This is a genomic window from Sulfitobacter brevis, from assembly GCF_900112755.1.
Taxonomy (GTDB): domain Bacteria; phylum Pseudomonadota; class Alphaproteobacteria; order Rhodobacterales; family Rhodobacteraceae; genus Sulfitobacter; species Sulfitobacter brevis.
Genome location: NZ_FOMW01000008.1, coordinates 1 through 55772, shown reverse-complemented (window position 1 = coordinate 55772; position 55772 = coordinate 1). Strand labels below are relative to the sequence as shown.

The 55772-nt window shown below is 56.9% G+C and carries 61 protein-coding genes and 4 pseudogenes (1 of these 65 running past the window's edge); 24 read left to right on the top strand and 41 right to left on the bottom strand.

What is annotated here, in order from left to right:
• The 6 genes in view from cuyA to BM174_RS21395 are tightly spaced (at most 57 nt apart) and all read left to right on the top strand, a layout consistent with a single transcriptional unit that may run on beyond the window.
• Nucleotides 1-706, top strand: partial view of a D-cysteate sulfo-lyase gene (gene cuyA, locus BM174_RS12010; RefSeq protein ID WP_093924105.1) — the 3' portion only. It extends 308 nt beyond the left edge of the window; only the last 706 of its 1014 coding nucleotides appear in the window; the start codon falls outside the window, past its left edge; it ends in the stop codon at nucleotides 704-706.
• Nucleotides 707-708: 2 nt separating this feature from the next.
• On the top strand, nucleotides 709-1902 hold the full coding sequence (locus tag BM174_RS12005; RefSeq protein ID WP_093924104.1) for a DegT/DnrJ/EryC1/StrS family aminotransferase: 1194 nt from the start codon (nucleotides 709-711) through the stop codon (nucleotides 1900-1902).
• On the top strand, nucleotides 1899-2600 hold the full coding sequence (cuyB, locus tag BM174_RS12000) for a cysteate racemase (protein ID WP_093924103.1): 702 nt from the start codon (nucleotides 1899-1901) through the stop codon (nucleotides 2598-2600). Before BM174_RS12005 ends, cuyB begins: the two co-directional genes overlap by 4 nt.
• Before the next feature lie 4 nt (nucleotides 2601-2604).
• On the top strand, nucleotides 2605-3882 hold the full coding sequence (gene hisD / locus BM174_RS11995) for a histidinol dehydrogenase (protein ID WP_093924102.1): 1278 nt from the start codon (nucleotides 2605-2607) through the stop codon (nucleotides 3880-3882).
• Nucleotides 3883-3939: 57 nt separating this feature from the next.
• The gene (locus BM174_RS21400; protein WP_245766350.1) at nucleotides 3940-4299 is read left to right on the top strand and encodes a putative sulfate exporter family transporter; all 360 of its coding nucleotides are present in this window, start codon (nucleotides 3940-3942) and stop codon (nucleotides 4297-4299) included.
• The gene (locus tag BM174_RS21395; RefSeq protein WP_245766349.1) at nucleotides 4286-4726 is read left to right on the top strand and encodes a putative sulfate exporter family transporter; all 441 of its coding nucleotides are present in this window, start codon (nucleotides 4286-4288) and stop codon (nucleotides 4724-4726) included. Before BM174_RS21400 ends, BM174_RS21395 begins: the two co-directional genes overlap by 14 nt.
• On the opposite strand, the pseudogene BM174_RS11985 reads toward BM174_RS21395, so the two are convergent.
• Together BM174_RS11985 and BM174_RS11980 are read right to left on the bottom strand one after the other, a co-directional pair.
• Nucleotides 4707-5387 (bottom strand): annotated as a pseudogene (locus BM174_RS11985) (IS5 family transposase); the annotation flags it as partial. The gene BM174_RS21395 and the pseudogene BM174_RS11985 sit on opposite strands and share 20 nt — an antisense overlap.
• Nucleotides 5388-5473: 86 nt before the next feature.
• A pseudogene (locus tag BM174_RS11980) lies at nucleotides 5474-5584 on the bottom strand (integrase core domain-containing protein); the annotation flags it as partial.
• A gap of 276 nt (nucleotides 5585-5860) precedes the next feature.
• Between BM174_RS11980 and BM174_RS11975 the strand changes: the two are divergent.
• Together BM174_RS11975 and BM174_RS11965 are read left to right on the top strand one after the other, a co-directional pair.
• A complete protein-coding gene (locus tag BM174_RS11975; RefSeq protein WP_093924082.1) occupies nucleotides 5861-6526 on the top strand; it encodes a L,D-transpeptidase in 666 nt (221 codons plus the stop codon).
• Nucleotides 6527-7350: 824 nt separating this feature from the next.
• Nucleotides 7351-8322 (top strand): DUF3179 domain-containing protein, encoded by a 972-nt coding sequence (locus BM174_RS11965; protein ID WP_093924100.1) that lies wholly within the window; start codon nucleotides 7351-7353, stop codon nucleotides 8320-8322.
• 174 nt (nucleotides 8323-8496) lie between these two features.
• On the opposite strand, the pseudogene BM174_RS11960 reads toward BM174_RS11965, so the two are convergent.
• Nucleotides 8497-8769 (bottom strand): annotated as a pseudogene (locus tag BM174_RS11960) (integrase core domain-containing protein); the annotation flags it as partial.
• Between the two features lie 639 nt (nucleotides 8770-9408).
• Between BM174_RS11960 and BM174_RS11955 the strand changes: the two are divergent.
• On the top strand, nucleotides 9409-10170 hold the full coding sequence (locus BM174_RS11955; protein WP_093924099.1) for a substrate-binding domain-containing protein: 762 nt from the start codon (nucleotides 9409-9411) through the stop codon (nucleotides 10168-10170).
• A 41-nt stretch (nucleotides 10171-10211) separates the two neighbouring features.
• Nucleotides 10212-11654 (top strand): bifunctional metallophosphatase/5'-nucleotidase, encoded by a 1443-nt coding sequence (locus tag BM174_RS11950; RefSeq protein WP_093924098.1) that lies wholly within the window; start codon nucleotides 10212-10214, stop codon nucleotides 11652-11654.
• A gap of 88 nt (nucleotides 11655-11742) precedes the next feature.
• Here the strand turns inward: BM174_RS11950 and BM174_RS11945 are convergent, their stop codons facing one another.
• The 4 genes from BM174_RS11945 to BM174_RS11930 form a co-directional block, all read right to left on the bottom strand.
• The gene (locus BM174_RS11945) at nucleotides 11743-12417 is read right to left on the bottom strand and encodes a TVP38/TMEM64 family protein (RefSeq protein ID WP_093924097.1); all 675 of its coding nucleotides are present in this window, start codon (nucleotides 12415-12417) and stop codon (nucleotides 11743-11745) included.
• The gene (locus tag BM174_RS11940; RefSeq protein WP_093924096.1) at nucleotides 12417-12803 is read right to left on the bottom strand and encodes a DUF302 domain-containing protein; all 387 of its coding nucleotides are present in this window, start codon (nucleotides 12801-12803) and stop codon (nucleotides 12417-12419) included. Before BM174_RS11940 ends, BM174_RS11945 begins: the two co-directional genes overlap by 1 nt.
• 213 nt (nucleotides 12804-13016) lie before the next feature.
• Nucleotides 13017-14390, bottom strand: a complete 1374-nt coding sequence (locus BM174_RS11935) for an ATP-binding protein (protein WP_093924095.1) — start codon at nucleotides 14388-14390, stop codon at nucleotides 13017-13019.
• Nucleotides 14387-15052 (bottom strand): response regulator, encoded by a 666-nt coding sequence (locus BM174_RS11930; RefSeq protein ID WP_093924094.1) that lies wholly within the window; start codon nucleotides 15050-15052, stop codon nucleotides 14387-14389. The genes BM174_RS11935 and BM174_RS11930 overlap by 4 nt, the downstream gene beginning before the upstream one ends.
• Before the next feature lie 84 nt (nucleotides 15053-15136).
• Between BM174_RS11930 and BM174_RS21235 the strand changes: the two are divergent.
• The 5 genes and pseudogenes from BM174_RS21235 to BM174_RS11910 form a co-directional block, all read left to right on the top strand.
• Nucleotides 15137-16275 (top strand): annotated as a pseudogene (locus BM174_RS21235) (cytochrome c biogenesis protein CcdA); the annotation flags it as partial.
• Nucleotides 16267-16938, top strand: a complete 672-nt coding sequence (locus tag BM174_RS21230) for a thioredoxin family protein (RefSeq protein ID WP_483883279.1) — start codon at nucleotides 16267-16269, stop codon at nucleotides 16936-16938. The pseudogene BM174_RS21235 and the gene BM174_RS21230, both read left to right, overlap by 9 nt.
• Entirely contained in the window at nucleotides 16935-17759 is an 825-nt protein-coding gene (locus BM174_RS11920; protein ID WP_093924093.1) for a TlpA family protein disulfide reductase, read from the top strand. Before BM174_RS21230 ends, BM174_RS11920 begins: the two co-directional genes overlap by 4 nt.
• A 127-nt stretch (nucleotides 17760-17886) precedes the next feature.
• Nucleotides 17887-18507, top strand: a complete 621-nt coding sequence (locus BM174_RS11915; protein WP_245766348.1) for a L,D-transpeptidase — start codon at nucleotides 17887-17889, stop codon at nucleotides 18505-18507.
• On the top strand, nucleotides 18504-19130 hold the full coding sequence (locus BM174_RS11910) for a DsbA family protein (protein WP_093924091.1): 627 nt from the start codon (nucleotides 18504-18506) through the stop codon (nucleotides 19128-19130). The genes BM174_RS11915 and BM174_RS11910 overlap by 4 nt, the downstream gene beginning before the upstream one ends.
• Before the next feature lie 356 nt (nucleotides 19131-19486).
• Here the strand turns inward: BM174_RS11910 and BM174_RS11905 are convergent, their stop codons facing one another.
• The 8 genes from BM174_RS11905 to BM174_RS11870 form a co-directional block, all read right to left on the bottom strand.
• Entirely contained in the window at nucleotides 19487-19951 is a 465-nt protein-coding gene (locus BM174_RS11905) for a DsrE family protein (protein WP_093924090.1), read from the bottom strand.
• 117 nt (nucleotides 19952-20068) lie between these two features.
• Nucleotides 20069-21235 carry a PhnD/SsuA/transferrin family substrate-binding protein gene (locus BM174_RS11900; protein WP_177209472.1) on the bottom strand — a complete coding sequence of 389 codons (1167 nt, stop codon included), beginning with the start codon at nucleotides 21233-21235 and terminating at the stop codon, nucleotides 20069-20071.
• Between the two features lie 228 nt (nucleotides 21236-21463).
• Nucleotides 21464-22054, bottom strand: coding sequence for a rhodanese-like domain-containing protein (locus BM174_RS11895; RefSeq protein WP_093924088.1), 591 nt, complete (start codon nucleotides 22052-22054; stop codon nucleotides 21464-21466).
• 131 nt (nucleotides 22055-22185) lie between these two features.
• Nucleotides 22186-22632 carry a protein tyrosine phosphatase family protein gene (locus tag BM174_RS11890; RefSeq protein ID WP_093924252.1) on the bottom strand — a complete coding sequence of 149 codons (447 nt, stop codon included), beginning with the start codon at nucleotides 22630-22632 and terminating at the stop codon, nucleotides 22186-22188.
• Between the two features lie 8 nt (nucleotides 22633-22640).
• Nucleotides 22641-22877, bottom strand: coding sequence for a rhodanese-like domain-containing protein (locus BM174_RS11885; protein WP_093924087.1), 237 nt, complete (start codon nucleotides 22875-22877; stop codon nucleotides 22641-22643).
• Between the two features lie 258 nt (nucleotides 22878-23135).
• The gene (locus BM174_RS11880) at nucleotides 23136-23777 is read right to left on the bottom strand and encodes a transmembrane anchor protein (protein WP_093924086.1); all 642 of its coding nucleotides are present in this window, start codon (nucleotides 23775-23777) and stop codon (nucleotides 23136-23138) included.
• Nucleotides 23778-23795: 18 nt separating this feature from the next.
• Nucleotides 23796-24530: a HupE/UreJ family protein gene (locus tag BM174_RS11875; RefSeq protein ID WP_093924085.1), complete on the bottom strand. Its 735-nt coding sequence runs from the start codon at nucleotides 24528-24530 to the stop codon at nucleotides 23796-23798.
• A 53-nt stretch (nucleotides 24531-24583) separates the two neighbouring features.
• Nucleotides 24584-24943, bottom strand: a complete 360-nt coding sequence (locus BM174_RS11870; RefSeq protein WP_093924084.1) for a hypothetical protein — start codon at nucleotides 24941-24943, stop codon at nucleotides 24584-24586.
• Nucleotides 24944-25017: 74 nt separating this feature from the next.
• Here BM174_RS11870 and BM174_RS11865 point away from each other — a divergent pair, with 74 nt between their 5' ends.
• The 5 genes from BM174_RS11865 to BM174_RS11845 all read left to right on the top strand — a co-directional run bounded on the left by BM174_RS11865 (nucleotide 25018) and on the right by BM174_RS11845 (nucleotide 29749).
• Entirely contained in the window at nucleotides 25018-25296 is a 279-nt protein-coding gene (locus tag BM174_RS11865) for a metal-sensing transcriptional repressor (RefSeq protein ID WP_093924083.1), read from the top strand.
• A gap of 9 nt (nucleotides 25297-25305) precedes the next feature.
• Nucleotides 25306-26640: an MFS transporter gene (locus BM174_RS11860; RefSeq protein WP_093924251.1), complete on the top strand. Its 1335-nt coding sequence runs from the start codon at nucleotides 25306-25308 to the stop codon at nucleotides 26638-26640.
• A gap of 190 nt (nucleotides 26641-26830) precedes the next feature.
• A complete protein-coding gene (locus BM174_RS11855; protein WP_245766347.1) occupies nucleotides 26831-27703 on the top strand; it encodes a cation diffusion facilitator family transporter in 873 nt (290 codons plus the stop codon).
• A gap of 267 nt (nucleotides 27704-27970) precedes the next feature.
• Entirely contained in the window at nucleotides 27971-28822 is an 852-nt protein-coding gene (locus tag BM174_RS11850; RefSeq protein WP_245766346.1) for a sterol desaturase family protein, read from the top strand.
• 261 nt (nucleotides 28823-29083) lie between these two features.
• The gene (locus BM174_RS11845) at nucleotides 29084-29749 is read left to right on the top strand and encodes a L,D-transpeptidase (protein ID WP_093924082.1); all 666 of its coding nucleotides are present in this window, start codon (nucleotides 29084-29086) and stop codon (nucleotides 29747-29749) included.
• A 491-nt stretch (nucleotides 29750-30240) separates the two neighbouring features.
• On the opposite strand, the gene BM174_RS11835 is transcribed toward BM174_RS11845, so the two are convergent.
• The 3 genes from BM174_RS11835 to BM174_RS11825 form a co-directional block, all read right to left on the bottom strand.
• Nucleotides 30241-30906, bottom strand: coding sequence for an ankyrin repeat domain-containing protein (locus BM174_RS11835; protein WP_093924080.1), 666 nt, complete (start codon nucleotides 30904-30906; stop codon nucleotides 30241-30243).
• 54 nt (nucleotides 30907-30960) lie between these two features.
• Nucleotides 30961-31443: a GlcG/HbpS family heme-binding protein gene (locus BM174_RS11830; RefSeq protein WP_093924079.1), complete on the bottom strand. Its 483-nt coding sequence runs from the start codon at nucleotides 31441-31443 to the stop codon at nucleotides 30961-30963.
• Between the two features lie 106 nt (nucleotides 31444-31549).
• On the bottom strand, nucleotides 31550-31843 hold the full coding sequence (locus tag BM174_RS11825) for a response regulator transcription factor (RefSeq protein ID WP_245766345.1): 294 nt from the start codon (nucleotides 31841-31843) through the stop codon (nucleotides 31550-31552).
• A 254-nt stretch (nucleotides 31844-32097) separates the two neighbouring features.
• Here BM174_RS11825 and istA point away from each other — a divergent pair, with 254 nt between their 5' ends.
• Nucleotides 32098-33627: an IS21 family transposase gene (gene istA, locus BM174_RS11820; RefSeq protein ID WP_093924078.1), complete on the top strand. Its 1530-nt coding sequence runs from the start codon at nucleotides 32098-32100 to the stop codon at nucleotides 33625-33627.
• A gap of 10 nt (nucleotides 33628-33637) precedes the next feature.
• On the top strand, nucleotides 33638-34396 hold the full coding sequence (gene istB / locus BM174_RS11815; protein WP_093924077.1) for an IS21-like element helper ATPase IstB: 759 nt from the start codon (nucleotides 33638-33640) through the stop codon (nucleotides 34394-34396).
• Here istB and BM174_RS11810 read toward each other — a convergent pair.
• From BM174_RS11810 to BM174_RS11790, 5 genes are all read right to left on the bottom strand, one after another.
• Nucleotides 34387-34710, bottom strand: coding sequence for a response regulator transcription factor (locus tag BM174_RS11810; RefSeq protein ID WP_245766344.1), 324 nt, complete (start codon nucleotides 34708-34710; stop codon nucleotides 34387-34389). The genes istB and BM174_RS11810 overlap by 10 nt on opposite strands.
• A complete protein-coding gene (locus BM174_RS11805) occupies nucleotides 34707-36182 on the bottom strand; it encodes a sensor histidine kinase (protein ID WP_093924076.1) in 1476 nt (491 codons plus the stop codon). Before BM174_RS11805 ends, BM174_RS11810 begins: the two co-directional genes overlap by 4 nt.
• 617 nt (nucleotides 36183-36799) lie before the next feature.
• Entirely contained in the window at nucleotides 36800-37147 is a 348-nt protein-coding gene (locus BM174_RS11800) for a 2Fe-2S iron-sulfur cluster-binding protein (RefSeq protein ID WP_093924075.1), read from the bottom strand.
• Nucleotides 37148-37207: 60 nt separating this feature from the next.
• Nucleotides 37208-38572, bottom strand: coding sequence for a selenium-binding family protein (locus tag BM174_RS11795; protein ID WP_093924074.1), 1365 nt, complete (start codon nucleotides 38570-38572; stop codon nucleotides 37208-37210).
• 439 nt (nucleotides 38573-39011) lie between these two features.
• Nucleotides 39012-40577, bottom strand: coding sequence for a winged helix-turn-helix domain-containing protein (locus BM174_RS11790; RefSeq protein ID WP_093924073.1), 1566 nt, complete (start codon nucleotides 40575-40577; stop codon nucleotides 39012-39014).
• Between the two features lie 120 nt (nucleotides 40578-40697).
• On the opposite strand from BM174_RS11790, the gene BM174_RS11785 reads away from it, so the two are divergent.
• Entirely contained in the window at nucleotides 40698-41246 is a 549-nt protein-coding gene (locus BM174_RS11785; protein WP_093924072.1) for a hypothetical protein, read from the top strand.
• Nucleotides 41247-41452: 206 nt separating this feature from the next.
• Complete coding sequence (locus BM174_RS11780) at nucleotides 41453-42535, top strand: PLP-dependent cysteine synthase family protein (RefSeq protein WP_093924071.1); 1083 nt, start codon at nucleotides 41453-41455, stop codon at nucleotides 42533-42535.
• A 656-nt stretch (nucleotides 42536-43191) separates the two neighbouring features.
• Here the strand turns inward: BM174_RS11780 and BM174_RS11775 are convergent.
• The 18 genes from BM174_RS11775 to BM174_RS11685 all read right to left on the bottom strand — a co-directional run.
• The gene (locus tag BM174_RS11775) at nucleotides 43192-44685 is read right to left on the bottom strand and encodes a sodium:solute symporter family protein (protein ID WP_093924070.1); all 1494 of its coding nucleotides are present in this window, start codon (nucleotides 44683-44685) and stop codon (nucleotides 43192-43194) included.
• The gene (locus tag BM174_RS11770) at nucleotides 44682-44867 is read right to left on the bottom strand and encodes a hypothetical protein (protein WP_093924069.1); all 186 of its coding nucleotides are present in this window, start codon (nucleotides 44865-44867) and stop codon (nucleotides 44682-44684) included. Before BM174_RS11770 ends, BM174_RS11775 begins: the two co-directional genes overlap by 4 nt.
• Nucleotides 44868-45615: 748 nt before the next feature.
• The gene (locus BM174_RS11760) at nucleotides 45616-46098 is read right to left on the bottom strand and encodes a hypothetical protein (protein ID WP_093924067.1); all 483 of its coding nucleotides are present in this window, start codon (nucleotides 46096-46098) and stop codon (nucleotides 45616-45618) included.
• Entirely contained in the window at nucleotides 46095-46706 is a 612-nt protein-coding gene (locus BM174_RS11755) for a thioredoxin domain-containing protein (protein ID WP_093924066.1), read from the bottom strand. The genes BM174_RS11760 and BM174_RS11755 overlap by 4 nt, the downstream gene beginning before the upstream one ends.
• A complete protein-coding gene (locus tag BM174_RS11750; RefSeq protein ID WP_093924065.1) occupies nucleotides 46703-47143 on the bottom strand; it encodes a copper chaperone PCu(A)C in 441 nt (146 codons plus the stop codon). Before BM174_RS11750 ends, BM174_RS11755 begins: the two co-directional genes overlap by 4 nt.
• Nucleotides 47143-47787 carry an SCO family protein gene (locus tag BM174_RS11745; RefSeq protein WP_093924064.1) on the bottom strand — a complete coding sequence of 215 codons (645 nt, stop codon included), beginning with the start codon at nucleotides 47785-47787 and terminating at the stop codon, nucleotides 47143-47145. The genes BM174_RS11750 and BM174_RS11745 overlap by 1 nt, the downstream gene beginning before the upstream one ends.
• Nucleotides 47788-47844: 57 nt before the next feature.
• A complete protein-coding gene (locus BM174_RS11740; protein WP_093924063.1) occupies nucleotides 47845-48117 on the bottom strand; it encodes a hypothetical protein in 273 nt (90 codons plus the stop codon).
• 22 nt (nucleotides 48118-48139) lie between these two features.
• On the bottom strand, nucleotides 48140-48406 hold the full coding sequence (locus BM174_RS11735) for a hypothetical protein (RefSeq protein WP_093924062.1): 267 nt from the start codon (nucleotides 48404-48406) through the stop codon (nucleotides 48140-48142).
• 91 nt (nucleotides 48407-48497) lie between these two features.
• Entirely contained in the window at nucleotides 48498-48971 is a 474-nt protein-coding gene (locus BM174_RS11730) for a c-type cytochrome (RefSeq protein WP_093924061.1), read from the bottom strand.
• Entirely contained in the window at nucleotides 48968-49099 is a 132-nt protein-coding gene (locus tag BM174_RS21590; RefSeq protein ID WP_281244854.1) for a hypothetical protein, read from the bottom strand. Before BM174_RS21590 ends, BM174_RS11730 begins: the two co-directional genes overlap by 4 nt.
• A gap of 7 nt (nucleotides 49100-49106) precedes the next feature.
• Nucleotides 49107-49598 (bottom strand): DUF411 domain-containing protein, encoded by a 492-nt coding sequence (locus BM174_RS11725; RefSeq protein WP_093924060.1) that lies wholly within the window; start codon nucleotides 49596-49598, stop codon nucleotides 49107-49109.
• 1 nt (nucleotide 49599) lies between these two features.
• Complete coding sequence (locus BM174_RS11720) at nucleotides 49600-50499, bottom strand: beta propeller repeat protein (RefSeq protein WP_245766343.1); 900 nt, start codon at nucleotides 50497-50499, stop codon at nucleotides 49600-49602.
• A 931-nt stretch (nucleotides 50500-51430) separates the two neighbouring features.
• Nucleotides 51431-52681, bottom strand: a complete 1251-nt coding sequence (locus BM174_RS11710; RefSeq protein ID WP_093924058.1) for an MFS transporter — start codon at nucleotides 52679-52681, stop codon at nucleotides 51431-51433.
• A 40-nt stretch (nucleotides 52682-52721) separates the two neighbouring features.
• On the bottom strand, nucleotides 52722-53357 hold the full coding sequence (locus tag BM174_RS11705; protein WP_093924057.1) for a type 1 periplasmic-binding domain-containing protein: 636 nt from the start codon (nucleotides 53355-53357) through the stop codon (nucleotides 52722-52724).
• Complete coding sequence (locus BM174_RS11700) at nucleotides 53344-54321, bottom strand: lysylphosphatidylglycerol synthase transmembrane domain-containing protein (protein WP_177209470.1); 978 nt, start codon at nucleotides 54319-54321, stop codon at nucleotides 53344-53346. Before BM174_RS11700 ends, BM174_RS11705 begins: the two co-directional genes overlap by 14 nt.
• A 240-nt stretch (nucleotides 54322-54561) precedes the next feature.
• Nucleotides 54562-54969: a MerR family transcriptional regulator gene (locus BM174_RS11695; protein ID WP_093924055.1), complete on the bottom strand. Its 408-nt coding sequence runs from the start codon at nucleotides 54967-54969 to the stop codon at nucleotides 54562-54564.
• 64 nt (nucleotides 54970-55033) lie between these two features.
• Nucleotides 55034-55360, bottom strand: a complete 327-nt coding sequence (locus BM174_RS11690; RefSeq protein ID WP_093924054.1) for a YnfA family protein — start codon at nucleotides 55358-55360, stop codon at nucleotides 55034-55036.
• A 109-nt stretch (nucleotides 55361-55469) separates the two neighbouring features.
• Nucleotides 55470-55772, bottom strand: a 303-nt coding sequence (locus BM174_RS11685; protein ID WP_093924053.1) for a MerR family DNA-binding protein, incomplete at its 5' end; no start/stop codon positions are given.

Here is a 55772-nt window from a genome sequence, read left to right as displayed (position 1 = left end):
CAACCCCAACTACAACACCAACGGCAACGTCCTGCTGGATCACCTGCACGGGGCGACAACCGAAAAATTCGCCGCTGGCCACGACATGCCCGCCGAGATGGAACGTGCAGCGGAGAAAAGGCGGGCGGAAGGGCACAATGTCTATGTCATTCCGGGGGGCGGCTCTAACCCGACCGGTGCATTGGGCTACGTCAATTGTGCCTTTGAATTGCTCAATCAAGTGAATACCTCCGGCATGAAGATCGACCGTCTGGTCCATGCCACGGGGTCGTCCGGCACGCAGGCGGGGTTGGTCGCGGGCATGAGCGCCATGAACGCACAGATCCCGATATTGGGCATCGGCACCCGCGCGCCACAGCCCAAGCAAGAACAGATGGTCTATGATCTGGCCTGCAAAACTGTCGACAAGCTTGGCTGCTCCGGCATCGTCAAGCGTGAAGACGTGATCGCAAACACCGATTACGTCGGCGAAGGCTATGGCATCCCGACCGAAAGCGGCATCGAGGCGATCCGCATGTTCGCCGAGTTTGAGGGCATCCTTCTTGACCCCTGCTACTCTGCCAAGGGCGCGGCTGGTCTGATTGATCTGGCCCGCAAAGGCGCGTTCAAGGACGAGCGCGTTGTCTTTCTGCACACCGGCGGTGCCGCAGCACTCGGCGGTTATGACTTTGCTTTCGACACTTCAGACCGCTGGGTCACCCTGTAACCATGGAAGCCGTCGCCGCCCGGAAGTACACCGGACCATTCACCCAGCAGGAGCCGATCCCCGACGCGGCTGTCGCGGCCCTGCAATCGGGACGGTTGCACCGCTACAACCTCATCGGCGAAGAGGCCGGTGAGGTGGCGCAGTTGGAGGCCGAGTATCGGGACTGGCAAGGCAGCAGCTATTGCCTCGCCGTCACCTCCAGCGGTCAGGCGCTGCAAATTGCCCTGCGTGCCTATGGGGTCAGCGCCGGAGATACGGTGCTGACCAACGGTTCCACCCTTGCTCCGGTGCATGCTGCGATCAAGGCGGCCGGCGGCAAAGCTATTTTGGTCGGGATTGATGTGAACCTGCGACTGGATCTGGACGATCTGGCCGCAAAGATCGCACGTTTTGGCGCGCGTTTTCTGCTGCTCTCGCACGTGCGCGGCCACCTTTGCGACATGGAACGGCTGATGCAGATATGCGACGCTACCGAAGTCACGGTGATCGAGGATTGCGCGCGTACGTTGGGCGCGCGATGGGACGGGAAACGCTCCGGCAATTTCGGCAAGGTTGCCTGCTTTTCCACACAAACCTACAAGCATATGAATTCCGGCGAAGGCGGATTTCTCACCACCGATGATCCCGAACTGGTCGCCCGCGCGACGATCCTCTCGGGCAGCTATATGCTCTATGCGCGTCACGGCGCCGGTCCTGCCGAAGACGCTTTCGACGATGCCCGCTACGACATGCCAAACTGCTCGGCGCGGATGGACGCCCTGCGCGCCGCCATTCTGCGCCCGCAACTTGCCGGGCTTGAGCAGAATATTATCCGCTGGAACGCCCGCGACACCGTGGTCGAAAAAGCGCTACAGAGGCAACGACAGATCGTCACCATCACCCTGCCCGCTCGGGAGGTCCACGTCGGCTCTTCGATCCAGTTTCGCCTGCCTGATTTCACAGCTGCGCAATGCCGCGCCCTGCTGGCCGTAGCACTGGCCCGCGGGGTCGCGCTTAAATGGTTCGGCGCAGCGCAGCCTCTTGGGTTTACCTCGTCGCATCATTCCTGGCGCTACACCGCGCCCCAAAACCTGCCCGCGACCGACCGCATCCTTGCCACGCTTTTTGACATGCGCCTGCCGCTTAGCTTCTCGGAAGCCGACTGCGCCCAAATCGGCGCGCTGATCTGCGACGCCGTCCGCGAGGTCACACCTTGAGCCGCAACGTTGTTGGCATTCTCGGCGGCATGGGGCCGGAGGCGACGATCCTGCTGCAACAGCGGCTGTTGGCCACTGTCAAAGCCCGCGACGACGCCGACCACTTGCCACTGCTGATCGACATGAACCCCCAAGTTCCCTCGCGCATCGCTCATTTGATCGACGGTACCGGCGTAGACCCAAGCCCAGTTCTCGCCGAAATGGCACGGCGGCTGCAAGCGGCGGGCGCCACCGCGCTGGCGATGCCCTGCAACACCGCGCACCACTATGCGCCGCAGATTGAAGCCTCGGTGACAATACCACTGCTGAATATGGTCGATCTTGCCGTCGCGCGCGCCGCTGAGATCACCTCCCATGGCGCTCGTATGGGCATCCTTGCATCACCCGCTGTACAGCGCGCTGGCGTGTTCGATCCGGCACTGTTCCATGCGGGCCTTACCGCCGTCTGGCCCGACAATATCGACCGGATGCTCGACGCGATCCGTGACATCAAAGCCAGCGGTCCAACGTCAGCGGCGCATCACATCCTATCAGATGCCGCGACCGAACTCGTACGCAAAGGCGCCGATTTGCTCTTCGTCGGCTGCTCCGAGTTCTCGCTGCTCGCACCATCCCTGACCGCCCCCGTCCCCGTCCTCGACACCATCGACGTTCTGGCCACCGCGATACATGCCCACACCCTAGAGAAATCGAGCTGACCTCATGGCAATTACTTATCTGAAAAAGGCCGCCCCCCGCCCTTCGACAGAAAACAAGGATATCCGCGACATCGTTGCTATCATGTTGGCCAATATCGAACGGGAGGGCGAGGCCGCGGTGCGCGACTATGCAGAGCGTCTCGACGGTTGGACCGGAGAAATCGCGCTCAGCGCAGAGGCCCGCAAGGCCGCTTGCGCGCGGGTGCCTGAAGACCTCAAGGACGATATCCGTTTCGCCCATGCCAATATCCGCCGCTTCGCCGAGGCACAAAAGGCGACGATGGGGGAATGCGAAATCGAGGTGATGCCGGGATTGATCGCCGGACAAAAGCAAATCCCCGTGGGCAGCGCGGGATGTTACGTGCCCGGCGGGCGCTACAGCCATATCGCAAGCGCTTTGATGACGATCACCACCGCCAAGGTCGCGGGTGTGCCGCACATTACCGCCGTTTCCCCCACTCGACCCAATGTCGGCATCCCCGACGCGATCGTCTTTGCGATGGAGCTTTCCGGCGCCGACCTGATCCTGAACCTTGGCGGCGTGCAGGGCATTGCGGCGATGGCCAAAGGTTACTTCGGCGGCAAGCCCGCCGATATCCTCGTCGGTCCCGGCAACAGCTATGTGGCCGAGGCCAAGCGGATGCTGTTTGGCGAGGTCGGCATCGATATGTTTGCAGGGCCGACAGACTCGCTTGTAGTGGCCGATCATACCGCCTGCGCGGAAACGGTCGCTTGGGATCTGGTCAGCCAAGCCGAGCATGGCACCGACAGCCCTGTTTGGTTGGTAACGATTGACAAGGGTCTGGCTGATACGGTCATGGCCAGCGTCGCTGCGATGATTGACAGCCTGCCTGAATCCAACGGCGCCGCCGCGCGGACCGCATGGCACGAGCGTGCCGAGGTTGTCCTCTGCGACAGCCGCGAAGAAGCGGCGCAGGTCGCCGATGGCTACGCCCCGGAACATTTGCAGGTGCAAGCCGAAGACCTTGATTGGTGGCTCGGGCGCCTCTCGGCCTATGGCTCGCTCTTCCTTGGCAAAGAAACCACCGTTGCCTTCGGCGACAAAACTTCCGGCCCCAATCACGTGCTGCCTACCAGCGGTGCGGCGCGCTATACCGGCGGACTTTCAGTGCATAAGTTCACCAAAACAGTGACATGGCAGCGCTGCAACGCGGCAGCCTCGCACGAACTGGCGCTGCGTACCGCGCGGATCAGTCGCGTGGAAGGGATGGAAGGCCATGCCCGTGCCGCCGATTTACGGCTTAGGAAACAACCGGCCTGAACCGGCCACCGCCAGGAAGACCCCAGCTCATCCCCGTGACATCACAGGTCACGCCCTATGCGGGCGGGCGGCCTCCTGCTCGCCACGGTCATCGCCGGTGCCGCAAGCTTTCTGTCCGAGCATTACGGAGCCCCCGTCATGCTCTTTGCGCTGCTCATCGGCATTGCGTTTCACTTCCTGTCAGAGGATGAGACTTGCGCTACGGGCATCGACTTTGCCGCCAAGACCCTGCTGCGCTTTGGCGTCGGGCTTCTGGGCCTGCGGCTCGGTCTGGCGGAGGTGATGAGCCTAGGGTTCGCCCCCATCATCGCAGTCATCGCATTTGTTCTCGCGACGCTGGCTTGCGGCGCCTTGATGTCCTACCTTTTAGGCCGCCGGATGGCGTCCGATCCTCTTCCAGTCCTTGGGGCTCAATAACGTCGAAAGCGGTTTTCTTGTCGGAGCGACAATCCACGACGTGGCGCAGGTCGTCGGCGCGGGCTATTCAATTAGCGAAGAGGCGGGCGTGATCGCCACCTATGTCAAAATTCTGCGCGTCGCACTTTTGCCGATCGTCATGTTGGTGACAATGCTCAGCTTCCGCGGCGCACAGCAGCAACGTGTGGGCATACCATGGTTCCTGCCGATGTTCGCTGGATGTGCGATGGTAGCCAATCTCGGCTTGCTGCCCGCGCCCTTGCTCGCGCTGCTCAATGTATTTTCGCGCTGGTGTCTGGTGATTGCGATCTCGGCGCTCGGTGTGAAGACGAGCCTCGCGCGGATTGTGAAGGGACTCTGTTGCGCAAATCAGTTGACGGACATGGCTCCCCTTTCCCCAGACGGATTTAGCCCACGGTCTTTGTGATGGGGATGCCAAGGGCGGTGTAACCATTCAGGACCGCGATGCGCACCTGAACTTCGGCCACCTGGCGGTCGAAGTGCCGTGCCATCAGTCGCTGGCCGAGCAGTTTCATGCAATGCATCTTTGTTTCGACGCGGCTTCTGCGGTGGCAGCCGCTCCAGTTCCGCCAAAGTGCCCGACCCGGATTTTTTGACGCGCTGAGTGCGTCGTTCCTGGCGATGGCACCGGCATTGCTTGGCTTCCATGGCTGGGCATTTTTGCGTGGCCGGATGACCGCAGCAGCTCCGCGGTCAGCGATAGCGTTGTGGCATCTGCGCGTGTCGTATGCTCCATCCGCGGTCACACTGCCAATCTCCTGATCGCGCGGGATCTGGTCGAGTAGATGAGGCAATATCGGTGCATCCCCGGTGTTGCTACCCGTGATCTCGGCCGCTCTGACTTCCAACGTCTGCTCATCCATGCCGATGTGGTTCTTGCGCCAGACGCGCCGTTTGGGGCCGCCATGCTTACGCGCATTCCATTCGACCTCCCCTTCGACCTTGATTCCTGCGCAATCGATAAGCAGGTGCAATGGGCCCTTCGCGCTGCGATACGGAATGTTCACCACAAGCGTCCTCTGACGTCGGCAGATGGTGCTGAAGTCAGGCAGGTCCCAGTCCAGCCCCGTTGGAGTGCCCCCATCGGGTGGTCCAGTTTGAATGTTAATGCATGGTCGGCCTCTGGTTTATCGGCATCATGCTTTGTGGCGCGGGCGGGCGGGCGGTAGCGCAGCGCGCTATGCGGTCTGACTGTGTTGAAGTGGCGCCGCCAACGCTCGATCAGGATCTGAGCTTCGCGTAACGTATAGAATACCGCGCGGTTAATCAGCCTTCTGGCTTTTCCCGTTGTCCAGCTATCGTTTAGTCCTCCTAAAACGGGATGATCATATCCCAATTGGTGGACCACTTCACCGGGGACATCCCACGATGAGCACAAGCTTCCGTGAGCTATATGAAACGCACCTTAGAAATGGCCAGTCTAATTCGCAAATTGAAGGTAGTGATCTCTGGTTCAGCGGCAGCTCAACGATCAGCAACCCGGGCACAGATATGGACTCTGTGCAGCTGATTAAGTTAGAAGACGATCAGGAGCATAAATATGTTAACCAAACGCCATTTCATCATTTCTACTGCAGCGCTATTTTCCGCACCGCTTTCAATTTCATCCGCAGTTGCGGCGACAACAGATCGGTCGAAGTGGGATGCATGGGACGCGCAAGTGACGCCTGCCGGCTACGACCCCAGCACAACCAATCCTTGGGGTGTCGCATCGCGGTTCCTTCCTCGCGTGGTCGAAGCAAATGCAAACCTGACTGCGGGTGATATCCATGTCGATGCTGTTGCGCGCTATCTGTACCACATCCGTGATAACGGCACCGCAATGAGGTACGGCGTGGCCATCGCACGGGGTAACCTCTATGAACCGGGAACTTACTCTATCAGGCGCAAAGCTAAGTGGCCAACTTGGACGCCGACCCCGGCGATGATCAAGCGCGATCCGGAATTGTATGAGCAGCATGCGGATGGCATGGATGCCGGGCCCTCAAATCCGCTTGGATCACGCGCTTTGTATCTCTTTGTTGGAAATAGAGACACTTATCTGCGCATCCACGGATCACCCAGCCCACGTTCGATTGGTGGCAGAGCCAGTTCCGGCTGCGTGCGGATGATTATGCCGCATATAAATGATCTTTATGAGCAGGTTAGTTCTGGCTCCACAGCGATCCTATATGCTCCGGAAGAACTGGCTACTGCAAACAGCTAACCCGCTTGAGTTAGGGCAACGAACGAGAAAAGCGCCAAGCGCTTTTCCTTTTCATCCTGTAACAGCTGGGCGGCTGCAAATCGGCCGGCCATTATCCGCACGCAGCGGCAGAAATGTCGTTTCGACAGGGCCGACATGTCGATAGACATAACAACCATCAGCAGGGTCTATCCGAACGGTGGTCAGATCTTGGTTCTTTGCTGCGATAGCAAGAACGCCTTCAGGCAATTCTTTGAAGAACCCCTCGGCGGGGCTGCCAGTCGTGCTCTGCACATCCCCGCAGGCTGTAACCAACAAAGCCGCACATCCCACAAGCCAAACTCGAGTGTTCATCAGTAAATATCCCAGAAGTTTCTACGATTCCATTAAGGTGTTTCGGCCGCAAAGTAAAATCGACTGTTGCCTCCTTAAAGCGCGATCTTAAGAGTATTCAGCGTTCAGATCGTTTTGCGAAGTCGCCCTCTGGTTTTCGATCAGCGAGCGATACGCCAACATTTGGTTTGGGATAGCGGCAACACAGTGCACGCGGTTTCAGGACTCAGAAGGTCCGCGCAGCTCGTCCCCTTCTGCGACATTCGGCTACTGCAATCCTGGGAAGCATTTTAACTGTGAATAGCTATGGTAAAGCCAAGCGCAGCCTCAGCACTTAGAGTACAGCGATCGCGAGCGGCGAAACACATAAAGGTCCAGCTTGGGCGGAAAGGCACCTCGCAATTTGCGCAGTTAACCCCAATTACCGAGTTCTCACATTGCCGTGGCTTGGCTAGGCAGACCCTCCCTCGACATGCATCATACGATAAACCCGTGATCTATGGAGTGTGCCGATGCAGCGACTGATACAGATAATGGTTGCCCTTTTGTTGGTCAACACCCCTGCCCTTGCAGAACCGGATATCTGGAAGCAAGAGTGGCCAACCACAAACTTCAGCAAAACCAGTATAAAGAGCTGGACAGAAATTCTGTCAGGTGGCCCTCCCAAAGATGGTATCCCAGCGATCAACACTCCTAAATTTCAAAGCGATGTCAAAGAAGGCCGTCTGGAGGCCAATGAGCCCGTGCTTACTGTGGCGATCGCCGGCCAAAGGGAGCGGGCTTATCCGATCCGCTACCTGATCTGGCACGAGATCGTCAACGACACCATTGACGGTGCCCCAATCGCTGTCACGTTCTGCCCGCTTTGCAACTCCGGTGTCACTTTCGACAGGCAGACAGACCACGGCGTCCTGACGTTTGGCGTTTCAGGTAAGCTGCGCAACTCCGACATGGTGATGTTCGACCGTGAGACGCAAAGCTGGTGGCAACAGGCCACCGGCGAGGCAATCGTTGGGAATCTGACGGGCACTGAATTGAAGATGTTGCCCAGTTGGATGGAAAGTTGGTCTCAGTTTCGTGAACGCAACAGCGGGACTGGATTGGTGATGAAACAACCGGCGACATCGCGGGCTTATGGTCGCAATCCCTATCAGGGGTATGACACTTCGGCTCGTCCGTTCCTGTACAATGGAGAGATGCCACCGCATGGCATTTCTCCGGTGGCAAGGGTCGTTAGGGTCGGCAACAAAGCCTGGCCCGTTTCTCGGGTTCGCGACGAAGGCGGCGTGGATGAAGCAGGGATCAAAATCAGTTGGGAAGCAGGACAGGCGTCAGCCCTGGATACAGATATAATTGCGAAGGGGCGTGATGTCGGGACGATCCGTGTCCGCGACGATCAGGGGCGCGACGTGGCGCACGATGTGATGTTTGCCTTCGCATTTCATGCTTTCTGGCCTGAGGGCTCATGGATGATCGGTAGATAGATTTTAACCAGTTAGCGAAGGCTGGTCGCTGCCAGTGGGGTCAAGTCAGCGTAACATGCGGGGTGCGAAATTCGTTCATTCCAACAATCTTTGCTGATTTTGCACCCGTTTCTGTGGAAATCCCAAATTCAGGGGTGAATCGCCCCGGTCTCACCGGCGACCTGTAGCTTCATTTTACGCGACCATATCGAGCACGTCGTGCTGTGCATAGAAGTTCTGTTCAGCCTCCGCTGGCGGGATGTTTCCGATGGGACCAAGCAGACGCCGGTTGTTGAACCAATCGACCCAGCCAAGGGTGGGTATTTCCAGATTCTGCATGTTGCGCCACGGGCCCTGACGATGAACCAGCCCGGTTTTGTAGAGACCATTCATCGTTTCAGCGAGGGCGTTGTCGTAGGAATCCCCGACGCTGCCGACCGACGGTTCGATGCCAGCCTTAGCCAATCTTGGGTGCAGTAACCGCAATCGCGCCCGCTTGCGTTTCCGTATGAACCTTGATGCTCAAACACCATCCGGACCGCAGGTGCGCGGACCTCTGGCGAGTATTTGCCATTTTGCTTTTTGTCATAACCATCATCCCTACTTAAGTTGATGGTCTCTAAAAGCTTGACACTCACATTCCAAAAAATCCCCACAGCAGGATCGGACATATACACCTCCCCGATGCCCGGCGGAAAAATGACCTAAGCTTAACACCAGTTGCGCCAGCATCTTAATCATCACTACACCCGCTTGGTGCGCAGGGCTTTTCGCCCTTGGTGCGTTTGAGACATAAGGCCGGGAATGCCCCAACTTTGCAAAGATCGCTTCCTGCGGGTTGCTGACCTAAATGCATGATGCAGCATGAGAGCTGGCGCATCTCACCCCACAGTTCAGGTATGCCCTTACAGCGCCCTCTCCCATAAAAGGCGTTGGTCAATACTCATCGTCGGCCGACGCACTAAGCGGAACAACCCGCCCATCATGTTTGCCGCGAATCTCAAAGCATCGTCAGATCAAAATACCCCAAACTAAATTCTTTTAGGGCGGAACATATATCAAACTTTGAATGTTTAACCATACATAACAAAATGGATGGTACACAACATGGCTACGAGGTCCTCAATTGTCTACCTTGCATTAATTGCAACTCTGGCCACTTCCTCAGCAAACGCCGACATCTCGATTTTTGGGCCTGGGGGTCCGACGCCAGCGATGAAAGAGGCGGCTCTGGCCTTTGAAAAGCAAACCGGCATTGCCGTCACGGTCACAGCGGGGCCTGCATCCAAGTGGATGGAGTCAGCAAAGATTGATGCCGATGCAATCTTTAGCGGCTCCCAGAACATGATGGATGACTTTATCACTGCACATGGTGGCATCATTAACGAAAGCGTAGAACCGCTATTTCTGCGACCCTCTGCCATTCTTGTACGCAAAGGGAACCCGAAAGAGATCAAAGGTATTGCCGATTTGGCCAGCCGTGATCTCGGACTGATGGTAGTTGACGGCGCCGGTCAGGTTGGAATGTGGGAAGATGTTGTCGGCCGACTGCGCGATGTGGATGCAATGAAAAGTTTCCGCTCGCATATAGACATTTTGGCCCCGAACAGCGGTGCCGCGCGAGACATCTGGAACAGCGACGACAGCATTGACGCTTGGCTGATATGGAACCATTGGCAGATCGACAATCCTGACATTGCAGATCTGGTTCCAACCGAGCCCGACCTCACTATTTATAGGGACGCCTCGATCGCACGGACTGAAAAGGGCAAAGATAGTGATGAAGTTACACAGTTTTTTGCATTCCTCAAAGGAGAAATGGGCGCATCCATTTTTGGCAACCATGGGTGGCAACGGCAATTTGACTAGCGTTCAGCCCACCTGGAATTACTTATTGGAATGGGGAAAAAATGTCTCGTATCACACTGCTGCAAATGAACGATTTGCACGGGTATCTGACCCCGCACCCTGAACTGATTTGGACCGCCGCTGGGCCGGAGTATCCGATGCTCGGCGGTTTAGCGCGGATCAAAACACTTTTTGATCGGATCAAATCTGAAACCTCGGGCGCAACGCTCGCGCTGGACAACGGTGACACCTTTCACGGTACCCATCTTGCCGTGACAACCAAGGGCAAAGCCCTGGTTCCACCGATCAATGCCCTTGGCCTTGCAGCTATGACCGCTCACTGGGAATTCGCATGGGGTCCAGCGCATGTCGAAGAACTCGCGGCGCGACTATCTTATCCTCTTCTAGCGGCAAACTGTTACCGGAAGGGAGACAACACCAGGCCTTTCCCCGCAACGGTCATGAGGGAGGTCGGAGGCCTGCAAATCGGGGTCATTGGCATTGCTGCGACAATCATCGATAAAAGCATGCCCCCGCATTTTTCCGAAGGTGTGCGGTTTACGAACGGCGTGGACGAAGCGCGGGCTGAGAGCGCGGCGCTCCGCTCAAAAGGCGCGGATCTAGTCATCGTTTTGTCCCACCTAGGGCTGCCGCAGGACCTAGAGCTTGCACGTCAGGTTGGCGGCATTAACGTTATCCTCAGTGGACATACCCATAACAGACTAAGCGAACCTGTCGCGGTCGGAGAAACCCTAATAATCCAGTCCGGATGCCACGGCGCGTTTATCGGTCGACTAGATTTATCGGTCGCGGACGGTCAGATTGTGGAAAGCTCCCATAGTCTCATCCAGATTGATGACACAATTACCGAAGACGCCGAGATGGCCGCACTTGTGGCAGAGGCGCAAAGCAAGGGAGAGGATCTGACGCGGATCGTCGGCCGCACCCCCATCGCCATGCACCGCAATACATGTCTGACTGCCCCAATGGATGATGTCCTGCTAGCAGCGGTTGCAAAGGCAGGAGGAACTGAAATTGCTTTCTCAAACGGATGGCGCTACGGCGTGCCCGTTCCGCCAGGGGACGTGACCTGTAACGATTTGTGGAACATCGTCCCCGTCAATCCACCGGTTTCGACTGTCACAATGTATGGCCAAGAAATCCTGAAGATGATGGAAGAAAACATCGAACGCACGTTTGCTTGCGATCCGTTCGATCAGATGGGTGGATACTTAAAACGGTTTCGAGGATTGTCGCTACAATTAAAGCTGGAGAACCCGAAATCGCAACGGATCGTTGGCGCTTTCACCCAAGGTGGCCCTCTTGATCCCAACGCGCAATACCCCGTCAGCTTCATCACAGCGCAAGGCGTGCCTGAGGCATTCGGGACGGATCGAAAAAATCTTGAGATCACGGCAATCACTGCGATGGAACGCTGGTTTGCTGATCCAGCTTGGAACGACCAAAAGAGCGTTGCCGGTGCAGGCCAAGTCACCATTGTGTAAGGAAACTGGTTCGATCAGACCTAAGAGTATCGGACGGAGGCAGCCTCATGCTACGTGTAATAATCGGACATACGTAAACTGCCCAACGTTAACTGCTCTTCTTGTTACCACGCTGACGGACCGCGACCCAAAGTATGGGCAGACCTGTGACGAGGCCAAGACCAAGCACCGCCCAAGTGGCTCGCCCCATATCTCCGCTCACGGCTTCGGCGCCGACATGGGCAATCAAGAAGCTGGCAGGTATGATCCCGGCCAGCGTCGCCAAGGCAAAACGCCAAGCATGCAGATTGCTGAGGCCCGCCGCATAGCTGACGAGGTCAAACGAGAGGAACGGCATCAGACGGCTGACAAACACTGTCCCAGTCAGCGCGTTCTGCGACCCGAATAATCCCGTGTCGATCTGCTCTCCGAACACTCGCCGCAGCGTGTCATGCCCTAGCACACGGGCAAGGCCAAAGGCGATCAGAGCGCCTATTTCAGCCCCAATGACAACTTGAACCGTTCCCCAGACATGGCCGTAAGCGGCGCCTGCAGCCATGGCAATCGGGGCGCTAGGGAGCGGGCTGGCAACGACGGCAAGGATCATCAGACCAATAATCACCAGCGGCCCCCACAGACCGGATTGCTCGACCAGTTGCTCAAGCGCGTCGCGGTTCAAAAGCTGTCGGAGATCGCCAAATGTCGAAGGCGAAAGCCACCAAATCCCGAGCGCGGCGATCCCGAGAACGGCAATCGCTGTAAGGAGATAGCCACGCACGCTCATCAAATGGCAGCGATGGCGTCGGCCAGCAAGTCTCGCACTTGTCCGGCCACGGCGTGTAGTTCTGGGTTATCAATGGCCTGCATTGACGCCACAGGGTCAATCGCGCTGACCTCGACCCCGCCCTCGACGTCTCGCAGGATCACATTGCACGGCAACATCGCGCCGACACGCGGCTCGATTTCGATGGCCTGATGGGCCATCTTCGGATTACACGCGCCCAAGATGCTGTAAGCCCGCATCTCGATGTCGAGCTTCTTTTTCATGGTGGCGGTGACATCGACTTCGGTCAAAATGCCGAAGCCCTTGTCAGCCAAAGCCGCACGGGTGCGTGCATCCACATCTTTAAAGTCGGCGTCTGCTATCAGGCGATTGATCGTATAATCCATCGAAAACCCCTTTCGGTCTGTTTCGCAACTCGTTGGTCAACGCTGCTGCTATGGAATTGTTTCGAAAAGGATGGTGCGCGTCCGCAACCATCTTCGGCCAGCCCCTTACCCGCTATCATATGCATCGCGTCACCGCTCCTACCAAATTTCATCCCGGCTGCTGCGTTGAACTGGCAATCAGAGATCTTGGAGGAAAATAGTGGCGTCCCCTCGTCAGCCTTGGTTATCGGTATGGCTCGGCAAGCGCAGCGTCACCACTTCGCCACCACCTGCACGCGGCCGAAACTCGATCTCCCCACCCAGTCGACGCAAGGCCGTGGCAACGATAGACAACCCCAAGCCACTTCCGCCATCCGCAGCGCCTTTACCGCGGAAAAAGCGATCTGAAATCTGAGACCGGTCGGCATCAGCGATGCCGCGCCCACGGTCTGAAACTGTGACAAGACAGCCATCGGCACCGCCTATGACCGCAATCTCGACCCGGCTGTCGTCCGGCGCAGCAATGATCGCGTTTTCCACCACGTTGCGTACCGCAACACTGAGCAAGATTGCATCAGCCCGCATCCCTCCGGCGTCGAGGTCTTTGATGTCGATCCCGATGTTCCGGTCAGTGGCGATGCGGGTCAGGTCGCTGGCCACGTCGCGGACCACTGAGGCCACAGAGGCCTTAGCGTGGCTTGCGCTTTCCTGCCCTTCCAGCGCGGCAAGTGCCAGCAATTGGCGCACCATCCTGTCGGCGCGCTCGACCCCTTGTTGGATGCGGTTCAGCGCTTGCAGGCGCGTTGCCGGATCTTGCGAGATCGCCGCCACTTGGGCTTGCGTCTTGATCCCCGCCAAGGGGGTTTTCAATTCATGCGCAGCAAAAGAGGTGAACGACTTTTCGCGCTCCCGCATGTCTGCCACCCTTGAGAAGAGCCCGTTCAACGCATTACCCATGGGCTTAACTTCTTGAGGCAGGGGCAGCACAGACACTGGGCTGAGGTCATCTGCCGCACGGTCTGACAACGCTTCGGCCATCTGGTCAAGCGGGCGCAACCCCCGGCGCACGCTAAACCAGATCAACAATGCGAGGATGGGGAACATAAAGAGCGCAGGCAAAAGCAGACCGGTTGTTACGTCGCGAACCAGCCGGTCGCGCACCACATAGCTATCACCCACAAGTATGCGCATCCCAAGTTCTTCGTTCACGACCGAATAGACCCGCCACTCCTCGCCATCTACCAGACTGGTGCTGAACCCCGTGTCATTGTCGGTCAGCTTACCCACCGGAGCGCTCGCGGAGCTACCTACCAAGACCCCTTCCAACGACCAAATTTGACAAGACAACTTGTGGGAATACTCCGCCGAGTCAGGAGCCGCTATTGACCTGCTGAATTTGTCTGTGGCGAGTGCCGTGGCCTGTGCGACGTCAATCCTGCGATCGGAAATCAGCGAGGAAACCATCTGGCCAGCTTCTGCCAGTCGCGCATCCAACACCCGCTCCACCTTTGCGCGGGTGGATTGTTGAACCCACGAAAAGGCGGAGAGCCAGACGATCCCCGTTGCGACAATGAGGATGGTGAATAGGCGTATCCGGATCGAGTTCATGCGGAATCTCCTGCCAGCCGATATCCCGCGCCACGCACGGTTTGAATGAAGTCCGCTCCGAGCTTGGCGCGCAATTTATGAATGTGAACCTCAACAGCGTTGCTTTCGATACCGTCCTGCCAGCCGTAGATCCGTTCTTCCAAACTGGCTTTGGACAATATCCCGCCCGGCCGTTCGAGCAGAGCAATTAGAATGGTGAATTCCCGAGGCGAGAACTCGATCTGACGGCCCTGCTTGCTGCCGATCATCCGCGCCGGATCCAACGCGAGCCCGTTCCACTGCAGTGTCGCGTCGGCGCGCCCCTCGGCCCGTCGCACAATCGCGCGAAGCCGGGCAGCGACCTCATCCAGATCGAAGGGTTTGCCCAGATAGTCGTCCGCACCGATGTCCAAACCTGCAACGCGGTCCTGCACCTGATCCAATGCGGTGAGTAGCAACACCGGCGTTTTGTCCCCTGCCCTGCGCAGGGCGTCGAGGAATTGCAGACCGGACCCGTCCGGCAACATGATGTCGAGCACGATTGCGCTGAACCCGCCCTGCAACAGCGCCTCATTCGCATCCGCAACGGTACCGACCAGTTCAGGGGTCAGACCTGACAGCCGCAATCCGACCGAGAGGCCCTCGGCCAGCGACTCGTCATCTTCAACGATCAGGATGCGCATCAGGTGCCCTTCAAAAATACTCTTTCTACCGAATGCAGGGCTTGCCTTAAGCCTCGCTTAAGGCGGGGAGGCGAGCAAGCCCGCATGAAACAGCCCTCATTAATCTACACACCGCGCGCCCTCGGCCTATTTTTCCTAAGGTTGGCCCTGTCGCTATCACTCCTGTTCGCACAGGCGTTATCCGTACAAGCGCGGTCCGGCAGCTTGTCCGCACCCCTGCCCGTCGCCGAAGCGTTCCGGATGACGGCTTCTGTCGACGGTGATGGCAGCAGATTGCTGAGCTGGGACATCGCGGAGGGCTACTATCTCTACCGCGAGTTCTTCAAGGTAGAAACTTCCGATGGCAAAGCGGTTGCGATCACCACTCAGCCCGGAGTCACTAAGGACGATCCGACCTTCGGGTCGGTCGAAATCTACTATGACGAAGCTCAGGTAGCATTCGCTGCTGTCGAAGGTTCGCTGGTCGTGACCTATCAGGGCTGTCAGGATTACGGCATCTGCTACCCGCCGGTTCAGGAAGCTTTGAGTGCGGTCGAGGTCGCCGCGCAAGTCCCCGCGACTGTCGGTGCCCCCCCTCAACTTAATCTCGCAGGCGACGAGGGCATGCTCGAAGGGCTGCAGGCACGCGGTGGGGTGGCGCTGGTGCTCGCGGGGTTCCTCTTCTTCGGGCTGTTGCTGGCCTTCACCCCCTGCATGTTTCCCATGTATCCGATCCTTGCCGGTCTGTTGACACGCCAGGGAGCCGAGCTGACCGCGCGGCGCGGGGCTGCGTTGTCGGGCGTGTACGTGTTGGCGATGGCCTCGGCATTCGGCCTGCTGGGTGTGGCGGCGGCTTGGTCTGGTCAGAACCTTCAGATGGTGCTGCAATCGCCAGCGGCGCTTTACACGGTCGCCGCGATCTTTGCCCTTCTTGCCCTGTCCAACTTCGGCGCATTCGAGTTGCAGCTTCCCGCTGCTTGGACCAGCAAACTATCCGGCGTAGGAAAAGGGTCACGCGGCACATTTACCGGCGCTGCGGCACTTGGATTCACCTCGCTTTGATCATGGGCCCCTGCGTTACGGCGCCGCTGGCCGGAGCGTTGCTGTATATCGCCGGTACCGGCGATGTCGCCCTTGGGGCGGGCGCGCTGTTCGCGCTGGGTGTCGGCCAAGGTATTCCATTGCTGATCGCAGGCACGCTTGGGCCACGGGTCCTGCCAAAGGCGGGGGCGTGGATGCACAGGGTTAAGCCTGTGTTCGGATTCGTTTTCCTTGCGATGGCGATCTGGCTGGTTGGCCGCATCAATCCCGGAGCGGGGATCCTCACGGCTTGGTCCGTCCTTTTGATTGCAGCGGGCGTGTTTGCGGGTGCCTTTGACAGTCTGTCGCCTGAATCGGGTGCGTGGGCTCGGCTGGGCAAGACCGCTGGTATCGCCGCGCTGATCTTCGGAGCTTTAATGGCTGTTGGTGCGGCGATGGGCGGCAGCGACCCGCTGCGACCGCTGGCAATGCTGGCGCAATCAAACGCGGCACCGCAGGCCCAAGGCGCCAAGTCCAGCTTCGCGGAGGTGACAGACTCCATTGCGCTGAGCGCAGCACTCAGGTCAGTCAAAGGCCGTCCGGCACTGATCTATGTCACGGCGGATTGGTGCGTCACCTGCAAGGTAATTGAACGCGAAGTTTGGAACGATCCCGCTGTTCAGACGGCTTTGCAAGACGTCGCCAGCATCGCTGTGGACCTGTCCGACTTCGGGCCGCAGGGGCAAGAGATGCTCGACCAATTAGGGGCCGTTGGTCCTCCGACGATGGTATTTCTGAACCGCAGCGGAGAAGAGGCAGCAACGACGCGCATCGTAGGTGATACGACGGCGGTGCGGGTGCTGGCCTCACTCAAGGCAATCCGATGAACCCAATTGCTATCGGACCCCTCGTGTTCTCACAGGCACAGGTACTCGCGTTCGTTGCTGCGGCTGTGTTGCTGATTGTCTCCGAATTAACTGCACGTCTGCGGCCAGAGCATGCGAAAGCAATTCATTGGGCCACGACGCTCACGGTAGTGACTTGGGTGGTCACGGCACGGGTCGGTTTCGTATTGGCGAACCTGTCCGGCTTCGCGGCATCCCCACGTGATGTCTTTGCCTTCTGGCAGGGCGGGTTCGATCCGCTCGCAGGTATTTGCGGGGTGACCGTTTTACTGCTGGTCCTGTTGTGGCGCCACCAAAGCACCTTTGCGCCGCTGTTTGCGGCCGTCGCACTGGCAGGAACGACCGCGATCGCCGTCGGCCTGATGGTGCCCGCTCCTGCCCTACGGCAACTGCCAGAGGGACTTTACGCAAGCCTTGATAGGGGCGATCCGAGACCCTTGGCAACAAACGGCAGACCGCTTGTTCTAAACCTCTGGGCCACATGGTGCCCGCCCTGCCGCCGCGAGATGCCGATGATGACCGAGGTCGCAGCAGCGGAGCAGGATGTGACATTCGCCTTCGCAAACCAAGGAGAAAGCGCCGCAACGATCCGCGATTTCCTTACCCGCCTCAATCTCAGGACAGGAGCCATGGTCCTTGATCCCCAAATGAACCTCATGGCCGAGCTGAACATGCTCGGCCTACCCAGCACATTGTTTTTCTCGTCAGACGGACACCTGCAATCGGTGCGAACCGGCGAGATTTCGCGGGCTGCCCTGCTCGCACAGATCAAGGACTTAAAAGGAGTTCCCAATGTTCATTGATACCCCCCGTGGGAGGGCGGCGCTTGCGCTGCTTTTGCTCCCGTTTCTAGCTGCTTGTGCGCAGCCGGCCGCCAAGCCGCTCGCAACCGCGCCAGCTTCAAATCCGTTGGTAAATCCAGAATTGAAAATGATCTACAGCGCAATAGAGGATGGAGAAGAGACAATCCCCGCGGTACCGGATGCGTTCTTGTCAGAGCGCAACAGGCGGCAACTGGTCGACTATCGGACCAAGGAAAAACCCGGCACGATCGTGGTCGATCCCTTCGCTCGTTTTCTCTACCTCGTGATGGAGGACAACACTGCGATGCGATATGGAGTCGCGGTCGGGGACCAAGGGCGCGGCTTTTCGGGCACGGGCAACATCCCGTTCAAACGCGCCTGGCCGCGCTGGACGCCAACGCCCAACATGCTGAAACGCGATCCTGACCTTTATGCGCCGCATCGTGGCGGCATGGAGGGCGGGATCGACAACCCACTCGGCGCGCGGGCTCTCTATATGTTTAAGGATGGCCGCGACACGCTTTATCGCATCCACGGCACCAACAACCCCGGCTCCATCGGCAGGGCACAATCGGCAGGCTGCATCCGCCTGTTCAACCAAGACATCGTCGATTTGCACGACAGGGTGGCGTCAGGCGCCAAGGTTGTCGTGCTGAGCGAAGAAGAAAGCGGCTTGGGCACCGTCCCACTCGCGGGGCAAGCAATTGCCAATTCCGATACAATCCTAAACTCAGGAGACAACACATGACACTTGTAACGCGACGCACCATTCTCGGAACCGCAGCAGGTTTTATCGCCGCAAGCAGCCTGACCTTTGCAGGTGGGGCGGCCAAGGCTGAAACTGCCGATATGACCATCGATGAAGTGCTGTTCGACCCAGACAATCCGGTGCTAGGCAACCCTGACGGCGACGTCACGATTGTAGAGTATTTCGACTACCAATGTCCCTATTGTAAAGCCAACCACCCTATTCTGACCGATGTGGTGGAGAACGATGGAAACATTCGTTTGGTGATGAAGGACTGGCCCATCTTCGGTGCGCCTTCCGTGACTGCAAGCCAACTGGCCCTCGGAGCCGCCAAAGGCGGTGGCTATGAGAAAGCCAGTGATGCGCTGATGGCGACGGAGGGCCGTTTGTCGGATGAGATCGTGCGCCAGACACTTTCTGACGCCGGCTTCGACCCCTCCGCACTGGAAGCCGCCTACAAAGCAGATCGAGCTAAATGGGACGGGCTTCTGGGCCGCAACTCAAAGCAGGCATCGCTCATGGGTTTACAGGGAACGCCCGCCTTCATTATCGGGACAACAATATACCCCGGCGCGATGGACAAAGCAGCACTTCTCGAAGCTGTGGCTCTGGCCCGCGCCTGAGGGCGCTGCCGACCCGCAGGCATTCGTGTAAGAGTATTGGAAAACTTGACCGGGCTGCACACGCCGGCCCGGTCAAAGGTAAAACTGGCGTTGAATGGATTGCAAGGTGCTGCGCGCGATAGCTACCCATGACGCCAGATTTCAGATGTGCAACGTCTCGCTTCCAGCCGTTTTCGATTATCGGTTTACTGGTGGCCTTCGTGCGACTCTTCGGTTTGCAGGGAGCAAGTGAACCCTGAGAGCCCATTGGTGGCCAAACTATACGCGGAAAAGACTGGCGCACGAGACAAACAAGGGCATCTCGTGCGTCAGCCTCAAGCAACACAGCTTCCCACTTCGGCGTGCATTAGCTCGGCTCAGGGTTTAATATAAGTATAACCCATTTGCTGAAGATGCGAGAGTTCGGCCACGCCGCTTGGCACAATGTCTTCCTGAAACACGTCGAACAGATCGTTCTCATACGAGATATTTCGACCCTGCAACGTGTTGTTGCAGACGTGTACGGAGACGTTCTGACCTTTCAGTCCCAAAATCTGACCCTGCAGGCTCTCATTGCTTTTCGCCTGTGACAAAAGCCCCAGCCCGTTGCCATGCAGGACGATCTTGACTTCGATGTTCTCTTCGCCAACCGCGTTAATGTGGTTTTGGATATTCTGCATCGCACCGCGGTAAAGCTTGTCCTCCGGGCCGCCGTCATAGTTAATATGATACACGACCTTTTGCTTGCCATATCGCTCGCTCGCCTCGGCATCGCTGCTTTGCGCAACCATTGCCGCCGCGAGTAGCACGACGGATAAGCACATCAAATAAATACGTTTCATAAGATCCTCCCTGGATTTCGCCCTTGAAACACGGGCACGGAAATCATGGCAGGAATGGGTGATCGTGAAACCTAAGCGAAGCCCTGAGCTTTGCGCCAAATTCGCCTAGGGCTTACCCTAGGTTGCCAACGCGACGAGCTGGCTCGAGGTGCGCGCACCAAACTTCCGCAAAAGATTCGCGCGGTGAAACTCTACTGTTTTGGGGCTGATCCGCAGTTTTATCGCAATCTCTTTGGTGGAATCTCCCTGCGCCACAAGAGCAAGCACTTGCCGCTCCCTACGGGTTAGACCCGCTTCTTCGGCTTTATCCGGTGGGTCTGAAATTTCTTCGCGGGGCGTACTGATTGACCGCAGCCGCTGCCAGATCAAGCCTGCGGCGATCAGCGCTAGGATGAAGATACCACCGAACCACAGGCGAATGGGCCATGGGCTTTCAATCTGCGGCCGCGCGGTGCGGGCTTTAAACGCCTCCAGCACCTCTAGCACCCCATGGTAGGGAACCGGCGCCGACCAAAGCTCTGTGACGCCTAGTGTTTTGGCAATCGGGCTGCCCTGCGCTTGCAACAGCGCCAGCGTGACCCTGTTTTTCAGCGTTTGACTAGTCCCTGCGACCGCGACGAAGGGCCACTCCGGGTAAAGCCCCGTGCTTACCCTGTCAGGGTGGCTATAGGTCACATTGGTATTGAGGTAGGCAAAAGCCTCTGGATCAATGCGCCCCTCGCGGGACATCTCCTCGATCAGGCCACTGCGCACAATGCCAACATCGGCCTTGCCCGCCAAAACTTGCAGCACCACCTGATCCATGGGGAAGCCAACAAACCGAATGTCTTGGTCGCCCCCCAGCAGGTCTACACCCGCGCGGTCAAACTCGTACCACGCCATTTGAAACCCACCAAAAGCGTTGCGATCAACCGCGACGACCGACTTTTCCGCGGTATCCTTCAGCGTAGCAATGCCGCTGCCTTTCAATGTGAAGATCGTACTGCCAAATTCGCCAGACAGGGTGCCGTCCGACTTCCACTGCGAACGGGAGGCAAGCACGCTGAGACGATATGATTTATTCAGTGCTACAAAGTGCCCCGGGTTGGTGATGAGAAAGTCCAGTTGCCCTGCATCAATCTGCTGATTGGCCGAGGATAGCGTTATCGGGACAATCTCGAACGACCAGTCGGGAATTGTTGCATTGAGATAATCGCGCAGAGCCAGCCATCTGATTTGCAACTGATCGGACCCGCGATAAGCCAGCACCCCTATACGGGCTTCGCTAGGGGCGCTCTGTGCCACCGCAACGCTGCTGAAACAGAGACCGACACCGCAAACAAAGGCCTGCAGGCAGCGGAAAAGCAGTCTTAGACAACTCGGTATTGCGGCAATGCTGTTCATACAATTTCCCGCGTTTTCCGGAGGGAGATGGGCACATCAGGTCTGAGCGTTAGCCTGTAATCGAGCTTACCGTGGCCGCTTCAGAATGCAACATTTACACTGAGGGTCTCACGCTTATACAAGAGCCCCTCAGTCCTCTCCTGTCACGGTTAAACCCAGCATGCGCCAGACCTGCATGCCCCCGCGATAGTAGGAGATACGATCCGCGGGATAGCCCGCCTCAATCATGTTGCGAATGGCGGTCGGGGATTGCCCGCACCAAATGCCGTTGCAGAACAGCGCCACTGGTTTTGCGCTGTCGCAAATCCATCCGTCAAAATCTGGCTCGCAGCCTAACTGGCCCAATTGATCAAGGATGAAGGTGTAGGGGATATTGACCGCGCCGGGGATCGTGCCGCCCTGAAACCAGTCGCTGGTGCGGCTGTCGACGACAACTGCCTCAGGGTCCTGAAGCATCGCAATTAACTCCAACTCGCCGATCGTGGTCACACCTTCGGCGGGGGTGAAGGGCTGGATGCAGAAGTCGGGACACGGACGCGAGGTCTTAGCCCACTCGCCTTTAATCTCGTTCTCGGTATCCTGAATCCTGTTGATCTCGACCAGACCGCCGGGGGTCTGCACAGCGACGGACGGCATATCCTTGGTGATGCCGACAGTGACATCCGCGCGCCCCACACTAGCTGCAAATAACAAAGTAATCGCCAATACCAGTCGCTTCATCTCTAGCATCCCTTTATCCCTACGGTTGATTTAGCCTCACAATAGCCAATGAACGCAAATGCGTCATTGTTTATCATTTCAAGGGATCTGCCTAAGCTCTTATCGGACTGCACGCAGGCAAAAGTTAATCCTCAAGCATTCCGATCTGCATACGACTTCACAAACGCACCGATTTTCTCTTCGGATAAATCGAGACCGTATTTCTGACCCAACGCGATCGCCTCTTCACCTGTCAGCCCGTCCTCCACAGCCCGCGCCATCAGCGCCATTGCGCCCGCGCGCTTGCCAGAGGCGCAGTGCAACAACACTGGCGTGGGCAGCTTGGCGAGTCTGTGTCGGAATATATCGACGGTCACATCATCCAAAGTCTCCGCAGATACTGGATGATGTAGATATGTGAGCCCCGCACGCTCGGCCAAGCGCTGCTCCTCGCCGGGCTGGACCTCCTGTTTTTCTTCGCTGGTGCGAAAGTTCACGATGCTCATAAAGCCCTGCTCGGCGGCCTTCTTTAGGTCAGCCGAGCAGGGCGCAAAACGTGCGACGCTGAGATTGCTGTCGATGTTGATTACGTTGTCCATATCAATGTTCATTCTTTCTTTTCTGTCTCCGTGGGATAGCCTGCGGCGGTCCGTGCCTTCCAACTGACGGGCACATCGTGAATGTTATCATGTCCATTCGCTGCAAGCAGGCTTAATGCGATGCTCGCGCGAAATTCGCTGGCGCAATAGGTCGCGTAGGAGCCTTTGCGATCGAGGTCCTCCAGCTTGTCGCGCAGATCACCGAAGAATACGTGCGGCGCGTCTGGAATATGCCTCTTTCCCACTCATCTGGCTTGCGCACACCAGTGGCGTGATGTCCGCTGCATCTTGCAGATCGTGGACTTCTCTATGAGAAATCTAGTGCAGAAATTTTACAGCACCACCATGACTACTACCCGACGATTGAGCGATGATCTTGGTGGTGCTGTAAACGATAGATATCCTCGTTCAGCCGGTCTTGCTGAACGCACATTTAGCCAAAAATGCTATGGCCAAGTAGCTGGTGGTGATCCCCCCGTAGATGGCGGGGGACCACCTCGCTTCTACTTTGGTAGTTTCATCTCGCTGTAATCGCCCCGCGCGTAAAGTGTCACGGTCACATCCTGTTTGTCGCGGTTGCGCCAAAACCAGCCGTGATTGCCGCTAAAGGCGGCCGTCAGAACGCCTTCGCCGCGCGGCTCTGCCCGGCCTTTTTCATAGCTGATGTCCTTGCCGCCGCCGTCGCCATGCAGGTCATAATTGACCACCCCGCCTTCTGCGACCCAGAGAAACTCAGCCTCAGCGCCTTCTTCCATGGCCAACTTCACCTCAGCCCCTTCGCCCGGTGTCAGGATGAGGCTGTATTGTTCGGTCCATTCCGCCGCGACGACTTCTTCGGCATAGGCTGCTCCGAAGAAGATACCAAAGATTCCGCCCGAGACGCTGGACTGTTCTTCGACCACAGGTGCGGTCTGCAGCTGCATCAGACGATCCTCTTCAGCTTCCTCCGCCAACTGGGTTTTGATTTCGCCCATCTCGGCGAGCCCCAAGGCTTTGCCGACGCCGGTGGGGTCAATGTTGTATTCAGCAGGCAGCACTACCAGCGTCAGGATCGCCACAGCCGAGGCCGCCGCGATTGCAGTCGACTTCAACAATTGCGCCGAGGTCGGCAGGTCTTCGGGGGTGGGTTTGTTACCATTGTGCATTTCGAGTTTTCCTTTGAGTTACGTGAGAAAGAAGCCGGTCAACTGGTATCCGACCAGAATGAACCCGGCCGACATCATGACGACATTCGCGGTATAGGCATGCTTCCAGAAGCCAGCCGTCTTACGCCAAAAGCCCATGATAATCAGGATCGCGGCAAGCGCGAGGATCTGGCCCAGTTCCACGCCCACATTGAACGCCAGAAGGTTGGGCAAAAGCCCGTCCTTGGCGATGTTGTAGTCGAGGATTTTGGTGGCCAGACCCAGCCCGTGAAAGAACCCGAAGATCAGGGTCGCGGCCTTAGTGTTGGGTTGGAAGCCGAACCACCGCTGATAGGCGCCCAGATTGTCGAGCGCCTTGTAGACGACGGACAACCCGATGATGGCGTCGATCAGGTAAGAACTGAAGTTCCAGCCGAAGTAGACCCCGGCCAGCATGGTGGTTGAATGCCCGATGGCAAATAGGCTGACATAGATGGCGACGTGCTTCATCTTGTAGAGGAAGAAGACGACGCCAAACAGGAACAGCAGATGGTCATAGCCCGTGACCATATGTTTGGCCCCGAGATACATGAACGGGATCAGCTTCATCCCGCTGACCTCCATGATATAGCCCTTGTCACCGGCGGTGACGGCATGGGCATAGGCAGATGATGCAAAGGCCGTGAGGGCCAGCAGGATCATCGCCAGTAGGATCAGGGGCCGGCGCAACGCGTGCAGGTCTGCCCCCGAACCAAAGGCTCGGTTGTGTGTCATTTTGAGATTTTCCGCTTGGTAAGTTATGGGACGAGCAGGCCGAAAGGCCGTGTCTATCCGCGCGGAGGTCGATCAAAATCGATTGGTTTGTGGTCTGGCAGATCCGAAGCGATCATGATCCAGACTGTACTCGTAAGGGCGAGGTAACTGGCCTCTCGCCGCTGCGGCAGAATGGCCGCCGCATGATCATGGTCAACCATGTCATGGGGGTGCCCGTGATAAGCGTCCACTAACTCTACCAGATCAACGTGTTCATGGCCGTGATCTTCGATACTTGTTTGTTGCTGTGTTGCGATCTGGGCGAGGTCCGGCGGATTGTGCGAAACGATGCGTGCATTGGCGGCCAGCAGGATGCCAATCGCCAAGGCGAAGGTCAGGGCGTGCCGAAAGAGCCTTGTAATCTGCCGTTTCATCCTGCTCGTTTTCCTACGGGTTCTGGGTGGCCTGCCCGCTTGCTCTATCCCCTCCGGGGGGATAGAACTTTCTTATGACAGATCATTTGCCGCATGCAACCCACCCTGAAATCGTGAAACGGCTGAAACGTGCCAACGGACATTTGCTGAGTGTCATTAGCATGATCGAGGCGCAGAGGCCCTGTGTCGATCTGGCTCAGCAACTTCACGCCGTCGAGAAGGCTATCGCGCAAGCCAAACGCACGTTGATTCAGGACCACATCGACCACTGTCTTGATGCGGTACTGGCTGCACCCAAAGATGAAAGCGCGCGAACGATCTCTGATTTCAAGGACATCACCAAATACCTTTGAGAGGTCATGATGCTCGCCATTCTTGCAGACCGCACTTACCGCCACCTGTTTTTGGCCCAAATCATTGCGCTTTTAGGGACCGGTCTTGCCACCATTGCCCTCGGCCTGCTCGCCTATGATCTTGCGGGCGAAAACGCGGCGCTGGTATTGGGCTTGGTCTTTACAATCAAGATGGTCGCCTATGTCGGGGTAGCCCCGATCGCTGGCGCATTTGCCAACCGCTGGCCCCGTCGGACGATGCTCGTGAGCCTCGATTTGATCCGCGCCGCCGTCGCCCTCTGCCTGCCTTTTGTGAATGAAATCTGGCAGGTCTATGTGTTGATCTTCGTTCTGCAATCCGCCTCTGCCGCTTTTACGCCGACGTTCCAGGCGACCATCCCCGACATCTTGCCGGAAGAAGAGCGATACACGCGCGCGCTGTCCCTCTCTCGCTTGGCCTATGATCTGGAGAATCTGGTTAGTCCTGCTTTGGCCGCCCTTCTGCTGGCCGTCGTCAGCTATCAGACGTTGTTCTTCGGCACTGTGGTGGGGTTCGTAGGCTCCGCATTGCTGGTGATTTCCGTGATGCTTCCCAGCCCGCAAGAAACAGCGCCGCGCGGGATCTATGACCGAACAACGCGAGGGTTGCGGATTTACCTTGCGACACCGCGTCTTCGGGGCCTTTTGTCGCTGAACCTTGCGGCGGCCGCAGCGGGTGCGATGGTGTTGGTAAACACGGTCATTCTTGTCAAAGTTGACTTGGGGCTGGGAGACACCCAAGTCGCCATCGCGCTTGGCGCGTTTGGCGGCGGCTCGATGCTTGCTGCACTGGTGCTCCCTCGAATGTTGGATACTTGGGCGGATCGACCTGTGATGATCGGGGGTGCGGCGATCTTGGTGGTCACCCTGTTGGGACTTGCTGCTATCGGTATCGTGATTGGTCTGCAGTGGTATTTATTGCTCGCCGGATGGGTTGTCATCGGCCTCGGATATTCGACTGTTTTGACCCCCTCAGGGCGGCTGTTGAAGCGCTCGGCGCATCCCGAAGACCGGCCTGCGGTCTATGCCGCCCAATTTGCCCTGTCCCATGCTTGCTGGCTGGTAACCTATCCGCTTGCCGGATGGCTGATCACTGCCTCAGGACCCGCGACGGCCCTTGTCAGCCTCGCGTTATTGGCCGCTCTCGGACTGGTTGGTGGTGTGCTCCTCTGGCCACGTAATGATGCAGAGGCTCTTGCACATGTACATGAAGATTTGCCTGAGGATCATCCTCACCTGCGTGACGGGCGATCGCACAGCCATCCGATCGTTATCGATGACTACCACCCACATTGGCCCCGCGTGGGCGATACGACATCACGATGATAACCAAGATAAACAGCGAGGGAATGCGATCCGGACATTGGATACGTTGCGGCCTTTGGAACGTATTGTCTGGGAACTGACTTTAGCCGCGACGCGCATCAAAAACTGATGGGTGGAATTTGGCGACAGTCGAAATATGTTAAATTAACATCGGATTTATACCGATCGAAAAATCGAGAAGGAATTCTGAGTGAGCGATCATAATCACGACGAACCAGGGCATAGCCACGTTCCAAAAAACGAACGCAAACTTGCGATTGCGGCAATACTGACAGGTGGGTTCATGTTCGCCGAGGTTATCGGTGGCGTCGTATCCGGATCTCTTGCCTTGATCGCAGACGCAGGTCATATGTTGACTGATTTTGCTTCACTTTTGCTGGCGTGGTTCGCCATCCGGCTGGCCCGCAAGCCAGCGGATTGGAAGTTAACCTATGGGTTTGACCGGTTTTCGGTGCTGGCGGCTTTGGTCAATGGCTTGTCGCTGTTTGCGATTGCGATCTGGATCACTATCGAAGCGATCCGACGATTTCAGGACCCACAAGAAATCCTTGGCGGGGTCATGTTGTGGGTTGCTGTGGGCGGGCTGGTGATCAATCTCGTTTCATTCTGGATGCTGACCCGTGGCGAGAGCGAAAACCTGAATGTCCGAGCGGCGACGCTCCATGTCGCAGGGGACCTTTTCGGCTCGGTCGCAGCCCTGATCGCCTCTATTGTAATCATCTACACCGGCTGGACCCCTATTGACCCGCTGCTCTCTGTTCTTGTCGTTTTGATCATCCTGAAATCTGCCTGGGCAGTTGTGAAGGAAAGTTCTCACATCCTTCTTGAAGGTGCCCCGAAAGGTTTTGATCGAAGACAGGTCTCTGAAATCCTACTGCAGGACGTCGAGGGCGTCACCGCCGTTCATCACATACACGCTTGGTCAGTTACCCAAGAGCGGCCCATGGTGACGATGGAGATAGAGGTTGATGCTGAGCACAATATCAAATCTGTAAAGCAGGAAGTGAAAGACGTCCTGAGCTCCAAATTTAATATTGAGCATTCGACAGTTGAGGTTGTTTAGGGACATCCAGTGAACTTTAGGCACGCTATGTATAACGAGAATAGCAAACGTCTTAGCGGATCCTGACCTTCGGAGCGTCCAGCGCCTTACAATAGAAAATCGGGCTGCCACATTATGCGTTCAGCGAAGCCGCCGAGATCGGTGTTTTTTTAGCGCTCGAGACGGTAGGCACGAGTATATCGGAGCACTCATCGATATGGCCGCTGCATGTCTAACAAGACTTTGCTGGCCGGCTTGTGGTATCGCTGGGCATAGGGAATTACGGCTTTGGAAAACATCATTAACTATGAACCTGCGATCCGGATGGCAGTCTTTTTTGGCATCTTGATTGTCATGGCCATTTGGGAGCTTGCAGCACCACGGCGACGGGTCGAGATTCCCCGGCTGGTAAGATGGTCGAACAACTTAGGCCTCGTGGTGTTGGATTCCGTGCTTGTCAGGCTTGCTTTCCCCATTGTGGCGGTGGGCTTGGCGGCTATCGCCACGGAAAACGACTGGGGGATATTCAACCAGTTTCCCGTCCCCGGTTGGATTGCAGTGATCCTTGCAGTTCTGGCGCTCGATCTCGCAATTTATCTGCAACATGTATTATTCCATGCGGTTCCGGCCTTGTGGCGTTTGCATCGGGTGCATCATGCGGATTTGGAATTTGATGTGACAACCGGCGTTCGTTTCCACCCGCTCGAGATCCTGATTTCCATGGCGATCAAGCTACTTCTTATACTGGCGCTTGGCCCGCCCGCCATTGCAGTGCTGATCTTCGAAGTCTTGTTGAACGGAACGTCCTTGTTCAATCATTCGAACGTGCGGCTCCCGTTTCGACTGGATGCATTGCTGCGTCTGATCATCGTCACACCGGACATGCACCGAGTGCATCATTCGATCTTGCCCTCAGAGACCAACAGCAACTTTGGTTTCAACCTGCCATGGTGGGACCGGCTCTTGGGAACCTATCTTGCACAACCAAGCGCGGGGCATGTCGGGATGACCATAGGCATCGAGCAGTTTCGGACCAAACGAGATCTGTGGATCGATCGCCTGCTGCTCCAGCCGTTCCGCGGCCCAGCCTCTGGCTATCCTCTGAACAGCACCGAACAAAGACCGGAAAATGATCGGTAGCGCGCGGCTTAGAAATTAACAAAGTTTTGAAACCGTAGCAAAATTGGTCGCTCTGGACACATCCGGAATGTCGCCGCACAATATAACGACGTTTTATAACGACGTTTTGGCGTTTGGACATTTATGCCGCTCGCTCTTGGGTAAGTGATGACCCCTTGCGGCCCTAACTGCTGTACACAGGCATTTTACCCGATGCTGAACGCGCAGGTAATTACATCCCGATGAAAACTTGATACGTTCGTGACGATCAGGAGCACAAACATGTTAACCAAACGCCATTTTATCATTTCTACTGCAGCGCTATTTTCCGCACCGCTTTCAATTTCATCCGCAGTTGCAGCGACAACAGATCGGTCGAAGTGGGATGCATGGGACGCGCAAGTGACGCCTGCCGGTTATGACCCCAGCACAACCAATCCTTGGGGTGTCGCATCGCGGTTCCTTCCTCGCGTGGTCGAAGCAAATGCAAACCTGACTGCGGGTGATATCCATGTCGATGCTGTTGCGCGCTATCTGTATCACATCCGTGATAACGGCACCGCAATGAGGTACGGCGTGGCCATCGCACGGGGTAACCTCTATGAACCGGGAACTTACTCCATCAGGCGCAAAGCTAAGTGGCCAACTTGGACGCCGACCCCGGCGATGATTAAGCGCGATCCGGAATTGTATGAGCAGCATGCGGATGGCATGGATGCCGGGCCCTCAAACCCGCTTGGATCACGCGCTTTGTATCTCTTTGTTGGAAATAGAGACACATATCTGCGCATCCACGGATCACCCAGCCCACGTTCGATTGGTGGCAGAGCCAGTTCCGGCTGCGTGCGGATGATTATGCCGCACATAAATGATCTTTATGAGCAGGTTAGTTCTGGCTCCACAGCGATCCTGTATGCTCCGGAAGAACTGGCCACTGCAAACAGCTAACTCGCTTAAGTTAGGGCGAAGAATTTAGAAAAGCGCCAAGCGCTTTTCCAATTCATCCAGTCACTGCTGGGCGGCTGCAAATAGGGCGGCCATTCTCCGCACGAAGCGGTAGAAATGTCGTTTCGACAGGGCCGACATGTCGATAGACATAACAACCATCAGCAGGGTCTATCCGAACGGTGGTCAGATCTTGGTTATTTGCTGCGATTGCAAGAACGCCCTCAGGCAATTCTTTGAAGAACCCCTCGGAGGGGCTGCCAGTCGTGCTCTGCACATCCCCGCAGGCTGCAACCAGCAAAGCCGCACATCCCACAAGCCAAACTCGAATGTTCATCAGTAAGTATCCCAGAAGTTTCTACGAATCGACTAAAGTGTTTCGGCCTGAAAGTAAAATTGACTGATGGGTGGATTATGGGAAGTTCGCAACGAGCTTAGTGAGCGCAGCAGCCATTCCGAAGCAGTACGATTTGGCAAGGTCATCGCCATATCTCCTATTTCAGAATTTCGACCATTTCGGCGTAGCCGCGGGATATGGCATGTTGCAGCGGCGATATCCCATCGCTATCTCCGATGGATTTATCTGCTCCAGCATCAACGAGGATTTGCACCGTCTTGATATGATCAGGGCCACCGTCGCCCAATACGACCGCTTCAATCAGCGCCGTCCATGCCAGATTGTTGACATGGTCGAGAGGTGCGCCACCTTCGACAAGACGCGCGACCACGTCGTGATGTCCGAGGTGGGCTGCGGCAATAAGGGCTGTGCCGTCATAAACGCTGGTGATTTGGTCCGGGGCGTTCCCAAGTTCCATTGCGAGCGATACCAATTCAGGATCGTCCGCGACGGCGGCAATTGTCAGCACGTCATAGGCGCGATTTTCCAAGGCGTTCATATCAGCGCCACCGTTTGCCAGTGCTGTCAGCGCGTCATCGTGTGATGCAAAACCCGCGATGTGTGCAGGCGTGCGCTGGGACCGATCACGGATATCCACATCGGCTCCTGCTGCAATCAGACGGTTGATCTCATCCACGTCACCCTCATGGGCCGCAAGATGTAAACCTGCATAAGACGCGATGTCTGATGCGGATGGGGCTGTCTGCGCGATCGCAGACCCAGCGGTGCCGATTGCCAAAGCGAGCAGTGAGAAACGACGCATGTTGTAACCTTTCAAATTGAATGGCCCGCCCCAATAAGGGACGGGCCGTGTGGGTTACTCAGCGCCGATTGCGTCAAGACCTGCACGGGCGCATGTCTCGTCAATCGCGCCGGATGGTGCGCCACCGACACCGATGCCACCAACCAATGCGCCACCGATCCGGACGGGTAGTCCGCCAGCCTGGATCACCAGACGGCTGTCCATATCGCGTAGACCACCATTTTCAGGGTTGCTACCAATAAACCCCGCAAGGCCTGCCGTGTCACGGCCCAAGCTTGCGGATGTGAACGCTTTGCCTGTGCTGGACCCGACGGTGTGCGGGCCTGCGCTGTCGGCACGCAAAAGCACTTTAGTCTCGCCGCTGCGCGCAACGATTGCGACGCTGACGTTGTGGCCTTCAGCAGAACATGCTGCGACAGCGGCTTGTGCGGCTGTGGTTGCCATCTCGAGCGGCAAGTAAGGTGCTGTGGGCAGGTCTTGGGCAAAGGCTGCGAAAGGTGTCAGCAGAGCTGCAGCAAGTGCGATGGAACGGATCATTTTATATTTCCTTTTGTTGAACTGATGCCCTTGTTCTAATTCGCCGCTGTGATCGGCGATATTCGTAGCATCCGCAAAGGGGTCCGTAGTTCTACTGATCAGTGTGTTAATCTGCCTGTGCATCCAACCAGTAACGGGTCAATTCCGCCGCCGAGGACGTGCCCGCCTTGACCGCAATGGCCGCACGGTGGCTTTCAACTGTGCGGGGCGACAGGCTCAGCGCGTCAGCGATTTGCTTGGTCGTCAGACCCTTTGCGATCATCTCAAGAACCTGTTGTTCGCGTGCGGACAAATGCTGCACCAACGCCACCGCCTCTGCACGTTCAGCAGAGACTTGTTGGCGAATTTCAAGCTCCGCATGGCCTTTTTGGATCGCGTCGATCAAGTCTTGCTCGTCCACAGGCTTGCTGAGGAAATCAATTGCCCCATTGCGAAACGCGCGCCTGCACGCCTCGATATCGCCGTGTCCGCTGATAATAACAGTAGGCTGCGTATTCCGGGGTCATCCGGCCACTGATTCCGAAAGTATCCGGCCACCCATTCCGATTTTATCCGGCCAACGATTCCGGGGCATCCGGCCACCCCCTGTGACGTGCTGCTGCGAGGCAATCTGTAACCGGCTACCTTCCGCTCTTTTGGCACGAAGGAAGCCCGATGAAGAGATTGTCTATGCGGAAGATTCGAGACGTTTTACGGCTGTCAGCGGAGGGTCTGTCGACCCGACAGATTGCGGCAAGCTTGGCGATTGGGCGCACCACACTTCAGGGTTATCTGGATCGCGCTCGGGACGCTAAGGTGGTCTGGCCGCTGCCGCCAGCTATATCTGACACCGACCTTGAGCGGCTGATTTTTCCGCGGACAGCGCGTGATGTTTCAAATCGTGCGACCCAGCCTGAATGGGCACATATCCACCGCGAGTTACGTCGGAAGGGCGTAACGCTGTCGCTTTTGTGGGAAGAATATCGCGCAGATCACCCCGAGGGATACGGCTACTCCCGATTTTGCGAACTTTACACGCGGTGGGAAGGCAAGCTGTCGCCGGTGATGCGTCAACGTCACCCTGCTGGCGAGCGCCTGTTTGTCGACTATGCCGGCCACACCGTGGATGTTGTCTGTCCCAAAACCGGCGAGGTGCGCACAGCGCAGATCTTTGTCGCAACGTTGGGCGCGTCCAATTACACCTATATTGAAGCGACGTGGACGCAGAGCCTGCCGGACTGGATATCGAGCCATGTGCGTGCCTTTGGCTTCCTCGGGGGTGTGACGGCGCAGGTCGTGTCCGACAACCTGAAGGCCGGGGTCACCAAAGCGTGCTTTTACGACCCTGTGATCAACCGAACCTATGCGGATCTCGCCACACATTACGACACAGCCGTTGTGCCCGCGCGGCCGCATAAACCAAAGGACAAGGCAAAGGTCGAAGGGGCGGTCTTGCTGGTCGAGCGCTGGATTCTGGCGCGGTTGCGCAATCGGCAGTTCTTCAGCCTCGGGGATGTGAACGCTGCCATTCGCCCGCTGCTTGATCAGCTCAACGAGAAAGTCTCGCGACATCTTGGGTCCAGCCGCAGGCAGCTGTTCGAGCAGTTGGATAAGCCCGCTCTGAAGCCGCTGCCGACGGCTCCCTATGTCTATGCCGAATGGAAGAAGTGCCGAGCGGGACTCGATTATCACGTCGCGATCGACAAACATTACTACTCCGTGCCCCATCAGTTGCTGAAGAAAGAGCTGTGGGCCCGCTTCACCGCCCGCACGGTCGAAGTCTTTCACGTTGGACAGCGTGTTGCTTCCCATGTGCGCACCTCTGGAAACGGCAAACATTCGACACAGCGCGACCACATGCCGGCGCACCACAAGTTCCGCGAGGATTGGACACCACAACGTATCATCGTACGGGCCGCTCGTGTCGGGCCGAATGTCGCCACCTTCGCAGAGGTTGTGATGCGTGAACGCAAGCACCCCGAACAGGGCTACCGGAGCTGTCTGGGCGTCATTCGGCTGGCCGACAAGTTCGGTGCCGACCGCCTTGATGCGGCGTGCCGCCGCGCGCTCGAGATCAACGCCCGTTCTTACTCGTCACTCCAATCCATTCTCAAGAATGGGCTGGAGAGCAAGCCCCACACCCGCGCCACGGAGGAGCCTGCCATCACCCATCCCAACATCCGTGGCGCCGATTATTTCCATTGAAAGGAACACAATGCTTGATCACCCAACCCTCGATCATCTGAAGGCCCTGCGGCTGGACGGTATGGCCGAAGCTTTTGCCGAGCTGCAGGCGCAGGATGCTGCAGCAGACTTCAGCCACGCTGAATGGCTTGGCTTGCTCGTTGATCGTGAGGTCGCCAGCCGTGAGACCAAGCGGTTTGAAGCCCGGATGCGCTCCGCCAGGCTGCGTCATGTGGGCGCCTGCCCGGAAGATGTCGATTACCGCGCGCGCCGTGGTCTCGACAAGGCGCTGTTCCAGAACCTGCTCACCGGTAGATGGATCACCGACAAGCGCAATCTGATCATTACCGGCCCCTGTGGTGTCGGCAAAACTTGGCTCGGCTGCGCATTGGCGCAAACGGCCTGTCGCGACGGTGTCACTGTGGCCTACAAGCGGATGCCGCGTCTCTTCGAAGAACTCGAACTGGCCCATGACGACGGGCGCTTCCCCCGCCTGTTCCGCAGCATCACCAAAGCACAGCTGCTCATCCTTGATGACTGGGGGCCAGACCGACTGACCGCCACGCAACGCCGGGATCTCATGGAGCTCGTCGAAGAGCGCTACGGCCGCGGCTCAACCATGATCACCAGCCAATTACCCATCAAGGCTTGGCATGACGTCATCGGGGAGCCGACGTTCGCTGACGCCATACTTGATCGCATAGTCCACAACGCATATCGCATCGAGCTGGAAGGGGCGTCTATGCGCAAAACCATCGCTAAAATGGATGACGAAATGCCTCAAACCTGATACCCGAAACACGCTGCCTTACGGCAACGCGTCACAGGTGGCCGAATGCGTCGGAACAGGTGGCCGGATGTTCCGGAATACGCAGTAGGCCATGATACGCCTCGATCGGTCAGCTTTTCTTGGAGTTTCAGGCCCGAAATAGCGGGCATCCTGATATCGAGGATCAAACATCCCGGCGTCAGGTCTGCCGATTGCATCAGGAATGTCTCGGGCGATGCAAAGCTACGCACATTCAGCCCGACAGTTTCCAATAGTAGGCTCAGCGCGTTGCGGACGGCCTCATCATCATCAACAAGGTAAACATAATTTGTCATGGTGCCGCCGTCTTGTTTGAGCGCGGAAGAGATAAACGAAAAGTGGTCTGGTCGGTGCCGTCCAACAGAATGATATCACCGCCCATTTCCTCAATCAGCCTTTGACACAGCGCGAGGCCCAGCCCGGTTCCGTCCGGTCTACCTGTCACGAATGGTTCAAAGACACGGGACTTGAGGTGGTCAGGCACTCCCGGCCCGGTATCGCTGACATCCAGAACAGCCGACGGACCATCAACACGCGTGCTGATCGTGACCTTTGCACGGTCCGAGGCTTCAAGGGCGTTGAGCACCAAATTAAACACAACCTGTTCCAACTCGACCGGATCGGCGTCGATAAACAGGGGATTATCATGCAGCGATAGTCTAATTGTAGCCCCCTTCGTTTTGGCCTCCAATGCCAGCAGGTTCTGAACGCTTTGGGCGGCTTCATGGACAGAACAGACCTCAGACGGTGCACGGTTCGGTTTGCTCCAGCGTCGCAGGCGGTCAAGGATATTCGCCGCGCGTTGTGCCTGGGAAACCGTGTCGTCTAACACCGTGCTAAGGCGTTCAACATCACCGCGCCGTGCCAAGTGACGACCAGCCTGTGCTTGGCTGAGGATCGCAGTTAGCGGTTGCGCCAGTTCATGCGCCATGCCGCTGGCCATTTCACCCATTGCATTGACGCGGGAGGCATGGGCCAGTCGGGTCTCCTGCGCGCTCAGCTTGGCGCGGTATTCTGCCTCCTTGGTGCGCGCGCGTTGCTTGAACCCGAAGGCTGACAGCAAAAAGAGGGCCGTGACCGATGCGATGACAGAGACCACGGTCCCGACCGGCAAGAGGTCAGACAGCCCGATAGCCAAAGAAGTTTCAAATACCAAAGGCTGAGACACACTGCCAAGCGGTTTAGAAAACCCAGACTCAGTGGATGAAATCTGACCCACCAATGCCGTTTGGCCGTCCGGCGTGGAAAGACGCAAAGATGCTGATGGCGCATCCCAAAACGGATCGTCCGTGGCAACCAACGCGCGGGCGTTTATCACCAGCGCCAAACCGTGCTGCGCCGCATCAGAATTGGGCGTGCGTTTCACAAGCAGATAGTGATCCGGCAGGTCTGGCACCTGCCCGATTTCCAAAGCTCCGGTTGAGCGGAGAGCAAGTTTAACTACCTGTGCCTTTGCCTGAACTGACAGACCAGGGTGCGTTTCGATCATTGGTTGGAACTGGCCATATGGGACGATGTTTACCGACGTAATACGTGGATAGAACCGCATTATCGTTGCGGCAACATCCAGCAACAAATCTTGTCGCTCCACCCCGCCTGCAACAAAAATCGCGGACAAAGACGTCAAATGGGCATCGTGCTGATCCGCTCGTTGGGAGGCCAAGCGGTGCAACGTTGCACTTTTAACCGTCAGCTCACGCACCAAGTTCTGCCGTTCAAAAAACGCTACCCCACCAAGCGCGAGTATGACGGCAATTGCCCATACCATAACGTTTCGCCAGTAATTTTTTAAGTATGAGACAGCCATTTGCATTCATCGCAGGTGCGCGCGCAAACACCAATCCGTATTTCTACGGTTACAAGGCGCGGCCGCGATGACAACTCGATTGAGATTCTTTGCACAAGTTATTTGTCACCTTCACGCCTTACTCAAGCCTGAGCCACATGAGCGGGCAATGATGCACAGTGCAGCATTCGGAATTTTGGCCTCCAAGCCGCCTTCCGCACCGCAGCACAAATACTTGTTCCGTGGCTGCTTGAATTTCAGCTTTCGCCATCGACACACGGCAACCTCGAACCTGTAGCGAATGCACACTTTCCGCCCTTTTTCCCGAATGCTTCGGTGGCGGAATTTCGACCCAAGCGACATTTTTATTATCTTATTTCTCGGTTCACGACGCCATGGAAGGTTTGGAAAACGGGCGTTGCTGTGGCTGCATGGTATCAACGTTCCAGCCCCCTTCGCCATCAAGGACTGCGAAATATTGTTGCGTAGGTTCGAATTGGTTTCTGGAGCCTGACCCTACCGAAATCTTAGCTCCCATCCGCAAATGCATTCGCCTCCAGTTAGACGCGGCCAACATTCATTTCCCCCGACACGTCATTTCACTCGTTTTCGTTCAAGCTGGACACAGCGGCGACGCTGGCAAATGGGTTCATATAAAGGCGGTCGTGGCTTTCCACGCCGACGTCAAATACGCAATCTTCATTCGGACGCGCGACGCAAAGCAGCACGTAACCTTCGGAAACCTGCCGTTTGTTCAGCGCCGTCCCTTTGGGCTGACGCACAGACCCCAAAATCATTTTGGCTGCGCAGGTAATGCACCCGCCATATCGGCAGGCAATGGGTAAAACGTATCCTGCTGCCTCGACCACGTCGATGATCGCCTCGTCTTGACCAACGTCAAAAGACAGGCCGCCGCGATTGCGAAATGTAACCTTGTGCTTGTGCATGGGCTTCCCGAGAAAATTCACCCCTGCTCAGCAGAGCAAGGGGAATGATAGAATGCGATTTCAGATCCAGATGTCAGACGAACAATCGCCACCGGGATAACGGGTTTCGTGGGCCCTGGACGGTCCGTGAGGCTCATCATTGAAATCAACGAGGAAATCGTCACGGATATTCATGCCGCCATTTTCGGTGTCACAATCGACCACCAGCATAAGCCCACCATTGTCCTTCATCGATGGATAAAATTGGTTATCCCAGGTCGAGAACAGCGATGTGGTGACGTACATGCGCTTGCCGTCCAGCGACAACTGGATCATCTGGGGGGCACCGTTCACAGTTTTGCCGTTGACCTCTGGCGCTTTTCCGAGCGATCCGCCGATCCAGACCTGACCGGTCAGTTTCGGGTTCGCAGGATCGGATATATCGTACTGCCGCAGATCTCCGTGCAACCAGTTCGAGAAGTAAAGATACTTGTCGTCCATCGACACAAGGATGTCCGTGATCAGACTTGGCATCGGGACTGGAAAATCCTCGACATCGACCGTGGGGACATCGATCACTTTGGTCACCTCGATCTTACCGTTGTCCTTGTGAAAATGGAAAATATTTGACGCCAGCGCCGCCCCGACAAAGCCGTGGGTACTGTCAGGATTGTGGTGAAAACGCGCCTCGAGCGGGATCATGCCTTCCGGTCCAAGATCGATGGACTGCTCAACCTTACGGTTCTCGAAATCCCAAAAATGGATGTGCTGGCCGTATTTCCCCCGTGCCACATCGTCCAGATCAAATCCCGGCATGAAGGTGTTGGGCGCGGCCCATTCCGTCGAGATCATCATGTTGTGGCGTGGCTGATACCAGAAATCATAGTTGTATTTCATTTCGCCGAGATCTTTTTCCCAACGACCGAGAATGTTGAAATCCTTGTCCAGATGAAGAAAACCGCCCGGTCCGTTGCCATCAGCATCGCCAAGCATCGACACGATGATATCCGCGCCAAGGCAATGCACCGTATGCGGGGCGGAAAGATTCGTTTTGGCCTTGATCTCATCGCCGTCGATCGTCTTGAAAAGCGTCGGCTTACGCGGATCGGTCGCAGTGTCGACAATGTAGAAATTTGTGGTGCGCACGCCGGGAATGATTAGATACTTGCGTTCCATGCTGCCGTCGGTGTTGCACGACGAGCAGGCGTTCCAGCCCATATGGTGCAATTCGTCGCCAATAACGGGCATTTCGGTGCGATGGATCACCTGACTATACGTCGGACTGTTTTGATCAACATCAATAGTCGCCAGATAATCAGGCTTTTCGACACCGGTTCCGGTATAAATGCAAATCGTGTAGACAACTTTTTCGCGTGGTGCCTTGATGGCGTCCTGCGGCGATGCGTAGCCAGGACCTGCACAGCAACTTCCGTTTGGATCAGACATGTCTTTGCTCCCTTTAATGCTGAAATATTTTCTTAATTCCGCCTTTTCCTTCGACCTTATCAAAACCCTTGGACGTTCCGCCCTATCGTGGCAGAAAGTATCAATTTTGTCCTCAATAAAACTTTTTGACGCTTTGGTGGCGTATGACGCCTCACTGAAGCCTCGCGACACCCACAAATACACTGGGAGTTTACAGGGCTCAGCCGCACAAGGGCGAGGGACAGCATAGCCTTGGCCCGATCGGCCCTTAGCCGACCTTCGGCGATTATCCAGCAAACGGCAGCTAAGCTTCGAGATTTCCAAACTTCGCCTGCAAATCAAATTCTGGGGACTACACAAATCTTAAATAAAAATGCTTCACTAAAATTTGCCCCATCCGGAAAATGGGTGCCAGCATGCAGCGCGTCAAAAATGGTCAGGCAAAGGTCCGCTCCACGTTTCAGTCGTTTTTCAACCCCACTGAAACCAGTGCCGACGCCATCAGAGCGCGTATCTCGGTGTTCTCAAATGGAAAGGCATTGAAAAACATTGCCACCGAGGTATCCGGCCGTCGCTCTCGCATTGCCTTAGCCCAGTATTGTGCTTTTTCATCATCGCCTCTGATCTTGCAAATCATCGCGGCGATGGCCCGGATTAAAAAGTGGGCGCCCGGCGCGCGTGCCCCTTTTTCTGCCCAAAGAAAGGCATTGTCGTAGTCTTCAAGTTGTAGATAGGCCAATCCGCGAGCGCATTGCATCGCATATAGGAGCGGATCGAGTGGACTGAGAGCAATGGCTTTTTCGAGTTGTGCCAGTGCCTCGGTCCCTCTTCCCGCCATGACGTCAGCCCAGCCATGCGCATAGAAACCCTGTGCGAAATTCGGGCTAAGCTCGACTGATCGGTCGATCCAAGGCATCCCAGCCTCCGGGTCGCCCCTGAGCCAGTGCGCCCGACCCAATGTAAAATTACCAAAAGGGTCTACCGGATCAATCTCGACACATTTCTCTGCAAAGCGGCGGGCGTCGCTCACGTCTTGCGTCGTGTCTGTGGTGTACCTCAGAAAGGCTGTCTGAAAACTGGTAAAGGATCGTGCCGCGTAGGCCCGCGCAAACCCGGGCTCGAGCTGCGTCGCGCATTCAAAATGGCCTGCAGCAATCTGGTTGTCGGTCTTGTTGAAGCGGTACATGTGCTGCAGACCAAGGTGATAGATGCCCCAGGCATCCAAGTTTTCGGGCGGGCGCAGGCGGGCACGCTTGGCCTCGTTCAGGGGCACGTGCAGTTCGAGCGCCGAAATCACATGTGTCACGATTTCGTTTCTGGTTTTGTTCACGTCACTGACCGTTCCGGAGAACCGTTCGCTCCAGATCACGGCCTGAGTGCGGGTATCCGACAGTTCCACCGACACCGCGATCACAGCGCCGTAAATCTCCACCAGTCCGGTAAGGCAGTAGTGCGCGCCAAGTATTGCGTGGATAGCGGACAAGTCCGGATCGTCGTGCCGAAAGCGGAATGTCGACCCCCGTGAAATCACCGTCAGCCACCGCAAGCGTGACAGGCAGGAAATCAATTCGGTCGGAATGGCATCGGCGATGGCGCTGTAGGCTTCGGAGTATCCGACCATTCGAAACGGCAAGATGGCAATCGAAGGACGCCCGGAGTCAGCCATCGTATCGTCAGTCGGCATTTGGGCTTCGGAAGCCTTGGCCTGCGCGGGCAAAGCTACATGAGCGATTCCGACAAAACGCACACCGCGACCACGTAGCGTTCGGATATACTTTTGTGTAACCCCATCATCGCCAAGAACTTTGCGCGTCGTCTTGATCACCGTGGAAATGGCAGCTTCGGACACGATCCGTCCCCCCCAAATCTTTTCGACGATCTCGTCCTTGTTGACCACACGGTCCTGATTCACCACCAGGAGCGAGAGCAACTCTAACGCCCGCGGTTCGATCGCCAAGTCTTCTCCCGACTTGAGCAGCAAGCCCCGATCAATGTCCAGAGTGAAAGGCTCAAACTCGTAGCGCATATATTCTCCTTAGTCGACTGCGAGCAATTCACCAAGAAAATCTCAAGTTGTCCTCAAGCACACGCAATCGCGATCTGGTAGATATTGCTCAGTCATTCATGCATCACAGGAGAGTTCAAAATGTCGAAAATATCAAACCTCACTGCCGTTGTTATCATGTCCCTTGTCGGCACCACCACGAGCGCCGCCGCCGAAACGGCCGAGGACAAGATCGCACGCGCAATGAGCGCTGCTCCGTCGGATATCAGTGATGACGCCAGGATCATGGATGTTGACGGCACAATCCTGCGCGAAGGATCGAACGGGTGGGTGTGCTTGCCGGGCATCGGTCTGATCCCCGGCGATCAGCATCCGATGTGCAATGATGCTGTCTGGATGAAATGGATGACAGCCGCGGGGTCAGGGTCTGCGTTTTCGACTGACGTCGTCGGCGTGTCCTACATGCTGATGGGCGATGCTATGGTGAACAACGACGATCCGATGGCCACGGACCCCAACGGCGGTGGCGTATGGGTCCAGGAAGGACCCCACACAATGATGCTGTTTCCGAACATGGACATGCTCGCCGATCTCCCTCGCGATCCTTTTGCCGGAGGTCCCTATGTCATGTGGGGTGAAACGCCGCTGGCGCATGTCATGCTGCCTGTCGAGGCAAAGACGGCGCCCTGACAAGAATGGCGACACAAGGCACAATATCTGCAATTCTCACCCCAGCTGACCGCCAAGCGGCCTGTCGACGCAGCGGATGAAAACTGTTGAGCGCCGGGATCAAAGAGAACTTCGGCGAAGCAAAGCAAAGGTCCCCGGCCAGAACGACGAAGTCTGTGGCCGGGCTGCAGACCGCACTTGGACCGCAACCAGTGAAAGGACAATTCATGCCAGCCGACGCAGCAATCAGGACCACCAAAGGCCGTGGACGTCTTTACGACAGTGTCCTCGAGACCATCGGCGATACCCCCGTGATCCGCATTAATAACATTCCGACCTATGGGGCCACGATTTACGTCAAGGCCGAAGCGTTCAATCCAGCGGGTTCCGTCAAGGACCGGCTGGCAGTAAACATCATAGAGGCGGCGGAACGGTCCGGTGCCCTGAAACCCGGTCAAACAGTTGTTGAGGCGACCAGCGGGAACACCGGGATCGGTCTCGCGATGGTCTGCGCCCAGAAGGGATATCCGCTTGTCGTGACAATGGCAGACAGCTTCTCGGTCGAGCGGCGGCGCCTCATGCGCATGTTCGGTGCCAAGGTGGTTCTGACCCCGCGTGCGGAAAAGGGAATCGGAATGTACCGCAAAGCGGTCGAACTGTCTCAAAAGCACGGTTGGTTTCTGGCGTCGCAGTTTGAAACCGAGGCCAACGCCGACATTCATGAGAGCACTACGGCACGGGAGATCATCGCAGATTTTGCTGGGTCGCGGCTGGACTATTTTGTGAGCGGCTATGGCACCGGTGGCACGGTTACAGGAACGGCACGTGTCCTGCGCAAGGAGCGGCCAGACACCAAGATCATCCTGACAGAACCTGCAAATGCGCAGCTTCTGGGCAGTGGTCACGCGCAGGAACGCAACGCCAATGGCGCGCCCACACTCAGCCATCCGGCTTTTGAGCCGCATCCGATCCAGGGCTGGACACCGGATTTCATTCCGGCAGTGCTGCAAGAGGCAATTGACGGCCAATACTACGACGATCTGATCCCGGTCACTGGTGCCGACGGGATCAAACTTGCACAAGAGTTGGCCAGCAAAGAAGGAATCTTCACCGGCATTTCGGGTGGGTCGACCTTTGCCATCTCGCTCGCGGTCGCGGAAACAGCCCCCGATGGTGCCGTAATCCTGTGTATGTTGCCAGACACCGGAGAACGCTACCTATCTACGCCGATGTTCGAAACCATCGAAGAAAACATGGATGACGATGAGCTTGCGATCTCACACTCCACACCCGGTGCCCAGATCGGCTGAATGGGAAACGTATTAATATTTTCGAAACAACGAGCCGTCGCCGCACTGGCGCGCTTACCATAAAAAATGCGCGATGTTTCCCAGCTTTCCGATGATCGATGAACTGATCTCCGGACTCGTGTTGGCGTTCGTGAGGATCATTTTTATCCGCCAGAAGTTTTGCAGGAAATACGGCCTTGGCAAAATGCCATCCCAGTTGCCGCCAGACACGTAAAGTGTCTGTTTTCATCGACACCCGCGCCCAAAATCGAATAGCGCTTACAGAAGTCTCCGCTGAGCAGACATTCATAGTTGCTGCAGCGAAAGTCGGCTGTCCGCCCTTTGTAAGTGTGTCACTCCCTGCCCACGCCCGTAGTTTACTAAAACTCCCTGCGACAACCCGGTCTTCATCAAGTTGCAATTGACGTGACGCGCAGAAGTTCTCAAACCGGACAGCGGCAAGTCCGAAGCCGGATTGATCTCTAAGTACGCAATGCCTTTCGCCCAGAGCCAACTTACGCAGGCTCCATTCTGGAAAGGAATTGGCCAATGTCTAAGCCAGCATCACCTAAACAGCATTGTAGGGAAGAACATACAATTGTTCGGCGCGAATACTTTGCGCGTCGCCGACAGTGCCCTTGTTGCTGAAATCTGACCTATTCAATAGCTTTCGTAATCTATTTCAAAGCCCCCAACTTAGGGTGGAGTATCCCCTTTGGATCCGGTGTCTCGTCGACGAACCCGTCGGTGACTGATGCGGCAGTTGGCTTGGTGACAAGGCTGATCACAACGAACAATAGAGACGACATTGGCAGACCCAGCACGCCGGCATTCAGGCCAAACAGGCTGTTGCCGGTCAGATACATCCAGATAACGAAGACCGCGCCCCCCACGATGGATGCCAGCGCCCCCATGGCCGTGCCGCCCCTCCAGAAGAAGGCACCGACGATCGCAGGTACCACAACTACGAGACCGGCCGAGGCTGCGACCGAGAGTACTGCGATCATGGAAAACTCTGCTGCTGCGAAGATCAGCGCCAAGATCGAGATCACCGGGATCACGAACTTGCCGATCATCAGCTGGTGGCGGTCGTCCTGAGACCCGCCCAAGTTGCCATAAACATCGCGGGCAAAAACCGACGACAGCGTCAGCAGGATTGAGTCGATGGTCGAGACGGCGGCGGCCAGAATGCCCACCATCACGGTCACACCCAGAACCGGCGGGACATAGTCCGACGCCAGCAGGGTCGCGGTCGCGAGGTCAGGCTGTTCCAGCGTTGGGAAGGCAACGAAGGCGGCAAAGCCCCAGATCACCGACACGATGGTGTAGATCAGACCGAAGCACAAAAAGATCAACAGCATCCGGCGCAGCGCCACAAGGTTCGCCGGCATGAACAGGCGTTGGCTGACCTGCGGGTTCGAAATAGAAAAGAAGAACCAGGGCACTGTCAGCCCCAGGAAGGTCTTGAAGCTGAAAAGGCCGGGTCCGGGGACCTGTAACATCTCCGGCGTCGTTTCGGCGATCGTGCCAAACATGGCGGTGAAGCCACCCAGTCCCTGCACGACCAGAACCGCCACCATGACCGAGGCGACAATCATCACCAAAGCTTGAAGGCTATCGGTCCACATGACGGACCTTATGCCGGCAATATAAGAAAAAACGATCGCCAGCGCGGTTGCAATGATGATGCCCGTCATGAAAGATATACTGCCATCGGTCATGCCCGACAGAAGATACCCGACACCTGACAACTGTACGGCGGAATAGGGGATCAGGAACACAAGGCTCGTGATCCCCGCCGCAATCGCGACGCTGCGCGAGCCATAGCGGTGGCCCAGCATCTCTGACGGCGTGACGTAGCCGTACTTTTTGCCCGCTCGCCAGAACCGCGGCCCGAAGATTGCGACCAGAGAGACGCCGGCGAAATAGACAATCTCGAAACCCAATGCGCCGACGCCACCGCGATAGGTCAACCCGGCGAGGCCGATCATCATGAAGGCGGAATAGGTTGTGGCCGAATAGCTGAGGGCTGATATGATTCCCCCCATCGACCGGTCGCCAAGAAAGTAGCCCGACATCGAGGTCGCTTTCCCCTGCCGCGAGATCCAGGCGACAACCAGCGAAATGACGATATAGATGAAAATGCCGGTCACGACATAAGAGGTGTTCATCTGTCATCCTCGGTAAATCCCGCCATGGCGGCGGCATTGAGGAGGACGATGGCGACACCAGCGAGGCACCAGAACAGGAAACTGCCAGTCCAGGCGGCAATCTGTCCGATAAAAAGGTATGGCAGAGCGTAGCAAGCGATGATCACCACTCCGATCAGCAGCAGCGCAATCTTGCGAAGCATGTTCGTCCCCTTTTGAGATATGAGTGTCAAACGTCTGTTGCGGATCATCGCAGTTGGTGTTGCGGGAAACGGCTGTAGCCCGAAACATCAGTTTAATGGATTTTGGTTGGGTAGTCAGCACACCAATCAGCATGACGGCTGCACCGACGGGGCTGGGCCATTGCGATCTCAAGCACCGTCACTTTTTTAATCTTTAATGGCGCAGTGTAGAATGTGCCGCGGTAAACAACGGGCGGTATGTTATGCTGAGCCTCCCCGCCCGAAGCAGTGCCGTTAAGCCCATTAACGAACCCGAGGAAGAATGGTTCACCTGCTACCGTAAAATCGGCGGTCAGGGCGGACTGATGCAATCAATTATCCGCCATTGTGCGGCCAACGGGCTGCCGCAGTTCCCCTCTCTGGTTGTGCTACAGAGTGAGATCAAGTTGTGGCCAGACACATGATCACGAGCACCAAAAAAACGAGGATCAGTAACCACCAGACTCCATGCCAAACATCATCCCATCGTCCATTATTTCATATTTCTCTCAATTATGCCTAACGTTGAAGTTAACTCGTTGTTTGGATGATCAATTTCCAGCGCCGGAAGGCTGCAAGTCAGATTTATTCAATCCATCCCGGATCCGTAACGTCTTAAGCAACCATCAAGAAAAGACGCTGAGGTGCTTGGCACCAGTGGAAAAACGCACGGCGACACCAACGAGATCGTCCTGTAAGAAGTGCCACTATCGCCCTCAGCGAAGAGACTTCAAGCAAGCGCAGTTCTTCGGGTCTCGGGCCACTGTTTCACAGCGCCAAGGTAAGCCAGTGTGGGAATGACCACCCATTGCAGGACCGGCGTCAGGCCGGCATCGATTATTGGAATGACCGGCATGATCTCGCGGTACGCCCAAGCCTCGCGCACAACAATGTTTAGCCATTCGCTGAAGATCGTATATCCGACGCCAAAGGCAATCACCGCCAACAAAACCGGAATAGTCCGTTCCCGCGGCCACGCCCCCGTGCCGAACACAAACAGCGCCAGCAGCAGGCTGCTCATGGCAATCAACACATCGCCCCCAGTGCAGTGCACAATGGCAAAAGTAATTTCGCCCCACGTGCCCTCGACCCAGATTGTGTAAAGCGGAATATGTGCGGCTTCCCAGACCAGATGCCCAACCAGTGTGAATAGCGCGAAGCGGCGCATCGCAGAGAGCCAGTCTGGCTTGTCGATCATGAGCGATGATGTCATAGCAGCCACCCGAAAAGACGCTGGAACATACCGGGCTTGGGATGAGGGTGCGCGTTAGTCAGCCCGTTAATGTAAAGAATGAGGTTTAGCGGTACAAACTCGGAATCGTGGAATATTCCCACCTGATGACCCGCGCGGTCGAGCAAATGGATCATTGGCGCACCACCAATTCGGTCGCTACTGGTGGCGAAAGCGGCGACCAAGTCACCCATAGGCTTTCCATTTGACGCCTGAGCAACTGTCCAGTTTTCGAACTCTGTGGGCGTTCCGGCCTCCCCATCGTTCAGCGTCACGAACTGTACCATCTCGCGCATCGGACTTGCGTTCAGGGAGGCGAGCGTTTCCGCCAGCTTGGCTTGTTGATCTGCGCAAGGCGCTCCGCATTCGGCTGGCACGAAGCTGACGGCAACGATTTTCCCGTGCAACTCCTCCAGCCCGACACCGTTGCCGGTATCGTCCTTCCATTCGACCGCTGGTGCAGGACGTGACGTAACAGGCTCGAAAGCTGCTTCTTTCGCGACCATCACCTGGTTCAGGTTCTCCCCCGGATGATTGGCCAAAGCAGGCGTTGCGACCAAAAGGGCGAGCGCCAAGGCTGTCGACCTCATTGCGTCGCCTCCACAGGACCTTTGGAAGCGATGCCGAGGATCGGGACATCTATTGTCACCTCACCACCGGTCTCGAAGGTCAGGTCCAAAGGGAATGTTTCGCCTTCCAGCAGCTTCTCGGTAAGGTCCGTCAGCATGATGTGCATGTCTCCCGGCGCCATCGTGACGACCGCGCCAGCCGCGAGCGGAAGCGTCGCCAGAGCGCTCATCCGAGCGATGCCATCTTCCCCGGTTTCTACCGAATGTATCATGGCAGCTTTTGCTATAGGTGTACTGACAGCGAGTAGAGTATCCGCAGGGTCAGCATTTATAGCCAAGTATACAGCCCCCGGACGAGAGGCGAGTATGCTCGCGCGCGCCCATGGGGCGGTTACGGTAACATCGGCAAATGCGGGTGTGGCAAATAGCGTTGCCGCTATCAGAACAGTTCGGATCATTAACTTCTCATTTCTTTTGCTATGCGAATGGTTATTTCTTCGGCCAGTGCGTCTGCCGGTTGGTTTCCTTCAAGAAACACTGCCTCGAATCTACCATCGGGGCGCATCAAGTAGATGTGGCCGGCGTGGGCCATCAGGTATCCGGCGGGGGCACTCTCTTCTTCGAACCGCTCGTAGTAGACCTTGAAAGCTTCGGCGGCCTCTGCCACCTGTGCTTCGCTTCCCGTCAACCCAATTAGCCGGGGATGGAAGGCCGCGACGTATTCTTTCAAGATCTCAACCGTGTCGCGTGTTGGGTCTACCGTCACGAAGAGCGGCGCCACATTCTCTGCCTTCGGGCCCAGTTCATCCAGCACAGTTCCCATGTAGGCCAGGGTTGTCGGGCAGATGTCGGGGCAATGCGTAAATCCGAAGAAGACGAGTTGCCAGCGGCCAGCATAATCGCCTTCCGTGACGGATTGGCCTTCGTGGTTGGTCAGGGAGAACTGCGAGCGAATGTCGGCCTCCCCCGTATAAGTCACTTTGTGCGAAGGGTCATCGCCCATGCGGAAGGCGGCAAGGCCCAGCGTCAGAACGGCGGCAGTGATGGCGCCGGACCACAAGATAATACGGAGCTTGCGATGGGCTGAAGTGATCTGGGTCATGGAGTATTTCTTTCACAGTAAGGCCCATCCGGCCTTGCGACCAGGCGGGCCAAGAGTTCAACCCTTGTCGACTTCGGGCTCGGCTGTTTTCATATCTTCGTTCATGGATGCCATCATCTCGGTGCAGGCCTCCATCATCGGGCCCATCTGCGCCATCATCCTCAACATGGGCATCATGCCGTCCATGCTGGCCATGCCTCCCTCCCTCATTGAATGCTCTTTGCTCATCGGCATATCGTCGGCCTGAGAAGTTGCGTCCTGCGCCTGTGCAGATGTTGTTAGCAATGCGGCGGTCAGCGCGGCGGCGAGTAGATTTGTTTTGTAAGTCATCCTTAGTCCTTTCAGGTGAAGTTCAATCATTGGATATTTCCGGCTTCAACGCCGGATCGTTCTTGGCGCAGGAGGCAGAACCTCCCCGCATGCACAGCCCCAGCGCGCACATGGCAGCGCAGGGAGCGAGGCTAAGGATCAAAGGCGCTAAACCGACGGCGGTAAGCCAATCCCAGTTCAGGGCGCTTCCTCCGCCAATGGTGGCAAAGCCCACCAACATCAGGGTCTGGCGCCGCGAGGGCATGGGTATTGAAAATGTATCGCGGCCTTTATTTGATACCTGTGTCATCGGCTGGTTCGTCCTTTTAAGATAGCGAGTTTGAAAGAAGCCACACGCGGCGTGGCAACCAAGGGGGCAGCGTGGCCTGCAGGCCTGCTCATTATCCACCCTCATCGTTCGCTGTTACTTCCGCTTGAAAAGCCCGCTCACGCTCAGGCCACGTGCTTTTGATATATGCAAGTATCGCAACGATCTCAGCGTCGGTCAGCGTGCCTTCGAAGGCAGGCATGTCACTTTCGTAGCCGGGGACGACAGCGCCGACCCCGTGCTTGGTGATGGTGAAAAGCTGTCGGTCCGCGTGGTGCCAGGTATGGCCGTCCGCATCATGAGGCGGAGCCGGCATGCGGCCATTCTCCAACCGTCGCCGCCAGTCCGGCTGCCCTTCAAGCTTAGCGCCATGACAGGAGGCGCAGGTTACGGCATAAATACTCTCCCCTTGCTCGATCAGCGCAGCGTCCACTGGCTCGCCGAGAACGGTGAACGCCGAGGTCTCCTTCTCGACGCTAACGGTCCAGACAGCCACGGCAGCCAGTGCCGCGGCGCCCGCCAATCCTGTAAAGATGAATATCTTCATGAAGGTCTCCGAAGAAACTTGACCAAGGCCAGAACGCTCAGCACCAGTACCGCAATCACAAGAAGCAGCAGCACCCCACCGATCCCCATCATTGCGGCCATCATTGGTCCGCTCATCATGTCCATCATCGGACACTCACTCATCGGAATAGACGGAGACCCCATCCTCCCCGAATGCGTAGGTTTTAAGTGTGCCGCTTTTGCCCGCCATCCCGGGCGCGTTGTTGGGCATGCCGGGGAGCGTGATGCCGGTGATCTCGGGCCGTTCCGTGGTCAGGCGCTGGATAATTTCAGCGGGCACCAGACCGCTGACGTAGTATCCATCCACTTCAGCCAAATGGCAGCCGAGACCTTGCTCAGGCACGCCGACCTCCACCGAGCGCTTGCCAAAGTCGCGGTCGTCAATTCGGGTGACGTGATAACCTTCGTCCTCCATGTAATCGGCATAGGCATCGCAACAGCCGCAGGACGGATCGCGCCAGATGGTCATCTGCCGGTCAGCCGCGACTGTAACGGCAGTGTCAGCCGCAGGCGTGCTATCACTCTCGGCCATACCGAAGGTGGCAAAGCCGAGGATGCCAGCGGCGGTGAGGGCAGCAGCAGCGCCCAGTGTAAATTTAGTGTTCATATCAGATATCCTTAATGTGGGTTGATAGGGTCCATGTCGCGCCGCCATCCCAGCTGATGGAGAGGCCGCCGCCGCGGGCTGCGGCAAGGTTCATAGGGTCAGAGGAATTGACGGCAAGGGCGCCAATGGCGCCGGTGGAGGCAAGCGCCCAGTCCACGCCCCCGTCGGTGGAAACCCACAAGCCGCTCGTAAGCCCGGCATAGATCCGTTCGGGCGCTTCGGGCGCGAGGGCGAGCGCTGCGACAAGCTCGCCAATGGGCAGTGGTGCCGTCGAAGGGGGCGTCTCACCGGCGGCTAATGCATCCATCGCATCGCCTGCGGTCACGTCCTGCCAGCGGCAGAAACAATCCGGCACGCGGGTCAGCCCGACTTGCGTTCCGGCATAGAGCCAGATGCCGCCCATCCCGGAAGGATTGCCGACGGAAACAAGGCTCAACACATCATGTTCGACCCCATCGAGGTAAGGCCGATCCATCACGAACTCCCAAGTTTCACCGGTGTCTTGGCTCCGCCAAAGACCGTCCCCCGCGAGCGCAGCATAGACCATGCTTGGCTCAAGCGCAGCCATGGTCAGTGCGGTGATTTGCGCTGCCGGAAGACCGGAACCGACGGTGGCCCATGTAAGGCCTCCATCGACGCTGCGGCTCAAGCCACCGTCCTTGAGCGTCGCAAGGATCGTGCCCGGCTTCGCCGAGTGGTTGGCGAGGGCTGTTACAGCCAACGCATGTGACACACGCACGACATCGCCTGCGTCGGAGATCCGCAATAAGTCGTGGTCAGTAGCAACTACGACGGTGTTGTCCTCCATGCAGATCGCACGAATTGAGGACGTGTGTGTTGACGAAAAGGATACGCTTGGCAGGGCCAGCGTAATGCCAAACGTGGCGATACCACTGCTCATCACATACCTGCGCGAGAGCCCGCGCGATTGATTTATAGACATGAAGGTAGTTCCCGAAGGTGACGGTAAGGGTCGATCGCACACGAGCCGAAATTCGGCGGCGCTGCGGGACCAAGCCGTCACCCTACGGTGCGGCCGGTCAGCTCAGGAAGGTGCTTCGAGGCGGAAATGGATCGTGCCCCGGTTCGATACCCGTGAGATCAAGATTGCTTGTCATCCACAAAAAGGACGTTTCCACGGCAATCGGTTCCGATTGGGAAACCTTTCCTGTCAAGAAAACAGGCGCTGTGCAGTCCATGTCGCAGACAATTACATTTGGACCCTCTGGAGTGCATGCGGGACACACGCTGTCTTGCTCAGCGTCGACCACAGAGACTGAATTGGCCATATCGAGTGACATCTTCGCGCCTGCCAGATCATGCAAGAGCACGCCGCTCAAAAGAGCAACCGAAAGGCAGAGTGCAGCAAGGCGGACTAAGAGGCGCATTGACCCCATCTAATGTCCACGCCCCCGTTTGTCGATGCCCCCACCCTTTCTCGCTCATCACAATTTCCTGAGGGACGCAGCGCAGGAAGTGTGCTGGTCACGGAGGTTCGGGAATCTTTGAAACCGAGATCGATGTTTACTGAGTTCAGTTAGAGGTCCGCGTGTCAAAAAATTCCGCATTGGCGAAAAAAATTTATGGCAAACTGTCTGACGTCTGTCCTCGCCTGCATTCTGAAATGTCCAATAATCAGAATTCATATAGGCTTCGCGGCAACTACAGCAAAGTCCGCTTAGCAGACTTCCATGCATAACGCGGCGAATGGCGGCTTCCCCCGTGTCCCGAGTTTGCTTCCAATGACGAAGCGTCGATCCCACGCAAAGCGAAATCCAATGGGTAGGAATTGTCGCCGTCGGCGCAAATCTGTATTTCGAAGCGACGAAGAGCTACGCCCCCGGCACAATCCGAGAAATGCGTACCAGCAGGATCAATTGCGCGACTGCGGCAAGAATGGCTACGACAAAGACGGCTTGGATTGCGATCAGCGTGACAAGGCCTGCGCCGAAAATCGGCAAAAGCGCCGCAGGCGAGGCCAGCGCATTGAAGTATGCCGAATAGGCCGGACGCCTGTCATCCGGTGATATTTCCATCAGGTAGCCAAGATAGCCGATCGTCACGCCGTTCATCATCGCACCGATGACCATAAACAGCGCCATGTATGCCCAAAGACCCGCGCCCAAACCTAACAAAACCAGTACCAGCAGCGGTGGCACGATCCGGATAAGCGCCACGGTCTGCAACATCCGCAACTTGCCAGCGCCAAGTTTGCCCCAGACCGGGTTGGAAACCAGAGCACCAGCGGTCTGCGCCCCGAGCAGCAGGCCGACGTCGGCAACAGTCACACCGCTACCGTTCGCTGCGACGACATAGAACGGCAACGCCATCAGGGTCGCGCCGCCCAGCCACTGGGATTGGAGGAACAACCGGAATCGGCTATCAGTCCTCAGGACAAGCCAACCGCCGCTTAAGAACGCCCGCACATCCTGCGGCGGTTTGCGCCCAGCCTTGGGGCGTATTATCGGCGGTTCACCCGCCGAAACGAACAACATCGAAGACAGGATCATCAACAGTGCTGCCAATCCAAAAATTAGCGCATAGGCCTGAAGACTCGGTAAAACATCGAGCGTCATGCGCACAAAGGCAGCGACTCCAAGTGCGAAAATACCGCCCCCAAAGAAACGCCATGCCAACATCCGGCTGCGCGCCTGTGATGGGATCGACCGTCCAACGATATCGTTATACGGCACCGCGACGACTCCGCTGACAAAGGCGTAGAGCGTCCATAGCCCCAGAAATACCCATCCCAGTGCGACCGCAGACATGCCAGCACCAAACCAAAGCAGAAGAGCGATCAACCCTGCCATCAACGCCCGCCCAAAGGCACCGAAAACGTAGAACGGCATGCGTCTATGTGCGCGTTCAGCCAAGAAACCGACAACAAGTTGTGGTAGAAGCCAGCCCAGACGCAGCACAGCGCTGGCAAAGCCGACGGCAAACGCGCTGCCCGTCAGTTGGAAAACAAGGCTTGCCACGATGGTCGCGGAATCGATCGCAGCACTTCCCGCTTGAAAAGCAGCGCCTGCACCCGCGATGCGCCAGAAGCGGCCGCGCTCGGTCGTGTGGTCCGATTTCCCCATTACATCGACCCAGCACAGGTTTGTCGCATACGATCCATGGTCATGGCCAATCTATTCCGTCGGTGGATCGATCGAGCGTTTTTCGCAAAGCCTCGATATCATGCAAGCCACCGCTGTCGCGGACAGCACGATCAATGCGCAGGGCTGCGTTATACCCTTGGGCTGCCTGCCTGTCGGGTGCGCCGTCATACGCGGCGTGGTAACGCGCGGCAAAACTGTTTGGGGATGAGAGCGCATTGCCGCTCCAGATCTCGGCAGGGGGCAGTTTACCCGGTGTGATGACCAAGGTCCCGTCAGCAGCGATGCGCGACGGTGCCACGTCCGGTCCGCTGAAATCCACGATCACCGTTGCGGCAGTCGTGGGGGCACCTTTGAGCCAAGTGATGCCTTCCGCAGCGTCTACGGGTTGGACGCGGATAAACAGATCAATGCCGCCAAGATGCCCGTCCGAGGTTTCGGCCGCGTGGCTGTCACGCTCACTGGCGGCCACGCGCATACCTTGGATTGCCGACGCCAAATTCAAAGGCTCCGCTGCTGCCGTCGCATCTAATGTTACGACGAAACTGTGGGCTGATGCCACATTTGGTGTCCCAGTGAAAAGAGCCGCGAGCGCAAGACCGATGGCGGCAACCACCGACCGACATGTCGGCAAGAGTCGTCTGTTATTGTCCGGCATGCACGATCTCCTGATGCCGGTTACGGATGTCGAGACCCGATTGCCACAATACGATCAGGCCGCCCCCGACGACCACAATGATCGATATCATCCAGTTGAACAGGATCATCAACAACGCTTGTTCTTCAGGGACACCCAAAAGGTTGAAGGCAAACTCCGACCCGATCACAAAGCCACCCGGCACCCGTATGAACCGCGTCAGAACCAAGGAAAAACCAGCAAATACCATCAGGAAAAGATAGTCGAACGGGGCAAGTACGATGCCGACAGCCAGACCCGCCCAAACGTAGTGTGTGGCCGAGATGACTTTTGCCGCGACGGCACCCAACAGCACGTTCAACCGGTGCCTGCGTGCCTTGGGCCATACCACCCCATCACAGAGCGAGCCGCGCAACTGTGCACCATTGGCGCGAAACCACTTTGCCACCCAATCGAAAAGGCGGCAAATCAACGGACCGTCCTGAGCCAGCAACGTCCGAAACCGGAACAGCGCCCACAACAACCCACCAAACAGAACAAAATTGATAGCTCCTGCGACCGCAAGCCCCAGCTCCAGATTGCCACTAACCTGCGGTACTTTGCCCGCCATGGCGACAAGCCCCGCGAACAGCGCAAAAACCACACCATCAATGAATCGCGCGATGATCGTCGTAGACAACACCGTGCCCATCTTCAGGTCTTCCATCCGCGCGATCAACCACGAGCGTACCAGCGGACTGATCCCCAGCGGCACCAGCACATTGGCCCCATACCCGGCAAGCAATGCACCGGTTAACCGCAGGGTGCGCACCGGCTTGACGTCATGCAAAATCTGACGCCACTTCCAGCCGTTTGCGACCTGTTCCAGCAGGATCGTGCCTGTCAGCATCAACACCCAACCAAGATGTGCCTCGCGAAGACCGGTTAGAAAACGGCCGAAATCAAGATCTCGGTACAGCCAGAAGATCAGCGCAAGTGCGACCACGCCCCCAACCAGCGGCGGCAACCAGCGGCGGACAAGGGTACGGGACGGCGGTTTTGGTGAAATGGTGTCGATGATAATCTCCGGTCGGGGTTTGTCAGTGTACCTCCCATTCACCCTCACGAAGGACAGGGCGTAGATCTATGGTCGCACTGATGCGGTTGTTGATTCTGGTGCAGGTTAACCGCCGTACCGTGGTACGGTGTCAACAAAAGTCTTCGTATAACACGACTTTCAGACCGATCACTTCGGCCGCTCGATGGCACCGATGATTGAACAGGCACCAATGTCGCCATTTCCGGGGCAACCGTCGATCAATTCGTCCAGCAACGTCGCTATCTTTTGCAATCCCTCCAGACGTTCCTGAACTTCGCGTCGTTTTTGGACCGCCAGCTTACGAACGTCGCGGCAATTGGCGTCAGCACGCGCCCTTAAAGAAAGCAGATCTGCGATCTCGCTAAGAGAAAAACCGATACCTTGTGCGTCCTTGATGAACCGCAACCGGCTCACCGAAGCAATGTCGTAGAGACGCGGGCGACCGTCCGCAGGTTTTTTCGGCTGGGACAGCAAGCCGCGGCGTTCGTAGTATCGGATCGTCTCGACACTCACTTGCGCCGCTCGTGCCGCCTGTCCGATTTTGAGATCGGTCATTGTTTCATCCTTTCAATCCTGGTCCGTTTTGCAACATTATAATCGCCATCCACTTCGGCATCCCTCACATACTGCGCGGAGCCCAAAGGATTACGCCTGCACCGGCAAGGCAAATGACGGCTCCGATGACGTCCCACTGGTCAGGCCGGTGACCCTCGACCACCCAGAGCCAGAGAAGGGACGATACAATGTAGACCCCACCATAAATGGCATAAGCGCGTCCTGCCTGATCCGCGGGACTGAAGGTCAACAGCCAGGCGAATGCCCCGAGAAGCAACATCCCCGGCACCAGCCAGAACACGCTTTTGTCCAATCGAAACCAAGCCCAGAAGGCGAAACATCCCGCAATTTCGGCCAGCGCCGCTAAGAAGTAAATTAGAACCGTCTGCATTTATAATTTATCCGTTCCACAGAGAGGTCGATCAATTTGCGCTCACTCATCCGCTAACAACGGATCGCTTCCGATCAACCACTCTGTTGTCTCACAAACGCTCTTCCATCTATGTTTCGAGAAGCGCGTCGATGACAGCACATTCCGGGGCAGCATCACCGGTGCAGCGGGCGACGGTCTCTGACAGGACGCGCTCGATCCGCATTAGATCGGCGATCTTCTCCTGCACATCCTGAAGATGGCTCTCGGCAACAGTTTGAACCTGAGCACAGGTCTGGGTCCGATCATCGACCAATCCCAACAATCCCCTGATCTCTTCCAATGAAAAGCCAAGATCGCGGGAGCGCATGACGAACTTCAACCGTCTGACATGGGCATCATCATAGCATCGGTACCCCTTTGCGCTGCGCGG

What these genes read in the sequence shown, in the direction of transcription:
- BM174_RS11975 (WP_093924082.1), top strand. Translation starts at nt 5,861, where the DNA reads ATGTTAACCAAACGCCATTTCATCATTTCTACTGCAGCGCTATTTTCC.
- BM174_RS11915 (WP_245766348.1), top strand. Translation starts at nt 17,887, where the DNA reads ATGATCTACAGCGCAATAGAGGATGGAGAAGAGACAATCCCCGCGGTA.
- BM174_RS11955 (WP_093924099.1), top strand. Translation starts at nt 9,409, where the DNA reads ATGGCTACGAGGTCCTCAATTGTCTACCTTGCATTAATTGCAACTCTG.
- BM174_RS11780 (WP_093924071.1), top strand. Translation starts at nt 41,453, where the DNA reads ATGCCAGCCGACGCAGCAATCAGGACCACCAAAGGCCGTGGACGTCTT.
- BM174_RS11875 (WP_093924085.1), bottom strand. Translation starts at nt 24,530, where the DNA reads ATGACACACAACCGAGCCTTTGGTTCGGGGGCAGACCTGCACGCGTTG.
- BM174_RS11920 (WP_093924093.1), top strand. Translation starts at nt 16,935, where the DNA reads ATGAACCCAATTGCTATCGGACCCCTCGTGTTCTCACAGGCACAGGTA.
- BM174_RS21400 (WP_245766350.1), top strand. Translation starts at nt 3,940, where the DNA reads ATGCGGGCGGGCGGCCTCCTGCTCGCCACGGTCATCGCCGGTGCCGCA.
- BM174_RS11860 (WP_093924251.1), top strand. Translation starts at nt 25,306, where the DNA reads ATGCTCGCCATTCTTGCAGACCGCACTTACCGCCACCTGTTTTTGGCC.
- BM174_RS11950 (WP_093924098.1), top strand. Translation starts at nt 10,212, where the DNA reads ATGTCTCGTATCACACTGCTGCAAATGAACGATTTGCACGGGTATCTG.
- istA (WP_093924078.1), top strand. Translation starts at nt 32,098, where the DNA reads ATGAAGAGATTGTCTATGCGGAAGATTCGAGACGTTTTACGGCTGTCA.
- BM174_RS11710 (WP_093924058.1), bottom strand. Translation starts at nt 52,681, where the DNA reads ATGGGGAAATCGGACCACACGACCGAGCGCGGCCGCTTCTGGCGCATC.
- BM174_RS11735 (WP_093924062.1), bottom strand. Translation starts at nt 48,406, where the DNA reads ATGACACAGGTATCAAATAAAGGCCGCGATACATTTTCAATACCCATG.
- BM174_RS11930 (WP_093924094.1), bottom strand. Translation starts at nt 15,052, where the DNA reads ATGCGCATCCTGATCGTTGAAGATGACGAGTCGCTGGCCGAGGGCCTC.
- BM174_RS11750 (WP_093924065.1), bottom strand. Translation starts at nt 47,143, where the DNA reads ATGATCCGAACTGTTCTGATAGCGGCAACGCTATTTGCCACACCCGCA.
- BM174_RS11740 (WP_093924063.1), bottom strand. Translation starts at nt 48,117, where the DNA reads ATGACTTACAAAACAAATCTACTCGCCGCCGCGCTGACCGCCGCATTG.
- BM174_RS11760 (WP_093924067.1), bottom strand. Translation starts at nt 46,098, where the DNA reads ATGACATCATCGCTCATGATCGACAAGCCAGACTGGCTCTCTGCGATG.
- hisD (WP_093924102.1), top strand. Translation starts at nt 2,605, where the DNA reads ATGGCAATTACTTATCTGAAAAAGGCCGCCCCCCGCCCTTCGACAGAA.
- BM174_RS11755 (WP_093924066.1), bottom strand. Translation starts at nt 46,706, where the DNA reads ATGAGGTCGACAGCCTTGGCGCTCGCCCTTTTGGTCGCAACGCCTGCT.
- BM174_RS11725 (WP_093924060.1), bottom strand. Translation starts at nt 49,598, where the DNA reads ATGAACACTAAATTTACACTGGGCGCTGCTGCTGCCCTCACCGCCGCT.
- BM174_RS11800 (WP_093924075.1), bottom strand. Translation starts at nt 37,147, where the DNA reads ATGCACAAGCACAAGGTTACATTTCGCAATCGCGGCGGCCTGTCTTTT.
- BM174_RS11910 (WP_093924091.1), top strand. Translation starts at nt 18,504, where the DNA reads ATGACACTTGTAACGCGACGCACCATTCTCGGAACCGCAGCAGGTTTT.
- BM174_RS11790 (WP_093924073.1), bottom strand. Translation starts at nt 40,577, where the DNA reads ATGCGCTACGAGTTTGAGCCTTTCACTCTGGACATTGATCGGGGCTTG.
- BM174_RS11890 (WP_093924252.1), bottom strand. Translation starts at nt 22,632, where the DNA reads ATGGACAACGTAATCAACATCGACAGCAATCTCAGCGTCGCACGTTTT.
- BM174_RS11795 (WP_093924074.1), bottom strand. Translation starts at nt 38,572, where the DNA reads ATGTCTGATCCAAACGGAAGTTGCTGTGCAGGTCCTGGCTACGCATCG.
- BM174_RS11905 (WP_093924090.1), bottom strand. Translation starts at nt 19,951, where the DNA reads ATGAAACGTATTTATTTGATGTGCTTATCCGTCGTGCTACTCGCGGCG.
- BM174_RS21230 (WP_483883279.1), top strand. Translation starts at nt 16,267, where the DNA reads ATGCACAGGGTTAAGCCTGTGTTCGGATTCGTTTTCCTTGCGATGGCG.
- BM174_RS11945 (WP_093924097.1), bottom strand. Translation starts at nt 12,417, where the DNA reads ATGAGCGTGCGTGGCTATCTCCTTACAGCGATTGCCGTTCTCGGGATC.
- BM174_RS11935 (WP_093924095.1), bottom strand. Translation starts at nt 14,390, where the DNA reads ATGAACTCGATCCGGATACGCCTATTCACCATCCTCATTGTCGCAACG.
- BM174_RS11880 (WP_093924086.1), bottom strand. Translation starts at nt 23,777, where the DNA reads ATGCACAATGGTAACAAACCCACCCCCGAAGACCTGCCGACCTCGGCG.
- BM174_RS11775 (WP_093924070.1), bottom strand. Translation starts at nt 44,685, where the DNA reads ATGAACACCTCTTATGTCGTGACCGGCATTTTCATCTATATCGTCATT.
- BM174_RS11745 (WP_093924064.1), bottom strand. Translation starts at nt 47,787, where the DNA reads ATGACCCAGATCACTTCAGCCCATCGCAAGCTCCGTATTATCTTGTGG.
- BM174_RS11845 (WP_093924082.1), top strand. Translation starts at nt 29,084, where the DNA reads ATGTTAACCAAACGCCATTTTATCATTTCTACTGCAGCGCTATTTTCC.
- BM174_RS11730 (WP_093924061.1), bottom strand. Translation starts at nt 48,971, where the DNA reads ATGAAGATATTCATCTTTACAGGATTGGCGGGCGCCGCGGCACTGGCT.
- BM174_RS21590 (WP_281244854.1), bottom strand. Translation starts at nt 49,099, where the DNA reads ATGATGGACATGATGAGCGGACCAATGATGGCCGCAATGATGGGGATC.
- BM174_RS11940 (WP_093924096.1), bottom strand. Translation starts at nt 12,803, where the DNA reads ATGGATTATACGATCAATCGCCTGATAGCAGACGCCGACTTTAAAGAT.
- BM174_RS11965 (WP_093924100.1), top strand. Translation starts at nt 7,351, where the DNA reads ATGCAGCGACTGATACAGATAATGGTTGCCCTTTTGTTGGTCAACACC.
- BM174_RS11705 (WP_093924057.1), bottom strand. Translation starts at nt 53,357, where the DNA reads ATGCCGGACAATAACAGACGACTCTTGCCGACATGTCGGTCGGTGGTT.
- BM174_RS11895 (WP_093924088.1), bottom strand. Translation starts at nt 22,054, where the DNA reads ATGAAGCGACTGGTATTGGCGATTACTTTGTTATTTGCAGCTAGTGTG.
- BM174_RS11830 (WP_093924079.1), bottom strand. Translation starts at nt 31,443, where the DNA reads ATGATCCGTTCCATCGCACTTGCTGCAGCTCTGCTGACACCTTTCGCA.
- BM174_RS11690 (WP_093924054.1), bottom strand. Translation starts at nt 55,360, where the DNA reads ATGCAGACGGTTCTAATTTACTTCTTAGCGGCGCTGGCCGAAATTGCG.
- BM174_RS11720 (WP_245766343.1), bottom strand. Translation starts at nt 50,499, where the DNA reads ATGAGCAGTGGTATCGCCACGTTTGGCATTACGCTGGCCCTGCCAAGC.
- BM174_RS12005 (WP_093924104.1), top strand. Translation starts at nt 709, where the DNA reads ATGGAAGCCGTCGCCGCCCGGAAGTACACCGGACCATTCACCCAGCAG.
- BM174_RS11870 (WP_093924084.1), bottom strand. Translation starts at nt 24,943, where the DNA reads ATGAAACGGCAGATTACAAGGCTCTTTCGGCACGCCCTGACCTTCGCC.
- BM174_RS11770 (WP_093924069.1), bottom strand. Translation starts at nt 44,867, where the DNA reads ATGCTTCGCAAGATTGCGCTGCTGCTGATCGGAGTGGTGATCATCGCT.
- BM174_RS11865 (WP_093924083.1), top strand. Translation starts at nt 25,018, where the DNA reads ATGACAGATCATTTGCCGCATGCAACCCACCCTGAAATCGTGAAACGG.
- BM174_RS11785 (WP_093924072.1), top strand. Translation starts at nt 40,698, where the DNA reads ATGTCGAAAATATCAAACCTCACTGCCGTTGTTATCATGTCCCTTGTC.
- BM174_RS11805 (WP_093924076.1), bottom strand. Translation starts at nt 36,182, where the DNA reads ATGGTATGGGCAATTGCCGTCATACTCGCGCTTGGTGGGGTAGCGTTT.
- BM174_RS11835 (WP_093924080.1), bottom strand. Translation starts at nt 30,906, where the DNA reads ATGCGTCGTTTCTCACTGCTCGCTTTGGCAATCGGCACCGCTGGGTCT.
- istB (WP_093924077.1), top strand. Translation starts at nt 33,638, where the DNA reads ATGCTTGATCACCCAACCCTCGATCATCTGAAGGCCCTGCGGCTGGAC.
- BM174_RS11695 (WP_093924055.1), bottom strand. Translation starts at nt 54,969, where the DNA reads ATGACCGATCTCAAAATCGGACAGGCGGCACGAGCGGCGCAAGTGAGT.
- BM174_RS11810 (WP_245766344.1), bottom strand. Translation starts at nt 34,710, where the DNA reads ATGACAAATTATGTTTACCTTGTTGATGATGATGAGGCCGTCCGCAAC.